Source organism: Sulfitobacter maritimus (assembly GCF_013346665.1).
In the GTDB taxonomy this organism is placed as follows: domain Bacteria; phylum Pseudomonadota; class Alphaproteobacteria; order Rhodobacterales; family Rhodobacteraceae; genus Sulfitobacter; species Sulfitobacter maritimus.
Window position 1 is genome coordinate 278,240 of the sequence record NZ_JABVBB010000038.1, and the last position, 57,366, is coordinate 335,605.

General features: G+C 60.4%; 53 protein-coding genes (2 of these 53 only partly in view). 21 read left to right on the forward strand and 32 right to left on the reverse strand.

Features of this window, described 5'->3' with window-relative positions; all coding sequences use genetic code 11:
* The 3 genes in view from HTT03_RS16160 to doeB are tightly spaced (at most 60 nt apart) and all read left to right on the forward strand, a layout consistent with a single transcriptional unit that may run on beyond the window.
* Positions 1–329 carry the end of an aspartate racemase/maleate isomerase family protein gene (locus tag HTT03_RS16160; protein ID WP_174860813.1) on the forward strand. Its footprint begins 463 nt before the window's first position, so the window shows 329 of its 792 coding nt (coding positions 464–792); the start codon falls outside the window, past its left edge; its stop codon occupies positions 327–329.
* Between the two features lie 60 nt (positions 330–389).
* Positions 390–1,571, forward strand: a complete 1,182-nt coding sequence (doeA, locus tag HTT03_RS16165) for an ectoine hydrolase DoeA (RefSeq protein WP_174860814.1) — start codon at positions 390–392, stop codon at positions 1,569–1,571.
* Positions 1,568–2,557 carry a N(2)-acetyl-L-2,4-diaminobutanoate deacetylase DoeB gene (doeB, locus tag HTT03_RS16170; protein WP_174860815.1) on the forward strand — a complete coding sequence of 330 codons (990 nt, stop codon included), beginning with the start codon at positions 1,568–1,570 and terminating at the stop codon, positions 2,555–2,557. The genes doeA and doeB overlap by 4 nt, the downstream gene beginning before the upstream one ends.
* 16 nt (positions 2,558–2,573) lie before the next feature.
* On the opposite strand, the gene HTT03_RS16175 is transcribed toward doeB, so the two are convergent.
* The 13 genes from HTT03_RS16175 to HTT03_RS16235 form a co-directional block, all read right to left on the reverse strand.
* Positions 2,574–3,533: an ABC transporter ATP-binding protein gene (locus HTT03_RS16175; RefSeq protein WP_174860816.1), complete on the reverse strand. Its 960-nt coding sequence runs from the start codon at positions 3,531–3,533 to the stop codon at positions 2,574–2,576.
* Entirely contained in the window at positions 3,530–4,507 is a 978-nt protein-coding gene (locus tag HTT03_RS16180; RefSeq protein ID WP_174860817.1) for an ABC transporter ATP-binding protein, read from the reverse strand. Before HTT03_RS16180 ends, HTT03_RS16175 begins: the two co-directional genes overlap by 4 nt.
* Before the next feature lie 3 nt (positions 4,508–4,510).
* Positions 4,511–5,416: an ABC transporter permease subunit gene (locus HTT03_RS16185; protein WP_174860818.1), complete on the reverse strand. Its 906-nt coding sequence runs from the start codon at positions 5,414–5,416 to the stop codon at positions 4,511–4,513.
* Positions 5,416–6,423: an ABC transporter permease subunit gene (locus HTT03_RS16190; RefSeq protein ID WP_174860819.1), complete on the reverse strand. Its 1,008-nt coding sequence runs from the start codon at positions 6,421–6,423 to the stop codon at positions 5,416–5,418. Before HTT03_RS16190 ends, HTT03_RS16185 begins: the two co-directional genes overlap by 1 nt.
* Positions 6,417–7,526, reverse strand: a complete 1,110-nt coding sequence (locus HTT03_RS16195; protein WP_174860820.1) for a M24 family metallopeptidase — start codon at positions 7,524–7,526, stop codon at positions 6,417–6,419. Before HTT03_RS16195 ends, HTT03_RS16190 begins: the two co-directional genes overlap by 7 nt.
* An 81-nt stretch (positions 7,527–7,607) precedes the next feature.
* A complete protein-coding gene (locus HTT03_RS16200; RefSeq protein WP_174860821.1) occupies positions 7,608–9,200 on the reverse strand; it encodes an ABC transporter substrate-binding protein in 1,593 nt (530 codons plus the stop codon).
* Positions 9,201–9,264: 64 nt separating this feature from the next.
* Entirely contained in the window at positions 9,265–9,906 is a 642-nt protein-coding gene (locus HTT03_RS16205) for a helix-turn-helix domain-containing protein (protein WP_425506329.1), read from the reverse strand.
* A 151-nt stretch (positions 9,907–10,057) separates the two neighbouring features.
* The gene (locus HTT03_RS16210) at positions 10,058–10,864 is read right to left on the reverse strand and encodes a metallophosphoesterase family protein (protein ID WP_174860822.1); all 807 of its coding nucleotides are present in this window, start codon (positions 10,862–10,864) and stop codon (positions 10,058–10,060) included.
* Positions 10,861–11,649 (reverse strand): ATP-binding cassette domain-containing protein, encoded by a 789-nt coding sequence (locus tag HTT03_RS16215; RefSeq protein ID WP_174860823.1) that lies wholly within the window; start codon positions 11,647–11,649, stop codon positions 10,861–10,863. Before HTT03_RS16215 ends, HTT03_RS16210 begins: the two co-directional genes overlap by 4 nt.
* Positions 11,642–12,616 (reverse strand): ABC transporter ATP-binding protein, encoded by a 975-nt coding sequence (locus HTT03_RS16220; protein WP_174860824.1) that lies wholly within the window; start codon positions 12,614–12,616, stop codon positions 11,642–11,644. Before HTT03_RS16220 ends, HTT03_RS16215 begins: the two co-directional genes overlap by 8 nt.
* On the reverse strand, positions 12,613–13,431 hold the full coding sequence (locus tag HTT03_RS16225; protein WP_174860825.1) for an ABC transporter permease: 819 nt from the start codon (positions 13,429–13,431) through the stop codon (positions 12,613–12,615). The genes HTT03_RS16220 and HTT03_RS16225 overlap by 4 nt, the downstream gene beginning before the upstream one ends.
* Positions 13,428–14,372, reverse strand: coding sequence for an ABC transporter permease subunit (locus HTT03_RS16230; RefSeq protein WP_174860826.1), 945 nt, complete (start codon positions 14,370–14,372; stop codon positions 13,428–13,430). Before HTT03_RS16230 ends, HTT03_RS16225 begins: the two co-directional genes overlap by 4 nt.
* Before the next feature lie 50 nt (positions 14,373–14,422).
* Entirely contained in the window at positions 14,423–15,910 is a 1,488-nt protein-coding gene (locus tag HTT03_RS16235) for an ABC transporter substrate-binding protein (RefSeq protein WP_174860827.1), read from the reverse strand.
* A gap of 237 nt (positions 15,911–16,147) precedes the next feature.
* On the opposite strand from HTT03_RS16235, the gene HTT03_RS16240 reads away from it, so the two are divergent.
* Positions 16,148–17,275, forward strand: coding sequence for an NAD(P)/FAD-dependent oxidoreductase (locus HTT03_RS16240; protein WP_174860828.1), 1,128 nt, complete (start codon positions 16,148–16,150; stop codon positions 17,273–17,275).
* Here HTT03_RS16240 and rlmN read toward each other — a convergent pair.
* Positions 17,272–18,453: a dual-specificity RNA methyltransferase RlmN gene (gene rlmN, locus HTT03_RS16245; protein WP_174860829.1), complete on the reverse strand. Its 1,182-nt coding sequence runs from the start codon at positions 18,451–18,453 to the stop codon at positions 17,272–17,274. The genes HTT03_RS16240 and rlmN overlap by 4 nt on opposite strands.
* A 91-nt stretch (positions 18,454–18,544) precedes the next feature.
* Positions 18,545–19,045 (reverse strand): MarR family winged helix-turn-helix transcriptional regulator, encoded by a 501-nt coding sequence (locus HTT03_RS16250; protein WP_174860830.1) that lies wholly within the window; start codon positions 19,043–19,045, stop codon positions 18,545–18,547.
* A gap of 234 nt (positions 19,046–19,279) precedes the next feature.
* Here HTT03_RS16250 and ectA point away from each other — a divergent pair, with 234 nt between their 5' ends.
* From ectA to HTT03_RS16270, 4 genes are read left to right on the forward strand one after another with little or no spacing between them, the layout of a single operon-like run.
* Positions 19,280–19,813: a diaminobutyrate acetyltransferase gene (gene ectA / locus HTT03_RS16255; protein ID WP_174860831.1), complete on the forward strand. Its 534-nt coding sequence runs from the start codon at positions 19,280–19,282 to the stop codon at positions 19,811–19,813.
* Positions 19,814–19,865: 52 nt separating this feature from the next.
* Entirely contained in the window at positions 19,866–21,158 is a 1,293-nt protein-coding gene (gene ectB / locus HTT03_RS16260; RefSeq protein ID WP_174860832.1) for a diaminobutyrate--2-oxoglutarate transaminase, read from the forward strand.
* A 5-nt stretch (positions 21,159–21,163) separates the two neighbouring features.
* A complete protein-coding gene (locus HTT03_RS16265) occupies positions 21,164–21,556 on the forward strand; it encodes an ectoine synthase (RefSeq protein WP_174860833.1) in 393 nt (130 codons plus the stop codon).
* Positions 21,557–21,561: 5 nt separating this feature from the next.
* The gene (locus HTT03_RS16270) at positions 21,562–22,995 is read left to right on the forward strand and encodes an aspartate kinase (RefSeq protein WP_174860834.1); all 1,434 of its coding nucleotides are present in this window, start codon (positions 21,562–21,564) and stop codon (positions 22,993–22,995) included.
* A gap of 343 nt (positions 22,996–23,338) precedes the next feature.
* Here the strand turns inward: HTT03_RS16270 and HTT03_RS16275 are convergent, their stop codons facing one another.
* Positions 23,339–23,869 carry an invasion associated locus B family protein gene (locus tag HTT03_RS16275; RefSeq protein ID WP_174860835.1) on the reverse strand — a complete coding sequence of 177 codons (531 nt, stop codon included), beginning with the start codon at positions 23,867–23,869 and terminating at the stop codon, positions 23,339–23,341.
* 180 nt (positions 23,870–24,049) lie between these two features.
* On the opposite strand from HTT03_RS16275, the gene HTT03_RS16280 reads away from it, so the two are divergent.
* The gene (locus tag HTT03_RS16280) at positions 24,050–25,030 is read left to right on the forward strand and encodes an asparaginase (RefSeq protein ID WP_174860836.1); all 981 of its coding nucleotides are present in this window, start codon (positions 24,050–24,052) and stop codon (positions 25,028–25,030) included.
* A 12-nt stretch (positions 25,031–25,042) separates the two neighbouring features.
* On the opposite strand, the gene HTT03_RS16285 is transcribed toward HTT03_RS16280, so the two are convergent.
* Together HTT03_RS16285 and serB are read right to left on the reverse strand one after the other, a co-directional pair.
* The gene (locus tag HTT03_RS16285) at positions 25,043–25,357 is read right to left on the reverse strand and encodes a YciI family protein (RefSeq protein WP_174860837.1); all 315 of its coding nucleotides are present in this window, start codon (positions 25,355–25,357) and stop codon (positions 25,043–25,045) included.
* 99 nt (positions 25,358–25,456) lie between these two features.
* Positions 25,457–26,332 carry a phosphoserine phosphatase SerB gene (gene serB / locus HTT03_RS16290; RefSeq protein ID WP_174860838.1) on the reverse strand — a complete coding sequence of 292 codons (876 nt, stop codon included), beginning with the start codon at positions 26,330–26,332 and terminating at the stop codon, positions 25,457–25,459.
* Positions 26,333–26,486: 154 nt separating this feature from the next.
* On the opposite strand from serB, the gene HTT03_RS16295 reads away from it, so the two are divergent.
* From HTT03_RS16295 to HTT03_RS16305, 3 genes are all read left to right on the forward strand, one after another.
* The gene (locus HTT03_RS16295; RefSeq protein WP_174860839.1) at positions 26,487–27,650 is read left to right on the forward strand and encodes a phosphoserine transaminase; all 1,164 of its coding nucleotides are present in this window, start codon (positions 26,487–26,489) and stop codon (positions 27,648–27,650) included.
* Positions 27,651–27,748: 98 nt separating this feature from the next.
* Complete coding sequence (gene serA / locus HTT03_RS16300) at positions 27,749–29,344, forward strand: phosphoglycerate dehydrogenase (protein WP_174860840.1); 1,596 nt, start codon at positions 27,749–27,751, stop codon at positions 29,342–29,344.
* Positions 29,345–29,477: 133 nt separating this feature from the next.
* Positions 29,478–30,206, forward strand: coding sequence for a metallophosphoesterase family protein (locus HTT03_RS16305; RefSeq protein WP_174860841.1), 729 nt, complete (start codon positions 29,478–29,480; stop codon positions 30,204–30,206).
* A 5-nt stretch (positions 30,207–30,211) separates the two neighbouring features.
* Here the strand turns inward: HTT03_RS16305 and tdh are convergent, their stop codons facing one another.
* The 3 genes from tdh to HTT03_RS16320 form a co-directional block, all read right to left on the reverse strand.
* Positions 30,212–31,252 (reverse strand): L-threonine 3-dehydrogenase, encoded by a 1,041-nt coding sequence (gene tdh / locus HTT03_RS16310; protein WP_174860842.1) that lies wholly within the window; start codon positions 31,250–31,252, stop codon positions 30,212–30,214.
* Positions 31,252–32,436: a glycine C-acetyltransferase gene (locus HTT03_RS16315; protein ID WP_174860843.1), complete on the reverse strand. Its 1,185-nt coding sequence runs from the start codon at positions 32,434–32,436 to the stop codon at positions 31,252–31,254. The genes tdh and HTT03_RS16315 overlap by 1 nt, the downstream gene beginning before the upstream one ends.
* A 93-nt stretch (positions 32,437–32,529) precedes the next feature.
* On the reverse strand, positions 32,530–33,096 hold the full coding sequence (locus HTT03_RS16320) for a helix-turn-helix domain-containing protein (protein WP_174860844.1): 567 nt from the start codon (positions 33,094–33,096) through the stop codon (positions 32,530–32,532).
* A 115-nt stretch (positions 33,097–33,211) separates the two neighbouring features.
* Between HTT03_RS16320 and HTT03_RS16325 the strand changes: the two genes are divergently transcribed.
* On the forward strand, positions 33,212–34,393 hold the full coding sequence (locus tag HTT03_RS16325; RefSeq protein ID WP_174860845.1) for an acetyl-CoA C-acyltransferase family protein: 1,182 nt from the start codon (positions 33,212–33,214) through the stop codon (positions 34,391–34,393).
* A gap of 33 nt (positions 34,394–34,426) precedes the next feature.
* On the opposite strand, the gene ubiB is transcribed toward HTT03_RS16325, so the two are convergent.
* Positions 34,427–35,959 (reverse strand): 2-polyprenylphenol 6-hydroxylase, encoded by a 1,533-nt coding sequence (ubiB, locus tag HTT03_RS16330; protein ID WP_174860846.1) that lies wholly within the window; start codon positions 35,957–35,959, stop codon positions 34,427–34,429.
* Positions 35,959–36,711, reverse strand: coding sequence for a bifunctional demethylmenaquinone methyltransferase/2-methoxy-6-polyprenyl-1,4-benzoquinol methylase UbiE (gene ubiE, locus HTT03_RS16335; protein ID WP_174860847.1), 753 nt, complete (start codon positions 36,709–36,711; stop codon positions 35,959–35,961). The genes ubiB and ubiE overlap by 1 nt, the downstream gene beginning before the upstream one ends.
* Before the next feature lie 100 nt (positions 36,712–36,811).
* Between ubiE and mutM the strand changes: the two genes are divergently transcribed.
* The 8 genes from mutM to gyrB all read left to right on the forward strand — a co-directional run bounded on the left by mutM (position 36,812) and on the right by gyrB (position 46,362).
* A complete protein-coding gene (gene mutM / locus HTT03_RS16340) occupies positions 36,812–37,663 on the forward strand; it encodes a bifunctional DNA-formamidopyrimidine glycosylase/DNA-(apurinic or apyrimidinic site) lyase (RefSeq protein WP_174860848.1) in 852 nt (283 codons plus the stop codon).
* 64 nt (positions 37,664–37,727) lie between these two features.
* Positions 37,728–38,504 carry an enoyl-CoA hydratase gene (locus HTT03_RS16345; RefSeq protein ID WP_174860849.1) on the forward strand — a complete coding sequence of 259 codons (777 nt, stop codon included), beginning with the start codon at positions 37,728–37,730 and terminating at the stop codon, positions 38,502–38,504.
* 172 nt (positions 38,505–38,676) lie between these two features.
* On the forward strand, positions 38,677–38,940 hold the full coding sequence (gene rpsT / locus HTT03_RS16350) for a 30S ribosomal protein S20 (RefSeq protein WP_174860850.1): 264 nt from the start codon (positions 38,677–38,679) through the stop codon (positions 38,938–38,940).
* Between the two features lie 512 nt (positions 38,941–39,452).
* A complete protein-coding gene (gene dnaA / locus HTT03_RS16355; protein ID WP_174860851.1) occupies positions 39,453–40,814 on the forward strand; it encodes a chromosomal replication initiator protein DnaA in 1,362 nt (453 codons plus the stop codon).
* Positions 40,815–40,976: 162 nt separating this feature from the next.
* Complete coding sequence (gene dnaN / locus HTT03_RS16360) at positions 40,977–42,095, forward strand: DNA polymerase III subunit beta (RefSeq protein WP_174860852.1); 1,119 nt, start codon at positions 40,977–40,979, stop codon at positions 42,093–42,095.
* 58 nt (positions 42,096–42,153) lie between these two features.
* Positions 42,154–43,251: a DNA replication/repair protein RecF gene (gene recF, locus HTT03_RS16365; RefSeq protein ID WP_174860853.1), complete on the forward strand. Its 1,098-nt coding sequence runs from the start codon at positions 42,154–42,156 to the stop codon at positions 43,249–43,251.
* The gene (locus HTT03_RS16370; protein ID WP_174860854.1) at positions 43,248–43,868 is read left to right on the forward strand and encodes a LysE family translocator; all 621 of its coding nucleotides are present in this window, start codon (positions 43,248–43,250) and stop codon (positions 43,866–43,868) included. Before recF ends, HTT03_RS16370 begins: the two co-directional genes overlap by 4 nt.
* A 79-nt stretch (positions 43,869–43,947) precedes the next feature.
* A complete protein-coding gene (gyrB, locus tag HTT03_RS16375) occupies positions 43,948–46,362 on the forward strand; it encodes a DNA topoisomerase (ATP-hydrolyzing) subunit B (protein WP_174860855.1) in 2,415 nt (804 codons plus the stop codon).
* A gap of 78 nt (positions 46,363–46,440) precedes the next feature.
* Here gyrB and HTT03_RS16380 read toward each other — a convergent pair whose 3' ends face one another.
* The 9 genes from HTT03_RS16380 to HTT03_RS16420 form a co-directional block, all read right to left on the reverse strand.
* Entirely contained in the window at positions 46,441–48,306 is a 1,866-nt protein-coding gene (locus HTT03_RS16380) for a PAS domain-containing sensor histidine kinase (RefSeq protein ID WP_174860856.1), read from the reverse strand.
* A gap of 194 nt (positions 48,307–48,500) precedes the next feature.
* Positions 48,501–49,157 carry a membrane protein YczE gene (gene yczE, locus HTT03_RS16385; protein WP_174860857.1) on the reverse strand — a complete coding sequence of 219 codons (657 nt, stop codon included), beginning with the start codon at positions 49,155–49,157 and terminating at the stop codon, positions 48,501–48,503.
* 69 nt (positions 49,158–49,226) lie between these two features.
* Positions 49,227–50,654 carry a nodulation protein NodH gene (locus tag HTT03_RS16390; RefSeq protein ID WP_174860858.1) on the reverse strand — a complete coding sequence of 476 codons (1,428 nt, stop codon included), beginning with the start codon at positions 50,652–50,654 and terminating at the stop codon, positions 49,227–49,229.
* Between the two features lie 3 nt (positions 50,655–50,657).
* Positions 50,658–52,355 (reverse strand): DUF5927 domain-containing protein, encoded by a 1,698-nt coding sequence (locus HTT03_RS16395; protein ID WP_174860859.1) that lies wholly within the window; start codon positions 52,353–52,355, stop codon positions 50,658–50,660.
* A complete protein-coding gene (locus HTT03_RS16400) occupies positions 52,352–53,362 on the reverse strand; it encodes a glycosyltransferase family 2 protein (RefSeq protein ID WP_174860860.1) in 1,011 nt (336 codons plus the stop codon). Before HTT03_RS16400 ends, HTT03_RS16395 begins: the two co-directional genes overlap by 4 nt.
* Before the next feature lie 45 nt (positions 53,363–53,407).
* Positions 53,408–54,640 (reverse strand): glycosyltransferase, encoded by a 1,233-nt coding sequence (locus tag HTT03_RS16405; RefSeq protein WP_174860861.1) that lies wholly within the window; start codon positions 54,638–54,640, stop codon positions 53,408–53,410.
* A gap of 48 nt (positions 54,641–54,688) precedes the next feature.
* The gene (gene galU / locus HTT03_RS16410) at positions 54,689–55,582 is read right to left on the reverse strand and encodes a UTP--glucose-1-phosphate uridylyltransferase GalU (protein ID WP_174860862.1); all 894 of its coding nucleotides are present in this window, start codon (positions 55,580–55,582) and stop codon (positions 54,689–54,691) included.
* A 70-nt stretch (positions 55,583–55,652) separates the two neighbouring features.
* Entirely contained in the window at positions 55,653–56,894 is a 1,242-nt protein-coding gene (locus HTT03_RS16415; protein ID WP_174860863.1) for a glycosyltransferase family 2 protein, read from the reverse strand.
* Positions 56,891–57,366 carry the 3' portion of a 3-deoxy-manno-octulosonate cytidylyltransferase gene (locus tag HTT03_RS16420; RefSeq protein ID WP_174860864.1) on the reverse strand. 325 nt of this gene lie beyond the right edge of the window, so the window shows 476 of its 801 coding nt (coding positions 326–801); the start codon falls outside the window, past its right edge; its stop codon occupies positions 56,891–56,893. The genes HTT03_RS16415 and HTT03_RS16420 overlap by 4 nt, the downstream gene beginning before the upstream one ends.

Below are 57,366 nucleotides of genomic sequence, written 5' to 3' on the forward strand. Positions count from 1 at the left end.
ATCAAGGGCTAGAGGTCATGCGCAACGGCGCTTTCGCGCTGGAAGACGACCGCGACATGGCGCGGATTGACGACGAAAGCATCATAAACGGCGCCGCTGCGCTGGATGGCGCGGAAGTAGAGGCATTTTTCCTCTCCTGCACCTCCCTGCGCGGCGTCGACGTGATCGACCGGATCGAAGCACGGCTGGGCAAGCCCGTCGTGACCTCCAACCAGGCGCTGTGCTGGGCATTGCACCGGATGGGCGGGCTTGCAGGCCGCCCCGATGGCTATGGCCGTCTGTTCGACTGCGACATGCCAAGCGCCCATGCACAAGGCATCATTCCGTGATCCCGGCCCCTCTGGCCGGATCGCAATATTCGGGCAACCAGACATGAAAGGGGCTGGCCTATGACCACGTATGAGGCGAATTTTACCAACAGCGAGTACCAGCGCCGGATTGACCGAACGCGCAAGACCATGGCCGCACGCAACATGGATGCCATCGTCGTCAGCGATCCGTCGAACATGTCTTGGCTGTCAGGCTATGACGGCTGGTCGTTCTATGTCTACCAAGCGGTGATCCTGACCCATGAGGGCGAGCCGGTCTGGTGGGGCCGTGGCATGGATGCGCTCGGCGCGCGCCGGACGGTTTTCATGGAGGACGACTGCATTCGTGGCTATGACGACAGCTACGTCCAGAACCCCGAGAAACACCCGATGGAAGACCTCTCGGCCCTACTAAGCGAAATGGGGTTGGAGCAGGCCCGCATCGGCGTGGAGATGGACAACTACTATTACTCCGCCCGCGCCCATGACACGCTGAAAACCAAGCTGCCCAAGGCGACCTTTATGGATGCCACCGCGCTGGTGAACTGGGAACGCGCGGTGAAATCCGAGCGCGAGATCGAATATATGGAACGGGCTGCGCGGATTGTCGAAGAGATGCACGTCCGCATCCTCGAAGTCGCCGTGCCGGGGATGCGTAAGAACGATCTGGTTGCCGAAATCTACGCCACCGGCATTCGCGGCGCCCATGGGTTTTGGGGCGACTATCCGGCGATTGTGCCGATGGCCCCCTCTGGCATGGACGCCACCGCGCCGCATCTGACATGGGACGACCGCCCCATGCAGCCGAATGAGGCAACGTTCTTTGAGATCGCAGGTGCGCATCGGCGCTACCAATGTCCACAGTCGCGCACATTGTTCTTTGGGGATGTGCCTCAGAAATACCGCGACGCGGAAAGCGCGGTGCTGGATGCCATCGACGCGGGGCTGGAGCAAGCCAAACCCGGCAACAAGGCCGAGGATATCGCCAATGCCTTCAACGCCACGTTGAACAAGGCGGGTTTCGAGAAAGACAGCCGCTGCGGCTATGCCATCGGCATCAGCTACCCGCCGGACTGGGGCGAGCGCACGATCTCCTTCCGCCGGGGCGATACGACGATCCTAGAGCCCGGCATGACCTTCCACTTCATGCCCGCGCTCTGGCTCGACGATGGCGGGCTTGAGATCACCGAGCCGATCCGCATCACCGAGACCGGCCATGAATGTTTCTGCACCACACCGCGAAAGTTGTTTGTTTCCGCATGACCAGCAATCCCATCACCCCGACCATCCCGCTTGACACCCCCGGCACACATCACGGTTTTCTGCGCCTGCCCTACAGCCGCGACGACAGCGCTTGGGGGTCCGTGATGATCCCCATCACCGTCATCAAGGGGAGCGACGGCCCCACGGCGCTGCTCACAGGCGGCAACCACGGCGATGAATACGAAGGTCCTATTGCCTTGCAGGAACTGGCCGCTACGCTGGATCCGGCTGAGGTCACAGGCCGCGTCATCATCCTGCCAATGATGAACCAACCCGCCTTTGCCGCAGGCCGTCGCTGTTCGCCCATTGACGGCGGCAATATGAACCGTAGCTTTCCGGGCAGCCCCGGCGGCACCGTGACCCAGAAGATCGCGCATTACATCGCGACCGAACTGGTGCCGCTGGCCGATATCGTGCTGGATTACCACTCCGGCGGGCGCACGCTGGATTTCCTGCCCTTCGCTGCCGCGCATATCCTGCCCGACAAGAAACAAGAGGCCGCCTGCATGGCCGCGATGGAGGCGTTCAACGCGCCTTACTCCATGAAGATGCTAGAGATCGACAACCGTGGCATGTTCGACACCGAGGTCGAGGAACAGGGCAAGGTTTTCGTCACCACCGAACTCGGCGGGGCCGGAACGTCGACGGCCAAGAGCATCGCCGTCGCCCGAAAGGGCGCGCGTAATCTGTTGATCCATGCGGGCATCCTGCAAGGGGAGCCGGAGGTGGCGGAGAGCGTGATGCTCGACATGCCCGACGGGCGCTGCTTCACCTTTAGCGAGACCACGGCCCTGCTGGAGCCGCTGGTCGATCTGGGGGATGAAGTGACCGAAGGCCAGCCCATCGCCCGGCTCTGGCCCAGCGACCGCAGCGGTCAGCCCGCGATCACGGCCCATGCGCAACTCGGCGGCATCCTGACCGCCCGGCATGTGCCGGGGCTGGTCAAGATGGGCGATTGCATCGGCGTGGTGGCGCAGGTGGTCTGAGCCACCCGCGCCCGCCTCATTCGTCGACGGGGAAGTAGCAAGCCGCCGGATGCGGTGCGCCCTCCAACGGGGGGCGCTCCTTGCGGCAAACATCCTGCACTTTCCAACAGCGCGGCGCGAAGGGGCAGCCCTCGGGGATCGCCAGCGGCGAGGGCAACTCGCCCTGCAGCTTGATCCGCTCCTTGCCGCCCTCGGGGTCGGCCCGCGGCGTGGCCGACAGAAGGGCTGCCGTATAGGGATGGCGCGGGTTGTCGAAAACCTCGTCCTTCGGCCCCTTCTCGACCGCGCGGCCGAGGTACATGACGATCACGTCATCGGCGACGTGACGCACGACCGACAGGTCATGGCTGATGAAGAGATAAGCCAGATCCATCTTCTCCTGCAGATCGACCAAGAGGTTCAGGATCGCCGACTGGATCGACAGGTCCAAGGCCGAGACCGGCTCGTCCAGCACCAGCACCTTGGGGTCGAGCATCAGCGCCCGGGCCACCGCGATCCGCTGGCGTTGACCGCCCGAGAACATATGCGGGTAGCGGTCGTAATGCTCGGGCCGCAGACCGACAAGGCGCAACATCTCGCGCGCCTTCTCCTCGCGCTCTTTCTTGGACATATCCTTGCGGTTAATGACCAGCGGCTCTTGCAGGATCGTTCCGATCTGCTGGCGCGGGTTAAGCGAGCCATAGGGGTCTTGGAACACGATCTGCACATGCTGGCGCAGGTCGGCCCAATCTTCGGGCCGGACCGGCTTGCCGTCGAGCGTGAGCGACCCGGAGGTCGGCTCTTCGATCATCGTGACCATACGCGCCAGCGTGGACTTGCCGCAGCCGCTTTCGCCCACCACGGCCAACGTCTTGCCGGGGTGCAATTCAAAGTCCAGACCGGCAACGGCCTTGAGCGTCTGGGTCTTGCGCAGGAAGCCGCCACCAACCTGATAGTGACGCTGCAGCGCGTCGGCGGTCATTACGGGGGCAGTCATGACGCGACCCTTTCATCGGTGTTGAGCGGATAGAAACAGCGGGCCTTGCCAAGGTCTTCGCCCAAGGGCGGCGGGTTCTCGGCGCGGCATTTGTCGTTGGCGAACTTGCAACGCGGCGAGAACAGGCACCCGGCGGGCCGGTCGAACTGGCCCGGCACCACGCCGGGGATCGTCGGCAGACGCTTTTCGGTGGCGCGTTCCGGCAGCGCGTCCAACAACGCCGCCGTATAGGGATGGTGCGGGCTGCGGAACAGCGGCAGCACCTGCTGCTCTTCGATCTTCTGACCCGCATATTGCACCGAGACGCGCTCGGCGGTTTCGGCCACCACGCCCATGTCATGGGTGATCAGCACCAGCCCCATGCCCGTCTCATCACGCAGCGAGGTCAGCAGATCGAGGATCTGCGCCTGAATGGTCACGTCGAGCGCAGTGGTCGGCTCGTCCGCGATCAGCAGCTTCGGCTTGCAGGCAATCGCCATGGCGATCATCACGCGCTGGTTCATCCCGCCCGACATCTGATGCGGGAAGACCGAGAGGCGCTTTTCCGGGTCAGGGATGCCCACCTGCTCAAAGAGTTCAATCGCCCGCTTGTGCCGCTCGGCCCGGTTCATGCCGAGGTGAAAGCGCAGCGATTCCTTGATCTGCCAGCCCACCGGGAAACAGGGGTTGAGCGAGGACATCGGCTCTTGGAAGATCATCGCTAGATCATTGCCGACGATCTTGCGCCGGGCACGTTTGTCCATGGTCAGCAGGTCATGGCCATCAAAGGTCAGCTCATCGGCGGTGACGGTGGCGGTCCAAGGCAGCAGGCCCATCAGCGCCAACATCGATACCGATTTACCGGAGCCACTTTCGCCGACAATGGCGAGGATTTCGCCGGTGTCGACGTCTTGGTCAACCGAATCCACCGCGCGGAACTTGCCCGAGGCGGTGGCGAAGTCGACCGAGAGGTTGCGGATACGCAATAGAGACATCAATCAGCTCCGCTTCAGTTTCGGATCGAGGGCGTCGCGCAGACCGTCCCCCATCAGGTTAATCGCCAGCACGGTGACGAGGATCGCAAGACCGGGGAAGGTCACGACCCACCATGCGCGTAGAATGAACTCACGCGCTTCGGCCAGCATGGTGCCCCATTCCGGTGTAGGCGGCTGCGCGCCCATGCCGAGGAAGCCCAGTGCCGCCGCATCAAGGATGGCGGTGGAAAAGGACAGCGCCGCCTGCACGATGATCGGTGCAAGGCAGTTCGGCAGCACGGTCACGACCATCAAGCGCAGTGTGCCAGCACCGACAACGCGGGCCGAGGTGACATAGTCTTTCTGCCGCTCGGAAATCACGCTCGCACGTGTCAGACGGACGTAATGCGGCTGAAGCACGATGGCGATGGCGATCATCGCATTGGTGAGGCTTGGCCCAAGGATCGCCACCAGCACCAACGCCAGCAACAGCGAGGGGAAGGCAAGGATGATGTCCATAATCCGCATGATGATCGTGTCGAGCCACTTGGGCGCGAAGCCTGAAATCAGGCCGACGATGATCCCGCCAGAGGCGGCGATGGACACCACGACGATACCAACAAAGAAGGAGTAGCGCGCACCGACGATCAGGCGCGAAAGCATGTCACGGCCCAAGGGATCGGTGCCGAGGATGTGGCTCCAAGTGCCGCCCTCCTGCCAGACCGGCGGCTGCAGGGTCGCAGCGCGGAACTGTTGGGTGGCGTCATGCGGCGCGATCCAGGGGCCAAAGATTGCCAGAAAGGCGAAGACAGCAAAGATCCAGAGACCAATCACGGCGCCGCGGTTTTCGCGGAAATAGAACCAGAATTCGCGCAAACGTCCGGGGCGGTCGTGCACCATTTCGGCTTCGGCAGAGAGTGCGTCGTCCATTAGCGTTTCCTGATTTTGGGGTTGATGATGCCGTAGAGCATGTCGACGGTAAGGTTCACGACCATGACCATGACGGCGATGAGCAAGAGACCACCCTGAACCACCGGGTAGTCACGGCGGAAGATGCTGTCGACCATCCACTTGCCGATGCCTGGCCAGCTAAAGATCGTCTCGGTCAGAATGGCGCCCGCCAGCAGTGTGCCAACCGAGAGGCCGATCACGGTGATGACGGGGATAAGCGCGTTGCGCAGGGCGTGGATGCCGTTGATCCGGCCCGAGGACATGCCCTTCGCGCGGGCAGTACGAATGTAGTCCTCGCCCAAGACTTCCAGCATGGCCGAGCGGGTCTGGCGCGCGATCACCGCCAGCGGAATGGTCCCCAGCACAATGGTCGGCAACAAAAGGTGCCGCAGAGCCGAGAGGAAGGCGCCGTCCTGCCCGGAGGCGAGACTGTCGATCAGCATGAAGCCGGTGGCATTGGGGAAGTAATAGAGCAGATCAATCCGCCCCGAGACGGGCGTCCAGCCAAGGTTGCCGGAAAAGACGATGATCAAGAGCAGCGCCCACCAGAAGATCGGCATTGAATAGCCCACCAAAGCGGTGGACATCAGCGCCCGGTCAAAGAACTTGCCCCGGTTCACGGCAGCAATCACCCCCGCGGGCAGGCCCAAGGCCACCGCAAAGATCATCGCGCAGATCGACAGTTCCAGCGTGGCGGGGAAGAGCGAGAAGAACTCGTCCCAGACCGGTTTCTTGGTGACAAAGGAATTGCCCAGATCGCCCTGAAGCACCCCGGTAAAGTAGTCCCAGAACTGCACATAGATCGGACGGTCAAAGCCGAACTGTTGCTGAAGCTGGGCATAGCGTTCTTCGGTGATGCCACGCTCGCCGGCCATGACGACGATCGGGTCGCCCGGCAGCACGCGAATAAAGGCGAATGAAATCAGCGTGACGCCGATAAAGGTCGGGATGAAGGTCGCGAGCCGCGACAGGACATATTTCAGCACGGGAGCACCATCAGTTCCTTCGGAAAGTTGGTCAGGGTTTTGTAGCCATCTTCGGTGATCAGCACGTCATCTTCGATGCGCACCCCAAAGTTGCCGATCTCATAAAGTCCGGGTTCGTTGGTGTACACGGTTCCGGCGGGTAAACTCATGTGGTTTCCACGCATAATGTAAGGCGCTTCATGCACATCGCGGCCCAGACCGTGGCCGGTCTTGGTACGGATGCGATCCGCGAAAGGAGAGGCTTCGAGCACGCCGGTCACCACGTCGTCGATCTCATGCGCGGTGACGCCGGCGCGGGTGGCCTCCAGCCCAGCGAGGTTGGCACGCAGCACAGTGTCGTAGACCTCGCGCCCCTCATCGCTGACATGGCTGAGGAAGACGGTGCGGGTGATATCGGCGGCGAAACCGTTCTTGCGGGCGCCAAAATCAAAGAGCAGCGCATCGCCTGCTTTCACGTGGTAGTCGCTACGCGCCTTGGCATGGGGCCGGGCAGAGCCGTCGCCCGCAGCAACGATGGGGGCAAAGGCCAGATCATCCGCGCCTTCGGCGAACAGCATCTGCACCAGCTTCTGCTCGATCTCTTTCTCGGTCTGGCCGAGCTTCACAGAGTCCAGCGTGGCACGCAGGGCGCGTTCGGAAATGTCGATCGCCTCTTGCATGACGGCAAGCTCGGCCTCGGTCTTGATCATGCGCGGCGCGGAAATCTCGCGCTCGGCGTCGATGATCTTCAAATCAGGCTGCGCCTTCTTCAGCGCGTGATGCACGAAAACCCGCATGACTTGGCCCTCAACAGCCAGCGAAGTGATGCCCAAATGCTGCATCATCGCGGCGAAAGCCTCGTCATAGCCAGTCTGGTCGCGCCAGTCGAAAACGGCCCCGTCAAAGCCGACCAAATCCCAGCTGCCCAATTCAAGGTTCGGCACCAAGGCGGCAGCAGGGCCACGGGCGGGGATCACCAACACAAAGGGGCGCTCGTGGCTCATGAAAGCATGTTCGACAGCGCGGGTGAAATTTGGGCCGGGCACCAGCGCCACAGCATCAGCACCAAGCTCGGTGGCAATATCTGCATAGGTTTTCAGGCGGTCGTTCAGTGAATTGGACAATGGAGGGGTTCCCGGCGTTCGGAGGTGGAAAAAAGATGGGGACGGCACGTCATGCCGCCCCCTTTGTCAAAAGAGGCAGGGTTACTGCTTCAGGCCAACTTGGTTGAAGATGTGGCCACCCAGCGGGTGTACGACATAGTTTTCAACTTCGGGGCGCATGGTCATGTAGACAACCGAATGCGCGATGGTGGCCCAAGGCGCTTGGTCCTTGAAGATTTCCTGCGCTTCCTTGTAGAGCGGCTCGCGCTCTTCTTGGGTCGGCAGAACCTTGGCTTTCTGGATCAGCGCGTCGAATTCCTCGTTGCACCACTGGGCGCGGTTGGATTTCTCGACACCGTCACAGCCCAGCAGAACCGCGAGGAAGTTGTCTGGGTCACCGTTGTCACCAGTCCAACCCAGCAGCACGGCACCGTCACGGTCTTTGGCTTTGGAGCGCTCAAGATACTCACCCCATTCGTAGGAGACGATTTCAACATCGACGCCGACTTTGGAGAAGTCTTCTTGCATCAGTTCCGCCATGCGGCGGGCGTTGGGGTTGTAGGGACGCTGAACCGGCATCGCCCAGATCTTCATGGACAGATCGCTGACGCCTTCTTCTTCCAGCATCGCCTTGGCGGCTTCTGGATCGTAGTTGTCGTCTTCGATCGCGTCGTTGTAGGACCACATGGTCGGCGGCAGCGGGTTCTTGGCGATTTCGCCGGACCCTTGGAACACCACGTCGATGATCGCCTGTTTGTCGATCGCCATGTTCAGCGCCTTGCGGACCTTGGCGTTGTCGAAGGGCGCGACCTGCGTGTTATAGGCCAGATAGCCCACGTTCAGGCCCTCTTGCTCCATCACCACGATGTCTTCGGCGTCTTTCATCGCCTGCACATCGGCCGGGTTCGGATAGGCCATGACATGGCACTCACCCGCCTGCACCTTTTGGTAGCGCACGGAGGCGTCGGGCGTGATCGCGAAGATCAGGCTTTCAACCTTGGCCGGGTCGCCCCAGTACTCGTCGTTACGCAGGTAACGGATGACCGCGTCTTTCTGATAGGCTTGGAACTTGAACGGGCCGGTGCCGATGGGCGCTTGGTTCACCATTTCAGGTGTGCCAGCTTCCAGCATTGCGTCGGCATATTCTTTCGACACGATTGAGGCGAAATCCATGGCCATATTGGCGATGAAGGGCGCTTCGGGGCGGGTCAGGTTAAAGACGACAGTGTAATCGTCGACCTTTTCGATGCTTTCAACGAGATCGGGCATCGACATGGCACCGAAGTATTCCCATGTGCCGCCGGAAACCTTGTTGTAGGGGTTCTCTTCGTTGCCCTGACGGTCAAAGCTGAAGATCACGTCGTCGGCGTTGAAATCGCGTGTCGGTGTGAACTGGTCATTAGAGTGGAATTTCACGCCCTGACGCAGCTTGAAGGTAACCTTCTTGCCGTCTTCGCTGACTTCCCAGCTTTCAGCGAGACCGGGGACGACTTCGGTCGTGCCGACTTTGAACTCGGCCAGACGGTTGTAGATCGGGTGGCTGGAGGCATCGAAGGTGGTGCCGGCGGTGTAGAGCGCGGGATCAAAACCCTCGGGCGAGCCTTCGGAGCAATAGACCAGCGACTGGGCCGAGGCTGCTGTGGCACCCAGTGCCATCAACATGGCGCCAGCGGCCAATTTCGTTGTAAAAGACATAATTTTCTCTCTCCTGATTGGTTTGTTTTTTGGCAGCGGGGTATCCGCCGCAGGTGATACGCCCTTACGGGCGAGACGACGCGAATGCGGTAGCAATAGCCCCCTCATTCGGACGTATTCTATTTGCGCCAGCGGCCAGATCGTACTGCATCCGCCCAACCCAGAGCATCCGCGCAGGCCTGTCTGTCTTGTTGGACCAAGAATGCGGGCTGCTGCCGAGGTAATGCAAGCTGTCACCGGGGCGCATGATATGCTCGCCCCCATCAACGACCTGCACAATCTCACCCTCAAGAATATAAATGACCTCTTCGCCCTCATGCACGACCTCTTCCGAGGCATAGCCCGGCGGTACATTCATGATGTAGGACGACAGTTCATGGCCGGGAAAATCCGCGCCAATCTTCTCATATTCGATGGACGACCCTGAAACGGCAAAGCGCGGACGCTCATCCGCGCGGGTCAGACTGTCTTGGGTCTTGGGGGTATGGATGAAAAAGCTGACATCAACCTGCAAGGCGACTGCGATCTGCGACAGGGTGCCGAGCGATGGTGTCGCGCGACCGCGCTCAACTTGGCTAAGATAGCCGACCGACACGCCAGAGGCTTCGCCCAACTGCTGTAAGGTCAGGGACAAACGATGCCGTTGCTTGCGCATACGCGCACCGAGTGTGGAAACACTATCGCCATTGGCAGTTGGCAAATTCACCCTCCCCGTGAACAGCGACCCGATTTGACACCGGGTATAGCCTTTTCATGTATCGCTGTGTGAAATTAAAAAGGTTGAGGGTCAACAATAATTTTTTTTGCGGTCTCGCGCTCGGCTCAGAAGCCAACGCGGGAAATCCCTACATGCCATTCTAATCAAATGACTTTAAGCGCGCCCGATCAATCCGCGTCAGTTCACGTGCTACTGGCGTGAGCGGTGCAAAAGAAACGCTCAACCCGCTCTCACGCCATTCACAGAGCCCGAATCCAGTCCCTTCGACCACACGCAAATCGCGCGTTTCGGTCAGATCGACGGTGGAATGCAGCCCGTTTGAGATCACAACCGGAATGCCGTGCCAGTGGCTCACCCGGTTCACATGCACATGACCCGATAGGATTCCGGCAACCCGCTGCCCACTCAGCATCTCCGCCAAGCGCTCCGTGCTCGCTGTATCCAGACTGCCCCAGGCCAACGCCTCTGCGTCAAGGCGCGGCGGGTGGTGGATGACCAAGAGCTTCGCCAATTCAGAGTGACGCGCCAAGGCGGCCTCTAGAAACGCGAACTGCGCATCGTTCAAAGCCCCGGCGACCTTGCCCGGCACGCTGCTGTCGAGGGTGATGACATGCAGCCCTCCATAGGGCGCGTCGTGGAAATAAGGCGCATCTGCCAGTCCGGGCGCAAAGACCGCATTGAACCCTGTGCGTTTGTCGTGATTGCCCAGCGCCATCACCAAGGGCGCCTGCAGTGGCGCAAGAATATCGCGCACCAACTCATAGCTTTCCCGGTCGCCCTGATTGGTCAGATCGCCACTGGCAACTACGAAATCAGGCTGAGGTTCCATCGCGTTGATCACCTCCACCACATGACGCAGCGTGGCGGGCGTGTCGCTTTGCAGATGCGGGTCGTTCAGATCGGGGTGCGAGATATGCAGGTCGGTCAGATGGACAAAGCGGGTCATGGGCGTACTCCTGCGGCTTTCAGCAGGGTTTTCGTATAAGGGTGCTTAGGTGCGCGCAACACGTCTAAGGCGGCACCACTCTCCAGCGTTTTGCCGTGCTGAAGCACCAGCACCCGGTCACAGACCGACCCCACCACCGCAAGGTCATGGCTGATAAAGACCATGCCAAGCCCCAAATCATCTTGCAGGTCCATCAAAAGGTTAAGGATTTGCGCCTGTATCGAGACATCCAGCGCCGAGACCGCCTCATCCGCGACCAGCAGCGCGGGGCGGGTAATAATGGCGCGGGCAATGGCAATGCGCTGGCGCTGCCCGCCCGAGAACTCATGCGGATATTTGCCAGCATCGGCGGAATGTAGCCCGACCTGTGTCAGCGCTTCGGCGACGCGGTAGCCAAGATGCTCGGTTTCTCCACTGGCGCGCAGCGGCTCTGCAATCGACCAGCCAATCCGCCTGCGCGGGTTGAGCGAGCCGAATGGGTCTTGAAACACCATCTGAAAGCCACGCCGCAGTCGGCGCAATTCCCCCGAAGACAAGCCGTGGAGATCGCGCCTCTGAAACAACACTTCGCCCTCGTCCGGACGTTCAAAGGCCATGATAAGCCGCGCCAAGGTCGATTTGCCCGAACCACTTTCGCCGACCACGCCCAAGGTCTCTCCCGCACACAGCGAAAATGCAGCCCCCTCCAACGCAGTCAACACCGGCGGCGCGCGCAACAGGCTTTGACGCGGCAGCTTGTAGCGGCGGGTCAGGTTGCGGACCTCCAAGAGCGGCGCGTCAGTCATCGCGGCGCTCCGTCAGCAGATGACAGGCGGCACCGCGGGCTTGATCAGTCTGCGAAAAGACAGGCCGCTGAGCCGCACAACAGGGCAACTCGACCGGGCAACGCCCTGAAAAACGGCAGCCTTGCGGCAGCGCATGTAGTGGCGGGACGGCGCCCGGAATGGTGGGCAACCTGCGCCGTTTCCCCTTTACATCCCGCACCGCCACGCCCGGATCGGGTCGCGCGCCCAACAGCCCCTTGGTGTAGGGGTGCGCAGGCGCGTTCAGCACCTCTGCCGTCGGGCCGCGCTCTACCATGTCGCCCGCATACATGACCACAATGTCGTCGGTCGCCCGCGCCACGGCAGCAAGGTCATGGCTGATGAAAACCAGCGCCATCTCCCGCTCTCGCGCCAGCCTTTGCAGCAGATCGGTGATCCGCAACGCCACATTGGCATCCAGCGCCGTGGTCGGCTCATCCGCGATCAGCAGGGCGGGGTTGCAGGCCAAGGCGAGCGCGATCAGCACCCGCTGGCGCTGCCCGCCCGACATCTCATGCGGGAACTGGCGCAGGCGTTGGTCGGGGTTTGGGATGCCCACCTCTTCAAAGAGACTCAGCGCTCGCTTCCTCGCCTCGCCACGGCTGAGCCCCTCGTGCAGCAGCATCGGCTCCATCACCGTATCGCCCACCCGCCGCAATGGGTTCAGCGCCGCCATCGGTTCTTGAAACACCATCGCTACCCGGCGACTACGCAGTTGCTGCCAGTCGCGCTCGGACGCGCGGGCCATGTCGCGCCCGTCAATGCTCAGCCGCCCGGTCAGATGCGCGCTGTCGGAGGCCATGCCCATCAGACAGAGCGCCAGCAACGTCTTGCCAGAGCCGCTTTCCCCGACGATGCCCAGTTGATCCCCGCGCTGGATGGTCAGAGTGACATCCCGCAGGGCCGCAGCATCGCCGAAATGGGCCGAGAGATTGGCAAGCTCAATCATCGCGCCCGCGCCAATCTTGGGTCGGTGATGTCACGCAGCCCGTCGCCGAGCAGCCCGAACCCAAGCACTGCCGTGACGATACACAGGCCGGGATAGATCGCCAGTTGCGGGGCAAGATACATCAACGTCTGCGCCTCCGACAGCATTCGTCCCCAGCTTGACGCAGGCGGCTGCGCGCCGAGGCCGAGGTAGCTCAGCGCCGCTTCGGCCAAGATCGCGACGGCAAATTCAATCGTCGCCTGCACAATGATCGCGGCGGCGATATTCGGCAGGATATGGTCGCGGCTGATCGCAAAGCGCCCGCGCCCCGCGGCGCGGGCGGCGGCGACATAATCGCGGGTCCAAATTTGGTTGGCCGAAGCGCGGGTGACGCGGGCGAAAATCGGGATGTTGATAAAGGAAATCGCCAAGACTGCATTGGTCAGCGACGGGCCAAAGACCGCCGCCAACATGATCGCGAACAAGAGCGCGGGGAAAGCAAAGCCGAGATCCGCCAGCCGCATCACCCCGTCCTCAACCCAACCGCCCAAGGCCGAAGCGAGTAGTCCTAGCGCCACGCCGATGCTGCCGCCCAAGAGCACCGCCACCAGCGCCACGGTCATCGAATTACGCGCAGCTGCCATAAGCTGCGCCACCACATCGCGGCCTAACTGGTCGGTGCCAAGCCAATGGATCGCCGAAGGCGACGCGAATTTGGTCGGGATCGACATGGTTTGCGGATCATGGGGCGTCCAAACAAGCGACAGGGCCGCGATGCCCACCACAAGACTGACCAGCACTGCACCGAGCAGGAAATTTGCCGGAAGCCGCCTCATGTCCGCGCCTTTAGCCGGGGGTCGATCACGACATAGAGCAGATCGACCACGAAGTTCGCTGTCACCACGATGGCGGCGAAGAGCATCACCAGCGCTTGGACGGTGGGCAAATCGCGGTTCGCGATAGACTGAAAGATCAGCCGTCCAAGGCCCGGCAGGTAAAACACATTCTCGATCACGATGGTCCCCGTCACCAGCGCCGCGAATTGCATCCCGACAATGGTCACAATCGGCACCAGCGCATTCGGCAGCACATGTCGCCACAGCACACGCCGCTGCGACAAGCCGCTGGCCCGCGCGGTACGCACAAAATCCTGGCGCATGACCTCCAACGCTGAAGACCGCGTGACCCGCGCCAGCACCGCCGATTGCACCAGCGCCAGCGCCACCGTGGGCAGGATGAGGGACCGGATCGCCGCGACAGGATCAGACCAGCCCGCAAAGCCCCCCGGCGGCAGCCAACGCAGTTTGACGGCAAAGAGCATCACCAGCAGGATCGAAAGCCAAAAGGCCGGGACGGCAATGCCCAATTGGCTGAGAAACATCACCCCCCAATCGCCCGCCCGCCGATGTTGTGCGGCGGCGGTGATACCAAGGCTCAGCGCCAGCACCAGTGTCACCAACATCCCCGCAACAGCGAGCGAAATGGTCATCGGCAGCCGTTCGGCGATCAGTTCAGACACCGGCACGCGAAAGGAATGGCTTAGGCCGAAATCTCCTTGCAGGGCATTCCAGACCCATGAAAAATAGCGCGTCACCAGCGGCGCGTTCAGCCCCAGTTGCTCCCGCAAGGCAGCCAGCGCATCGTCGGAGGCATCCATTCCGAGGATCGTCAGCGCTGGATCGCCCGGCAGCACGTTCATCACAGCAAAGACCACGACAGACACGGCCAGCAGGGTCAGCACGAAACCAAGCGTGCGGCGGAAGAGGAAATAGGCCACGGGGTCAGGTCCAATGGCTGCGGCGCGCGTAACACCGCAGCCGGTTTAGGTCAGTTTGCGACGCTTACGCCCTTGAGCGGCATGTAGAGCACCGGCGAAGAGGACCAATAGCCCTCAACCCCCTCGCGGAACACTCCCAGCAGCGGCAATTGGAACAGGAAGGCATGGACCGATTGATCTGACAGCATCTGCTGACCCTGTTTGAGCAGTTCGTCGCGCTTGGCCGGGTCGACCTCTGTCGTGATCTGCTCCCAAAGAGCGGTCATTTCGGCATTGTCATAGCCGTAAAAGTAATCCGGCCCACGCGCGAAATTGCCCATATCGTTAGGGCTGGTATGGGCGATGATCGTCATGTCGTAGTTCTTCTTCTTATAGACCTCATCGATCCAGAAGCCCCATTCGACATTCTCGACCTTGGCATCAATCCCGGCCTCTGAAAGCTGGTTCTGGATGATCTCAGCGGAACGGGTGGCATAGGGGAAGGGCGGCACGCGCAGGGTCATCGTTTCGCCAGCCACGCCCGCTTCCTCGAACATCGTTTTGGCCTTCTCGCTGTCGTGCGGATAGGCTTCGGTCAGGTCGACATAGGCGGTGCCGTGGGGCGGGTAGAAGCTGCCGATCGGCACGGCTTGGCCATACATCGCGCCTTCGATGATCTCATCGCGGTCAATGGCCGTGGCCACAGCGCGACGCACCTCGACGTTGTCAAAGGGCGGCTTGGCGTTGTTCATGGCGAGGATCACTTCGCCTTCGGTCGAGCCGACATTCACGCGGAAGCGCGGGTCGGCTTCGAACTGCGGCAGCAGTTCCGGCGCGGGGAAACCGGGGAAGGCGTCAAGCTCTTCGGCCATCATAGCCGCCGTCGCGGCAGCGGGATCAGAGATGAAGCGGAAGACCACCTTGTCCAGCGCCACCTCAGCGGCATCGCGGTGATCGGGGTTCTTGACCAAGGTCAGACGGTCGCCCCGTGTCCAACTGTCAAACTTAAAGGGGCCGGAGCCGATGGGATTGGCGTTGTTGGTGTCGGCACTCTCAGAAGCGACGATGGCGCTATCGCCCTGCCCCATGTTGAAGAGAAAGAAGGCATCCTTGCCCGAAAGCGTGATCTCAACCGTTTGTGGGTCCACCGCTTTGACGCTCTCGATGGGCTCGAATATATCCTTGGAGGGATTCACGCTCTCCTCGGCCATGGCACGGTCGAAGGAGAAGATTACATCCTCCGCATCCAACACGCTGCCATCGTGAAAGGTCACGCCCTCGGCCAGATGGAACGTATAGGTCAGCCCATCTTCGGATACCTCCCAACTGGTCGCGAGGTTGGGCTGCACTTCGCCATTCTCGGCCACAGTGGTCAGCGATTCAAAGACGTTTTGCGTCATCATACTGTCGATGGAAGCCGTCGCATCTGCTGTCGGGTCAAGCGAGGTCGGCTCCTGCTGCATGCCAACGACAAGTTCGGCCGCGGCAGAGGCGGAAGCCATAAGGCCAAAGGCCAGCGTCAGGGCAGGAAGGGTTTTGGTGAGGGGCAGATGGGACATGGGGCAGCACTCCTGTTGGCAGGAGCAATCAAACCGCTTGGCTGAGCGCCCCTTTGCAATAGATTGCGTCGGGCGGGGGCATTTGGTCAACGGGTTTGCGGCGCGGCGGAAAAACTTCACGCAATTGCAACACTCTGGCGGGTTTCGCCGGATGGCTTCGGGCGCCGGGACAGCCTGCGGTTCGGCCCTTTTGCACGGCGGCAGGCGGTGCTAGCTTCCGCGCAAAGGGGGCCGGTTATGAACAACTCCACCAATTTCGATTGCATTGTCATCGGTGCGGGCATCGCGGGTGCTTCCGTCGCGGCTGAACTGTCCACAGACCGCCGGGTGCTGCTGCTGGAGCGCGAAAGCCAGCCGGGCTATCACACCACGGGCCGTTCTGCTGCGCTGTTCACAGTGGCCTATGGGCCGAAGGTGATCCGCGCCCTCTCCCGCGCTTCTGCCGCCTTTTTTAACGACCCCGCCAGCCCCTATTTGGATCATCCGCTGCTGGAACCCCGCGGTGCGGTGTTTCTTGCGCGGCAGGATCAACAAACATCGCTTAGGCGCACGGCCGAGGAACTCGGCGCCCATGTCACCCCGCTGACGGGGGCAGAGATTGAAACCCTCGTGCCGCTGCTGCGCAAGGGCTATGCCACCGGCGGCCTGCGCGATGCATCGGCAGCGGATATTGATGTAAACGGGCTGCATCAGCATTACCTCAAAACCTTCCGCGCGGCGGGTGGGGTTTTGCAAACCAAGGCCGAGGTGCTGTCGCTGCGCAAAGCGGGCGATTGGCAGGTCGAGACCCCGCAGGGCCAGTTCCACGCGCCGGTCATCGTCAATGCGGCAGGCGCTTGGGCGGATGTGATCGCAAAGCTCGCCGGTCTTACGCCTGTTGGCCTCACCCCCAAACGCCGCACCGCGCTGACCGTGGCTCCGCCTGACGGCATGGTACCGGACCGCTGGCCGATGGTGGTGGACATCGACGAGCAGTTTTATCTCAAGGCTGACGCGGGGAAGCTGCTGATCTCACCGGCAGACGCCACCCCCTCCCCGCCCTGCGATGCACAGCCGGAGGAGTTGGACGTGGCGATTTGTATCGACCGGATCGAAACCGCCTTCAACATCAACCTTAGGCGGATCGAAAGCCGCTGGGCCGGGTTGCGCAGCTTTGTGCCGGATGGCGACCCGGCGGCGGGGTATGATCCAGAGGGGGAGGGATTCTTCTGGCTCGCCGGGCAAGGCGGCTATGGCATCCAAACCGCGCCAGCGCTCGCCCGAACCGCCGCTGCTTTGCTGCGGGGCGAAGACATCCCCGGCGACATTGCCGCCGAGGGAGTTACCGTCGAGGCACTGGCACGCAGCCGCGCCGGGTTGGCTTAGCCGCCCATCCCGGCTTCGGCTTCGATCTGCTTGCGCGACTTGCGGGCGCGTTCCGTGGCCGATTTCAACTGACCGCAGGCGGCCATGATGTCTTCGCCACGCGGCGTGCGGATCGGAGAGGCATAGCCGGCCTTGTAGATGATATCGGCAAAGGCGCGGATGCGGTTGTTGGACGACCGCTCATAGGGCGAACCGGGCCATTCGTTGAAGGGGATCAGGTTGATCTTGGCCGGGATGCCTTCGATCAGTTTGACCAAACGATGCGCGTCTTCGTCGCTGTCGTTCACATCCTTCAACATCACATATTCAAAGGTGATCCGCTCGGAGTTGCTGACCTTGGGATAGGCCTTCAGCGCGTCCAGCAACGCTTCGATGTTCCAACGCTTGTTGATTGGCACCAGCTTGTTGCGCACCTCGTCGGTGGTGGCATGGAAAGAAACGGCCAACTGACAGCCGATTTCGGCGGCGGTGCGGTGGATTTCCGGCACCACGCCCGAAGTCGATAGCGTAATCCGACGACGCGACAGTTGGATACCTTCGGCATCCATCGCGATCTTCATCGCGTCGCGCACGTTCTCAAAATTATACAGCGGCTCGCCCATGCCCATCAGCACGATATTGCTCAAAAGCCGCGTTTCGTCCTTGGGCGCGCCGATTTCGGGCCATTCGCCCAGATCGTCCCGCGCCACCATGACCTGACCGATGATCTCTCCGGCGGTGAGGTTGCGCACCAGTTTCTGCGTGCCGGTATGGCAGAAGGAACAGGTCAGCGTGCAGCCGACTTGGCTGGAGACACAGAGCGTGCCACGCCCCTCTTCGGGGATATAGACGACCTCAACCTCATGGCCGCCCGCGATGCGCACGAGGTACTTACGCGTGCCATCTTCGCTGACCTTGCGGGTCACGACCTCTGGCACTTCGATCACAAATTTCTCTGCCAATTCAGCGCGGTAGGCTTTGGCGAGGTTGGTCATCGCATCAAAGTCGCGCACGCCCCACTGGTAAATCCACTGCCAAATCTGCCCCACCCGCATCTTCGCCTGCTTCTCTGGCGTGCCATTGGCAATCAGCGCATCGCGCATGGCGTCACGGGTCAGACCGACAAGGTTGATCGGCCCCTCGGGCAACTTACGGGGGAGTGTCATCACGTCTTGGGTGATGGGCGCGGAAGCGGACATTGCAAAGACTCACTGGCTAGGGATGGGTCTCTATATAGGGAATGGCGCGATTTGCAAAAGGGTTTGCCGCAAGGGGCAGCCCCGCGCAGCGCTAGTAACCCTTTTTACTCGTCCGCAATTCACCCGTCGCCAAGACCGGCGCGGCATCCAGACTATCGACGTTAAGCATCGCGGCCACACGCTCCAGCGAAGACACCAACTGCGCCTGCTCCCAATCGGCCAGATCGGCAAAGGCGCGGACATAGCGCTGTTGCAAGGCATCAGGGGCTTCTTCAAGCACCGCCTCGCCCTCATGGGTCAGGGTGATATTGGTCTGCCGCCGATCTTGGGACGAGGTTAGCCGCGTAACCAAACCCCGCGCCACCAGCTTATCAACCAGCGCGGTCACCGTTGCTTGGCTCACCCCCATCTGAGTTGCGAGGGTCTTGGCTGTCGGGTCTTTCTTCTCTCCCACGATCTGCAAAACGCGCAGCTGCGCCGGGGTCACCCCAGCCGCCTGCGCCAGATCGCGGGCATAAAGCTCGGTGGCCCGCAAAATGCGGCGCAAGGCGATCAGACTTTCGTCGACACGGTCGGGATGTTTCTGCGTCATGGTGCATCATTGCACATTGGAGCCATTCTCAGCAATCGGTCAAAACCGCCCTGATCGCTTAGTATAGCTAAGCGAAACCCTCAAAACTCATTCGGAAAACGAAACAAATATGCACAGTTCTATGACCCTCAAACCACGCTATAAGCGCATTTCGAGTTAATTTGCTTTGAATGTTGAAGTATATCGGCGCATGCCTTACTTAGCTTATCGAAACAATCAGGGAGCCCCGAACGGATGCAGAATGAACTCGACATGAAAAAAGCCCGCACACCCAAGCTGCGCAAGCCCAATGCCGAGGACGGAGCCGCCATCTGGCGGTTGATTCGCGACTGTAAGCCGCTCGACGAGAACTCGCTCTATGCGAACCTGATCCAAGCCGACCATTTCCGCGACACTTGTGTCGTGGCTGAATTGGACGGTGACATCGTTGGCTGGATCTCCGGCCATATGATCCCTGCCCAAGACGCTTTCTTTGTCTGGCAAGTCGCCGTCAGCCCCAAGGCCCGTGGCCTTGGCTTGGGTAAAACCATGCTGATGGAACTGGTGAACCGGGATGAGACCGAGGATGCCAAGACCCTCAAAACCACAATCACCCGCGACAATGACGCGTCTTGGGGGCTGTTCCGCAGCTTTGCGAACCACGTCGGCGGCGATCTTTCCGATGCGCCCCACTTTACCAAAGACGCCCATTTCGAGGGCGCGCATGACACCGAACATATGGTGACGATCACGCTGCCCGAGACTGCTGCGCTCAAACGCGCCGCGTAATCCGCAGCTGACAATTCACACGACAGACTCTCTAGAAGAGAAAGGAATTCCTATGCCTAAAGACATGGCACAGAACACAACGATCTTTACCCGCCGCGAGAGCGAAGCGCGCTCCTATTGCCGTGGCATGAACGCCGTTTTCACCCGCGCCAGCGGGTCTGAGATGTTCGACGCAGACGGCAACCGCTACATCGACTTCCTCGCCGGCTGCTCCTCGTTGAACTACGGCCACAATGATGCCGACATGAAAGAGGCGCTGGTGGAGCATATCACCGCTGATGGCATCGCCCACGGCCTCGACTTCCACAGCGAGACCAAGGCGGCCTTCCTGAGCGCCTATGAGGAGAAGATCCTCAAGCCGCGCGGCATGGATTACAAGGTGATGATGACCGGCCCGACCGGCACCAATGCCGTCGAAGCCGCGATCAAGCTGGCGCGTAAGGTGACGGGCCGCACGAACGTGATCTCCTTCACCAACGGCTTCCACGGCATGACCATGGGCGCGCTGGCGCTGACCGGCAACAAAGGCAAGCGCGGCGGTGCGGGCGGTGGCTCGCTGGCCGATGTGACGCATATGCCCTTCGAGGGATCGCTCGGTGATAATGTCGACACGCTGGAGATGATCGACGCGATGCTGTCGAACCCGTCCTCGGGTATCGACGCGCCTGCGGCCTTTATCTTTGAGCCGATCCAAGGCGAAGGCGGATTGAACGCGGCTTCCGACGCATGGATGCAGGGCATCGAAAAGATCGCCCGCAAGCATGGCGCATTGCTGATCATCGACGACATTCAGGCGGGCTGTGGCCGTTCGGGCAGCTTCTTCTCGTTCGAAGCCTCCGGCATCAAGCCTGACATGATCACCCAAGCGAAATCGCTTTCCGGTTTCGGCCTGCCCTTCGCGGCCCTGCTGATCGCGCCTGAGCATGACATCTGGTCGCCCGCCGAGCACAACGGCACCTTCCGTGGCAACACCCATGCCTTCGTCACCGCGCGCGTTGCGATCGAGAAATTCTGGTTCGACGACAAGTTCGAAAAGTCATTGGCCGAGAAAGCCGTGGTTCTGACCACAGCGCTTAAGGATGTGGCCGATCTGGTCGAGGGCGCCACGCTGAAAGGCCGCGGCCTGATGCAGGGTGTCGACGTCGGCTCCGGCGAGCTGGCCGGTGCGATCTGCGCGCGTGCCTATGAATTGGGCCTCGTGATCGAAACATCGGGCGCACATGATGAAATTGTTAAATATCTTGCCCCGCTCACCACATCGGAAGAGGTTATGCGCGAAGGGTTTGATATCCTCCTTCAAGCGACCCGCGATGTGACGGGCAATATGAAACTGGCAGCGGAGTAATACCGATGATTGTACGCGATTTTAACAAACTTCAGGGCACCGATCGTCACGTTGGCGATGCGCAATGGACCTCGACACGCTTGCTTTTGGCCGATGACGGGATGGGGTTTTCCTTCCACATCACCGTTCTTGAGGCCGGGTCGGAGCACACGTTCCACTACAAGCACCACTTTGAGAGCGTCTATTGCATGAAGGGCAAAGGCTCGATCACCGATCTCGCCACGGGCGAGACGCATGAAATCAAACCGGGCGTGATGTATGCCCTGAACCTGAACGACAAACACACCCTGCGCGCAGAGGAAGAACTGCACATGGCGTGCTGCTTCAACCCGCCGGTTACTGGCAAGGAAGTGCACCGCGAAGATGGTTCCTATGCGCCTGCCGAGGAGGTCGCTTAAGTTTTATGACTCAACCGTCCCACACTGTCGAAAAAATCGGCGGGACGTCCATGTCCCGCGTGAACCAACTCAAAGATACGCTCTTTGTCGGTGACCGTAAGGGCGCGGACATCTACGGGCGCGTCTTCGTGGTCTCCGCCTTTGGCGGGATCACGAACCTGCTGCTGGAGCATAAGAAATCCGGCGAGCCGGGCGTTTATGCCCATCTGGCCAATGCCAGCAACGACCACGGCTGGCACGAGGCGCTCACCCGCGTCTCGGCCGAGATGCAGCGCGTGCACCGCGAGGTGCTGGAACATCCCGGCGACATCGAACAGGCCGACGCCTTTGTGTCCGAGCGCACCCATGGTGCCCGCAACTGCCTGATCGACCTGCAGCGTCTCTGCGCCTACGGCCACTTCCGGCTGTCCGAGCACATGCTGCAAATCCGCGAGTTGCTGTCCGGTCTGGGCGAGGCACATTCCGCCTTCGTCACCACGATCATGCTGCAACGCGCTGGCGTGAACGCCCGTTTCGTGGACCTGTCGGGTTGGCGCGACGAGGGCAATGTCACGCTGGACGAGCGCATTGCACAGGCGATGGAGGGTATCGACCCGCATACGGAAATGCCCATCGTCACCGGCTACGCGCAATGCGCCGAAGGGCTGATGCGCGAGTTTGACCGGGGCTATTCCGAGGTGACTTTCTCCAAACTGGCGGCCCTAACGGGGGCGCGTGAGGCGATCATTCACAAGGAGTTCCACCTGTCGTCCTGTGACCCGAAACTGGTCGGTGAACATGCCGTCAAGAAAATCGGCCGCACGAACTATGACGTGGCGGACCAGCTATCGAATATGGGAATGGAGGCGATCCACCCCAAGGCGGCTAAGACCCTGCGCCAAGCCGATGTGCCGCTGCGCGTGACCAACGCCTTTGAGCCAGAAGACCCCGGCACGCTGATCGACGACCGTCAGGCCGAAGTGCCAGCGGTAGAGATCGTCACCGGTCTTGATATCGTCACGCTGGAGCTGTTCGAGCAGGATATGGTTGGTGTGAAGGGCTACGATTCCGCGATTCTGGACGTGTTGACGCGCCATAACGTGCGCATCGTGTCCAAAGTGTCGAACGCCAATACGATCACGCATTATCTGGATGCTTCGCTGAAAACCATGCGCCGGGTGGAGAAAGATCTGGCCGAGATCTATCCTGCCGCCGAAATCACCACGCGGACGCTGTCGATGGCGTCGGTCATCGGGCGCGATCTGAGCGGGCTGTCGGTCTTGCAACGTGGTTTGGTTGCGATTGCTGAGGCTGGTCAGACAGCGATCGGTGCGAGCCAAGGGCCGCGCAACGTCGATGTGCAGTTTATCGTTGAGCGTGAGACGTTGCAGCCCGTGATCAAGGCGCTGCATGGTGCCTTTATTGAAGAGACCGCTGCGCCGCTGTCGCGCGCGGCCTAGACAGCTTCAGTGAACATGCTTCAATCGTGGCCCTCCCGGGGCCGCGATTTTTTTGTGCCCCAGGGCCATCGCCTGCCCGCGGGTCGGCGATCAAACATCATGTCGCTGCCGCTTTATGGCTCAACCGTGATGTGCTTTCTCAATGTCACACCCAGCCTCACCAAATCGCCTACCCGGTCGCACCGAAGGTACGCCCATCATATTTTGGCACGCCTTTAGCGTGACGGGCGGGCAGGCGATGGCCCGGAGCCTACGGCTGGATTCCGGGCCCGGTGGCACATCCCGCGCACAAAAAAAACGGCCCCGCGAATGCGAGGCCGCTTCTATTCAGATACCGAGCAAATCAACCGCCGCAGCGCTTCGCCGCATCCTCAACCGCCGCCGTAAAGCCCAGCAGCGAGAAGGTATCGCTCGTCTGCGTCCCGCGCGATGAGCGGCCCACCAGTTTCGCATCCGCGCCACGCTTCATCGCCGCGATGATCTTGGCATCATCCGCCGTGGTTGCAGGCCATGCCCACTCCCCTTCGGTGAACAACTCGAACTCATTGCCCGAGATGCTCATCGTGACGGTCGAGCCTGACGCGAAAGGATAGCCACCGGTAAAGGCGACCTGCCCATTCGCATTGGCCGACGGACGGTAGAACACCATCAACAACGTCTGCCCCCGGTTCACCGCCACGACACGCCCGTCGCGGGTGTTTACCACTTCTTTCGGCGTCGATACGCCCCAGCACTCGGTCGGGTTGTCTTCGACAAAGACGCTCCAATCGGTCTTGGCCGCGACCCGGTTGGTGCTCTGCTCCTGCGCCCATGCACCGCTTGCCATCATGGCGAGCGCGCCGAGCGCAAACCCACAAGTTTTCATCATTCCCATCTGTCCAGCCTCCAGCCGTCCTTGACCTCAACGCAGTGACAGACCCCAGCCGGGCAACCTCGGGCGGGTTGCTCTCTTGCAGGTGTCTGTTATCTGTTCGACACCAACCACAATAACGTCAAACGTACGACAGGCGAAACCCTGATTGGCAGGATTTCGCGCAGAAACAGGATGATCTTCATGAGCAAGCCAGCCCCCTTTGCAGAAATCTGGCGCGGACCTTTTCTGGAAAGCGTGCACTCTGGCCATGCGGTGATTTGCGATGACAGCGGCCAGATTGTCGAGGCTTGGGGCGACCCCGAGAAGGTGATCCTGCCGCGCTCGTCCTCGAAAATGATTCAAGCCCTGCCGCTGATCAATTCCGGCGCGGCCGACAAGGCGGGGTTGACCACCGAGCAACTGGCGCTGGCCTGTGCCTCGCACCAAGGGGCCGCGATCCACACCGACCGGGTTGGCCTCTGGCTCGACACGCTGGGACTGGACGACAGCGACTTCCGCTGCGGCCCGCAGGAGCCCAACGACCGCGATGCAATGGAGGCGCTGATCCGTGCGCATGAAAAGCCCTGCCAAATCCACAACAATTGCTCAGGCAAACACGCAGGCTTCCTGACGTTAAACAAACACCTCGGTGCCGGACCGGACTATGAAAAGCCGGACCACGCGGTGCAACAAGCCTGCTTTGAGGCCTTTGAGACGGTCACCCAAGAAACCTCGCCCGGCTACGGCATCGACGGCTGCTCTGCTCCCAACCCCGCCTGCACCCTGCACGGCATGGCCCGCGCCATGGCCCATTTCGCCGCGGCCCCCGAAGGCTCCGCCGAAGCACGTTTGCACGAAGCCATGCGCCTGCACCCCGAACTCGTCGCGGGCGAAGGCCGTGCCTGCACGGAACTGATGCGGGCGATGGATGGCAAAGTGGCGCTGAAAACGGGCGCGGAAGGCTTCTTCATCGCGATCTGGCCCGAGCGCAAGCTGGGCATCGCGCTCAAAGCCGCCTGTGGCACCACCCGCGCGGCGGAATGTGCCATCGCGGCCCTGCTGGTAAAACTCGGCGCGCTGGACGCTAACCACCCCGCCGCGCTCAAGCGGATGAACGCGCCGATCAAAAACTGGCGCGGGCTTGAGACGGGCATGTTGAAAGCGGCGGCAGAGCTGACCTGATAGCGAGCGCGCCTACATCTCTATGACAGGCGCGACTTCCACCGATCCGGTTCCGTCTGCAACCATCGGGCAGCCCTGCGCGATCTTGCAGGCGGCGTCGATGTCATCCGCGCGCACGACTGTGAAACCTGACAGCGGGTTGGCGCCGCCATTGTCCGCAATGCCTTCGGCGCTGACTGTTCTGGACACGCCCACGGGATTGCCGGGGTTCACGATCTGATCCCCCATCTCTTCAAACCACGCCCCCCAAGCGGCCATGGCCTTGTCACCCTCTTCCTGAGATTCCGGGGATTTCCCCCCGTGATAGGCAAAGATAAAATCCGGCATTGTTCGTCTCCCTGATTGCTGCGCGGCACGAAGTTGAAGCAAGCCGTGCCTGCCCCATTACCACTGCGCACCCGCGTTGAGTCAAATCAGGTTCTCGTGTCAGCCCGCGAATTCCATTCGCGCATAGCCCTGTACAAAGAGCAGCGCGGTCAGATCGCCGTGGTTGATCCGGATGTCACATTGCGCCGCAACGGAGGGTTTGGCGTGCAGCGCCACGCCCATGCCAGCACGTTGTAACATGCCCAGATCATTGGCCCCATCGCCCACCGCGATGACCTGATCTTCACCAATCCCCAGCTTTCCGGTGATCTCTTCCAGCGCGGCGACCTTGGCCTCGCGCCCCAGGATCGGCAGACCTACTTCGCCGGTAAGCGCCGCCTGTTCGACCAGCAGCGTATTGGCGCGATTCTCATCAAAGCCCAGCATGTCGGCGACCTGGGCGGTAAAGGCGGTGAACCCGCCCGAGACCAGCGCCGCATAACCGCCGTTGGCTTTCATCGTCGCCACCAGCGCCCCGCCGCCGGGCATCAATGTGATGCGCTCGGCCAGCACCTTATCGACGACAGCGGCCTCCAATCCTTTCAGCAGGCCAACACGCTCACGCAGAGCGCCATCAAAGTCCAACTCGCCATTCATCGCCCGCGCGGTGATCTCTTTGACCCGCTCACCGACACCTGCTTCGTCGGCCAATTCGTCGATACATTCTTGCTGGATCATCGTGCTGTCCATATCGGCCAGCAACATCTTCTTGCGGCGACCCTCTGTCGGCACGATCACCAGATCGACCCCCATGGACTGGCAGTTTTCCCAAACATCCCAGCGGTTTTCCGGCATCTGTCCCAGCGAAAATTCTGCTGCCTTATCCGGGGCCAGCCAAAGCGCGTCGCCCCCGCCCCAAGCGTTGCGCAGGCTTTCAACCAGCGCGGGGTCTAACGAGGGATTAGTGGGGGAGGTCAACAAGATTGCCGTGAACATAAGTTTCCGATCCGCATCATTCGCGCCGCGCAAAGCGACATGACCGGCGTCCTAGCGTCATTTTGCGACTTGCGCCAGTCCGGCCTCCCCGCGTATCCCGACAAGTGGGACACCCTTCCCCAACGAAGGGCGATTATCTGAGAGGGTAGCATCAATGGCTATTGAACAACCGGCACCGCGCCCGGAAGCGAAACCTGTTGCCGTACCGGCAAACCCACGTTTCTCCTCCGGCCCCTGCGCCAAAATCCCCACATTCGACCTGACCAAGCTGAGCGGCGCACCGCTGGGCCGCAGCCACCGTGCCGCACCCGGCAAGGCCAAGCTCGCGCAGGCAATCGAGACCACCCGCGAAGTGCTCGGCGTGCCTGCGGACTACCACATCGGCATCGTGCCCGCCTCCGACACCGGCGCATTCGAGATGGCCATGTGGTCGCTTCTGGGCGAACGCCCAGTTGAGATGGTGGCATGGGAAAGCTTCGGCGCGGGCTGGGTCACCGATGTGGTCAAGCAGTTGAAAATCGAAGCGCAGGTTCACACCGCCGACTATGGCGAGATCGTCGACATGGCCGCGTTGAACTATGACAATGACGTTTGTTTCACATGGAACGGCACCACCTCCGGCGTGCGGATGCCCAATGGCGACGCGATCCCGGCGGACCGCGCGGGCCTGACGCTCTGCGATGCGACCTCCGCCGCCTTCGCGCAGGACCTGCCGTGGGACAAACTGGATGTGACGACCTTCTCTTGGCAGAAGGTGCTGGGCGGCGAAGCGGCGCATGGCATGCTGATCCTCTCGCCCCGTGCCGTCGAGCGGCTGGAAAACTACACCCCCGCATGGCCCCTGCCCAAGATTTTCCGCCTGACCAAAGGCGGCAAGTTGAACGAAGGTATTTTCAAGGGCGAGACGATCAACACGCCCTCAATGCTCTGCGTCGAAGATTACCTGCTGGCGCTCGACTGGGCCAAGTCCGTGGGTGGCCTGAAAGGGCTGATCGCTCGCGCCGATGCCAACACCAAGGCTGTGGCGGATTTCGTCGAGGCGCATGACTGGATCGACTTCCTCGCGACCGATCCGGCGACACGTTCCAACACCTCGGTCTGCCTCAAGTTCACAGACGACCGCATTCAGGACGGCGCTGCCTTTGCCAAGGCCGTGGCCAAACGGTTGGCGGATGAGGGCGCAGCGCTCGACATCGGCGCCTACCGCGATGCCCCTCCGGGCCTGCGCATCTGGTGCGGCGGCACGGTCGAGACGGCGGATATCGAAGCGATGCTGCCCTGGCTCGAATGGGCTTTCGAGACCGAAATCAACGCTTGACGCGATGGTGCGCAGGGACTGCGCACCCTATCCCATCCCCAATCTGTAGGCTGCGCGTGTCTGCGCACCGCTGACCCCGTTTATAAAGGACCACCAACATGGCTCCCAAAGTACTCATCTCCGACAAACTCTCCGAAGCTGCCGTTCAGATCTTCCGCGATCGCGGCATCGACGTGGATTTCCAGCCCGACCTGGGCAAGGACAAAGACAAGCTGGCCGAGATCATTGGCAATTATGATGGTCTTGCGATCCGCTCGGCTACCAAAGTGACGGAGAAGATCCTCGCCAACGCGCCGAACCTCAAAGTGATCGGCCGCGCCGGCATCGGCACCGATAACATCGACAAAGAAGCCGCGTCGAAACAGGGTGTGATCGTGATGAACACGCCCTTTGGCAACATGATTACCACCGCCGAACACGCCATTGCGATGATGTTCGCCGTGGCACGGCAGATCCCCGAGGCCAGCGCCTCCACCCATGCGGGCAAATGGGAAAAGTCGAAGTTCATGGGTGTTGAACTGACCGGCAAGACTCTTGGCGTGATCGGCGCGGGCAACATCGGCGGCATCGTCTGCGACCGTGCGCTTGGACTGAAGATGAAAGTCGTGGCCTATGACCCCTTCTTGGGCGAGGAAAAGGCCGAGAAGATGGGCGTGGAAAAGGTCGAGTTGGACGAGCTTCTTTCCCGCGCAGACTTCATCACCTTGCACGTGCCTTACACAGAGCAGACAGCGAATATCCTGAGCCGCGAAAACCTTGAGAAAACCAAGAAAGGCGTGCGCATCATCAACTGTGCACGTGGCGGTCTGGTAGATGAGGAAGCACTGGCCGATCTGCTGAAATCCGGCCATGTGGCGGGCGCGGGCTTTGACGTATTTGCTGAGGAACCGGCGAAAGAGAACCCGCTTTTCAACCTGCCCAACGTGGTCTGCACACCGCACCTTGGTGCCGCGACCACCGAAGCGCAGGAGAACGTGGCCCTGCAAGTCGCCGAGCAGATGTCTGACTACCTGCTGACCGGCGCCGTGACCAATGCGCTGAACATGCCGTCGGTTACCGCCGAAGAAGCCAAGGTCATGGGCCCATGGGTCAAACTAGCCGGTCACCTCGGGGCCTTCATTGGCCAGATGACGGACGAACCGATCAAGGCGATCAACATCCTTTACGACGGTTCGGTCGCCAAGATGAACCTCAAGGCACTGAACTGCGGCGTCGTGGCGGGCATCATGAAACGGGCCAACCCAGACGTGAACATGGTCTCTGCCCCCGTGGTCGCCCGCGAAAAGGGCATCCAGATCAGCACCACCAACCAAGACAAATCCGGCGTCTTTGACGGCTACGTCAAGGTGACCGTGGTGACCGAAAAGCGCGAGCGCTCCATTGCGGGCACCGTCTTCTCGGACGGCAAGCCACGCTTTATCCAGATCAAAGGCATCACCATCGACGCCGAGATCGGGGAGCATATGCTCTACACCACGAACGAAGACGTGCCCGGCATCATTGGTACATTGGGCCAGACCATGGGCCAAAACGGCGTGAACATCGCGAATTTCACCTTGGGCCGCCACACGGCCAAGGGCGAGGCGATTGCCCTGCTCTACGTCGATGACCAAGTCCCGGAGGCGGTCATCGGCAAGCTGCATGACACCGGCATGTTCCGTCAAATCAAGCCGCTGCAATTCGATGTGGCCTAAGGCCCACAATCTGCACAATCTGGAAGCGCCCCCTCGCGGGGCGCTTTTGCTTTTGGCGGCTTCTTTTGGCTGAGCCTTCCCTTCCCGCCTGCTTTGCGGCATCACGAGGGGGTGCAGAAAGACAGGAGCGATCATGGCCAGCCCCATCTATGCCATCGGAGACATCCACGGTTACCCCGCCGAGCTTGAGCGCGTCTTGACCTTGATCGAAGAAGACGGCGGGCCGGATGCACGCATCGTCTTCCTTGGCGATTACACCGACCGTGGCCCCGACAGCAAAGCGGTGATCGGCCGGCTCGCGCAGGGCAAGGCCGAGGGCCGCAACTGGACCTTCCTCATGGGCAATCACGACCGCATGTTCCGCTGGTTTATGGAGGATTTCCCGCGCCACGATCCGGCTCTGCTGGTCGAGTTCACCTGGCTGCATCCGCGTATCGGCGGCGACGTGACGCTCGCCTCCTACGGCGTGCCGGTGACCAAACAGGATCGAATGTCAGAAATCCACGCCCGCGCGCTTGAGGCGGTTCCGCAGAGCCATATCGACTTTTTGCAAGGGATGGCGCTGAGCCATGAAACCGCGGATCATTTTTTTGCTCATGCCGGCATCAGGCCGGGCGTTCCGCTTGCCGAGCAAAGTGAGGGCGATTTACTGTGGATCCGCAAAGAGTTCCACAATTTCACCGCGCCGCATCCCAAGCTGATCGTGCACGGCCATACGCCGGTGGACAGCGCCATGCATTACGGCAACCGTGTGAACCTCGACACCGGCGCGGGCTATGGCAAACCGCTCTGCGCCGCGGTGTTTGAGGGCGACAAAGTTTGGGTGTTAACACAACAGGGGCGCAACCGGCTCCGCCCCTGATTGGTTCAAGTCCAGTCGAGGACCACCTTGCCGGATTGTCCGGACTTCATCGCGGCAAAGCCCTGTTCAAAGTCATCGACCTTGAAGCGATGGGTGATGATACCTGAAACATCCAGCCCGTTCTCCAACATGGCGATCATCTTGTACCATGTCTCGAATATCTCGCGGCCATAGACGCCCTTGATGGTGATCGCTTTAAAGACAATGCGGCTCCAGTCCACTGGCGATTTGCCCGGCGGAATACCCAGCATCGCGATACGGCCCCCCATAGTCATTGCCTCAACCATCTGATGCAGCGCCTGCTGGTTGCCTGACATTTCAAGACCCACGTCAAAGCCCTGTTTCATCTTCAGGCGCGGAATGACATCGGCCAAATCCTCTTTGGCGACGTTCACCGTCACCACATCTGCAACCTTTTCCGCCAGCGCCAGCCGCGCGGGGTTCACATCCGTGATCACCACATGCCGCGCGCCCACATGCCGTGCCACGGCGGCGGCCATGATGCCGATGGGGCCTGCGCCGGTGATCAGCACATCTTCCCCCACCAGATCAAAGCTCAGCGCCGTATGTACCGCGTTTCCCAAAGGATCGAGGATGGCGCCGATGTCGTCAGAAATTTCATCCGGCAGCGGGACGACGTTGAAGGCAGGCAGCTTGAGGTATTGCGCAAAAGCCCCCTGCTCGTTCACCCCGATGCCCCGCGTCGCGGGATCAAGGTGGAACTTGCCCGCACGGCTCTGGCGTGACTGTTTGCCGATCAGATGCCCCTCGCCCGAGCAGCGCTGGCCGATCTCTAACCCTTCGACACGGCGGCCCAATTCGACAATCTCGCCCGCAAACTCATGGCCGGTGATCATCGGCACCGGCACGGTCTGCGCGGCCCAATCGTCCCAGTTCCAGATGTGGATGTCGGTGCCACAGATGCCGGTCTTGTTGATCTTGATGAGCACATCATCCGGGCCAATCTCCGGCACCGGCGCATGTGTCATCCACAACCCTTCGCGGGCATGCAGCTTCGACAGCGCCTTCATCTCGTTAGTTGTCATCAGATCACCCCGCAGGCTTTGCCTGCCACTTCGAAGGCTTTCAGCGCCCGGTCCAACTGCTCGCGCGTCAGGGCTGCGTTCATCTGCGTGCGGATGCGGGCTTGGCCACGCGGCACCACCGGGAAGAAGAAGCCCGAAACATAGACGCCTTTGTCGAACAGTTTTGCCGCCATATTCTGTGCAAGCTGCGCTTCGCCCAGCATCACTGGCACGATGGGATGTTCACCGGGCAACAAATCAAAGCCCAGCTTCTCCAGCCCTCCACGCCAATACGCGGTGTTTTCGAACAATTGCGCGCGTAGATCGTCGCCCCGTTCCACCAGTTCCAGCGCCCGCATCCCCGCCATCACAATCGACGCGGGCAGCGAGTTGGAAAACAGATAGGGCCGCGCGCGCTGGCGCAGTAGGTCGATCACCGGCTGAGGCCCCGCGATATAGCCACCAATCGCCCCGCCAAGCGCCTTGCCCAACGTGCCGGTCACGATATCGACCTTCACCCCGTAGTGCGCGGGCGTGCCTTCGCCCTTCGGCCCCATGAACCCGGTTGAGTGGCAGTCATCCACCATCACCAGCGCCTCGTATTTTTCAGCCAGTGCGGTGATTTCAGGCAGTTTCGCCAGATAGCCATCCATGGAGAAAACACCATCCGTGGCGATCATGATGAAGCGCGCCCCATCTTCGCGGGCCTGCTTCAGCTTGGCCTCCAGATCGTCCATGTCACTGTTGGCGTAGCGGTAGCGTTTGGCTTTGCACAGGCGGATGCCGTCGATGATCGAGGCATGGTTCAGCGCGTCCGAGACCACAGCATCCTCTGGTCCTAAAAGCGGCTCGAACAGGCCGCCGTTGGCGTCAAAACAGGCGGCGAAGAGGATCGAATCGTCATGCCCGAGGAAGCTGGCCAGTTTCTGCTCCAACTCCCGATGAATGTCCTGCGTGCCGCAGATGAAACGGACGGAGGCCATGCCGAAGCCCTTTTCGTCCATCGCCTCTTTGGCGGCGGCGATCAACTCGGGATGATCGGCAAGGCCGAGGTAGTTATTGGCGCAAAGGTTGATCACATCGCGGTCGCCCACGGCAATCTCACCGCCCTGCGGGGTGGTGATGAGCCGCTCGCGTTTCATCATGCCCTCGGCGTCGATCTCGGCCAGGGTGTCTGTCATGTGGTCCAGAAATGCTTTGGTCATGGGATACTCCTTTTGAATCCCATCTACCATAGCGGAGGCTATTCCGAAATAGAGGATGTCTTGAATAGCGGAATTTTTCCGATATACCGGATTTCACGCATCCTGCACGACAAGGAACGCCCGCACTGGCCCTGTGATTGCACGGATGGCATGGGGTACATCGGCGGCGTAGCGTGCCGTATCTCCGGCCTGCAATTGCTCGGCTCCCGCACCGCTGGTCACTTCGACGGCGCCTTCAAAAACGCTCAGGTGTTCGCGGGCACCTCGGGTATGCGGGGCGCTTTCTAACACGCCGCCTTCAGCGATGAGCAACTCATAGACCTCATGATGCCCAGCCTCTTCGGGCGGCGACAGGATACGAATACGACAGCCATCGCCCAGATTACTGATTGTCGGCACCGCCGCACTGCGCAGCACTTCGATCTGCGCTTCAGCGGGGGTGCCATCCAAGAGTCCGGCAAAATCCACCTGCAACGCGCGGGTCAGGTTCCACAGCGTCGCGATGGTGGGGCTGGATTCCCCACGCTCAATCTGGCTCACCATAGAACGTGACACGCCTGACAGTTTCGCCACTGCATCGAGCGACAACCCCTGCCCTTGCCGCGCTTCTTTCAAGCGGGCGGGGAGTTGCGTCAGGATCTTGTCATTATTTTCCGTCATGGCGGATATGTCGCGCGGCGCCCCGCCCCTGTCAAGCAGCGCTTTGACGGAACGTCCCCCCTGACATTGTGCCGCCACCACCCCATAGTGCCGCCAACGGATAGAGGAGAGCTACATGTCAAACGATATCGTCATCTTGGGCGGCGCGCGCACCGCCATCGGCACTTTCGGCGGCAGCCTTGCCGCAACCCCACCGACCACCTTGGGCAGCACCGTCGCCCGCGCCGCGATGGAACGCGCGGGCGTGGACCCGGCGCAGATCGGTCATGTGGTCTTTGGCAATGTCATCAACACAGAGCCGCGCGACATGTACCTGAGCCGCGTTGCCGCGCGGGAGGCGGGGGTGCCGGATGAAGTCCCCGCGATGAACGTGAACCGCCTGTGCGGCTCTGGCGTGCAGGCGCTGGTTTCGGCCACGCAAAGTCTGATGCTCGGCGATGCGGATTTCGCCCTCGCCGGTGGTGCCGAAAACATGTCCCGCGCACCCTATATTCTGCCCGATGCCCGCTGGGGCCAGAAAATGGGCGATGCACGGAGCCTTGATATGCTGCTCGGCACGCTGAACTGCCCCTTTGGCACTGGGCATATGGGCGTAACGGCAGAGAATGTTGCGGATGAGCATGCGATTACGCGCGAACAGATGGATGAATTCGCCCTGCAAAGCCAAGAGCGTGCAGCAGCGGCCATCGCGGCGGGGCATTTCAAGGATCAGATCGTGCCGGTCGAGGTCAAAGTGAAGCGCGACATGGTGCCCTTCGACACCGATGAGCATCCTAAGGCGACCACTGCCGAAGCCTTGGCCGGTTTGCGTCCGGTGTTCCAGAAGGATGGGCGCGTGACCGCAGGCAACGCGAGCGGGATCAACGACGGTGCCGCAGCGCTGGTGCTGGCCCGCACCGAAGCCGCAGAAGCTGCTGGGCTTAAACCCCGCGCACGGATTATCGGCTACGCGCATGCGGGTGTGCGGCCTGAGGTGATGGGCATCGGGCCGATCCCTGCCGTGCAAAACCTTCTGAGACGCACCGGGCTGAAAGCCAGCGACTTCGACGTGATTGAAAGCAACGAGGCCTTCGCCAGCCAAGCGCTGGCGGTGAGCAAGGAGTTAGACTTCGATCCGGCAATCGTGAACCCCAACGGCGGCGCGATTGCGCTTGGCCACCCTGTCGGCGCGACGGGGGCGATCATCACCGTGAAGGCGCTTTATGAGTTGGAGCGGATTGGCGGCAAGCGCGCGTTGATCACCATGTGCATCGGCGGCGGTCAAGGCATCGCCATGGCGATCGAACGTATCGCGTGAAACTGGGCGGGGGCCATATGGCCCCCTTCCTCCCTAAAGCAGCGCGTCGACCAAAGCGATTGTTGTGGCCCCGGCCATGCCGGACATCACCGCAGTCGCCGCGATGTAGCGCCAAAAACGGGGGCGGCGCTGCGGCTGGTCTTCGGCCTGACGGTTCAATGCCTGTTCAACCAGACCCGGTAAGCGCGGGCCGAAACGCGCCATGACCATCGCGGTGTCGCGCAGGTCTGACAGCATGGCGCGGGGGCCGAGCGATTTGGTGATGTAATCCGTCACAATGGGGCTCGCGACTTCCCAGATGTTGATATGCGGGTTGAGCGAGCGGGCGACCCCTTCGACCACGACCATGGTGCGTTGCAGCAAGATTAGCTCGGTGCGGGTCTCCATGCCGAAACGTTCTGTCACCTCAAAGAGATAGGTCAGCAGCCGCGCCATGGAGATGCGGGTGGCGTCCATGCCAAAAATCGGCTCTCCCACCGCACGCAGGGCGCGGGCGAATTCATCGACGTCTTTGTCGGCAGGCACGTAACCAGCCTCAAAATGCACCTTCGCCACGCGCTGATAGTCGCGGCGGATGAAACCGTAAAGGATTTCCGCGTAGACCCGGCGGGTATAGCTGTCGATATGCCCCATGATGCCGAAGTCATAGGCGATGATATCCCCATTGGCCGCGACCTTGAGGTTGCCTTGGTGCATGTCGGCGTGGAAGTAACCGTCGCGCAGGGCGTGTTGGAGGAAGAGTTGCAATACACGCTCCGACAGCGCTACGCGGTCGTGTCCGGCAGCGTCGATTGCAGCGTTATCGCCCAGCGGCACACCATCGGCCCAGCCCAGTGTCATCACGCGGCGGCCGGAGTAGTTCCACTTGATTTCGGGCAGTTGAAACCCGGCGTCTTCCTTGGTGTTGGCAGAGAATTCAGAGGCGGCGGAGCTTTCGAGCCGCAGGTCCAACTCGCCCCGCACGACGCCATCGAAGTGCTCGATCACCTCGGTTGGGCGCAGACGACGCGAGCCGGGGGAGAAAATCTCGGCCATGCGGGCGGCGAGGTAGAAAGCGTCGATGTCCTTGCGGAAGGCCTTTTCGATGCCGGGGCGGAGGACTTTGACGGCGACTTCTTCGCCCGTCTCGGCCAATCGTGCATGGTGGACCTGTGCGATGGAGGCGGCGGCGACAGGTTCGCTGAACTCAGAGAAAATGGCGCTGACGGGCTGGCCCAATTCATCCGCGACAGAATTGCGGGCCAGTGCGGTGTCAAAGGGCGGCAGTTTGTCCTGCAACACACGCAGTTGCACGGCCAGCTCATCGCCTACCACATCAGGTCGGGTCGACAGCACTTGGCCGAATTTAATGTACGCGGGCCCAAGCGCCGTCAGCGCGCGGGTCGCGGGCGGCATTGCCGGATCGCCGTTATATCCCAGCCATTTGAACGGCAGGCCAAGGGCGCGGGCGACAAAGCGCAGCGGTTTGGGTGCGTCAAAGGCGTCAAGCACCACATTCATCGCGCCGGTACGTTCGAGCGTCGCCCCGGTGCGGATCAGCCGCCAAATGTTGTGAGGTCCGCGCATCAGATTTTCCAACCCGAATGCAGCGCCGCGATGCCCATGGTAAGGTTGCGGTATTTGGCTTGCTCAAAGCCCGCTGCACGGACCATCGACAAGAACGTGTCTTGGTCCGGGAAGTTGCGGATCGATTCGACGAGATATTGATAGCTGTCGCGGTCCCCTGCGATGGCCTGGCCCATGCGCGGGATCACGTTGAAGCTGTAGAGGTCATAGGCTTTCTGCATCGCCGGATTGGGCAACTGGCTGAATTCCAGCACCATCAGGCGGCCACCGGGGCGCAGCACGCGGTAGGCTTCATTGAGCGCCTCTTGCGGGCGCGTCACGTTCCGGATGCCGAAGCTGATGGTGTAGACGTCGAAGGTATTGTCGGGAAAGGGCAACGCCATGGCATCGCCCACCACCCAGTCGAGGCTGCCCGTCAGGCTATCAGCCTCGGCACGTTTGCGGCCTTCGACCAACATCGGCTCGGTAAGGTCCAGCACCGTGGCGTGGCCATGGCCCGCACGTTTGAGAAATTTGAACGACACATCACCAGTGCCGCCCGCCACATCGAGCAATTTCTGACCGGGGCGCGGGGCGAGCCAATCCATCATCGCTTCTTTCCAGACGCGGTGGATGCCCATGCTCATCACGTCATTCATAATGTCGTATTTGCTGGCGACGGAGTTGAACACACCCTGTACGCGTCCGGCCTTTTCATGCTCTGGCACGGTCTCAAATCCGAAATGGGTGGTTTTGTCGGCGTCCTGGGTCATCTGCTCTTGCGATCCTCTGGTTCAGTCCCTTGTTATAGGGTGCCGGGGGGCAGGGACAATGCGTGCCTTTTGTCACAGGCGAGCGAGAGGGGAAACCGAGATGCCGGAACTGCCAGAGGTCGAGACCGTCCGCCGGGGGCTTGACCCCGCGATGGAGGGCCAGGTGATTGTCCGCGCCGAAGTGAACCGCCCCGATCTGCGCTGGCCCTTTCCGGAGCGCATGGCCGAGCGGTTGACCGGGCAGCGGGTCACGCTGCTGCGGCGCCGGTCGAAGTATATCCTCGCCGATCTGGAAGGCGGGGAATCGCTGCTGGTGCATTTGGGGATGTCCGGGCGGATGCTGGTCTCGGGCGACCCGTTGGGGCAATTTCAGCACAACCACCCCGCGCCCGAAAAACATGACCACGTTGTGTTGCATATGGGGAACGGGGCGCGGATCACCTTTAACGACCCGCGCCGCTTTGGCGCAATGGACCTGATGCCTACCGCCACAGCGGAGGCGCATAAACTGCTGGCGGCACTAGGGCCAGAACCGCTGGGCAATGATTTTCACGAAGCGCTTTTGATCGCCGCGCTAAAGGGGCGCAACACGCCGATCAAATCGGCGCTTCTGGATCAGCGGATCGTGGCGGGCTTGGGAAATATCTACGTCTGTGAAGCGCTTTACCGGGCGGGTATTCATCCGGCACGCAAGGCGGGGCGCATCTCGGCCAGCCGCGTGGCGGCGCTGGTGCCGATCATCCGGCAGGTGCTGGCTGAGGCGATTGAAGCGGGCGGCTCATCGCTCAAGGATTTCCGGCAAGCGGACGGCGAATTGGGCTATTTCCAGCATCGATTTGACGTCTATGGCCGCGAGGGCGAAGCCTGTCGCCGCCCCGGCTGTGACGGCACCGTGGCGCGGATTGTGCAGAGCGGGCGGTCGTCCTTCTATTGCCCGCGCTGTCAAAGATAGCTTGAAACATGAGGGGGCCGTGGTATGCACGTTCCCCTGAGCGCAACAACAAAGAGCATTCTTGATGGCTTACGAAACGATCACCGTGGACGTGGACAACCATGTGGCCCTGATCACCCTCAACCGCCCGGATGCGCTGAACGCGCTCAACGACGCGTTGCTGGGTGAACTGGCCAAAGCGCTGAAGAGCGCGCAGGAAAACGACAAGGTGCGCTGCATCGTCATCACCGGGTCAGAAAAGGCTTTCGCCGCTGGCGCCGATATCGCGATGATGCGTGAGAAAAGTTTTGTCGACGTCTTTATGGGCGATCTTTTCACCCCTGAAACCGATCAGATTCTGCGCGTGCGCAAACCGATTATTGCGGCGGTGTCGGGCTATGCTTTGGGCGGCGGCTGCGAATTGGCGATGATGTGCGATTTCATCATCTGCTCGGAAAGCGCCAAGTTCGGCCAGCCGGAGATCAACCTCGGCGTTGTGGCAGGCATCGGCGGCACCCAGCGTCTGACCCGTCTGGTGGGCAAGTCCAAGGCGATGGATATGAACCTCACAGGTCGCTTCATGGATGCGGATGAGGCGGAGCGTTCAGGCCTCGTGTCGCGCGTTGTGCCGGTGAAAAAGCTGATGGAAGAAGCCATGGCCGCCGCGGGTAAGATCGCGGAGAAATCCATGATCTCGGCCACCGTAGTGAAGGAATGCGTGAACCGCGCCTATGAGGTGCCGCTGAGCGAAGGTCTGCTGTTTGAGCGCCGCATGTTCCATTCGCTGTTCAACACCGAAGACCAGAAAGAGGGCATGTCCGCCTTCCTCGAAAAGCGCGAAGCGCAGTTCCGCGACAAGTAAGCGATTCCTTCGGCGCGGCTTGCATTGCCGCGCCTGCTGTCTTATAGGCAGCCCCAATACATGCGCGTGCAGCCCGCTCTGGCTAGAATCACCTGCCCTTTGGGGCCCGGATTTCCGGTAGGGTTGGCGTCTCGCATTGCTACGCAACATATGAACCCGAAGGCTGATACTCATGGCAAACACCACCCAATCCGCTAAGCGCGCCCGTCAAAACGAAAAGCGTTTTGCGATCAACAAAGCACGCCGTTCGCGCATCCGCACCTACCTGCGCAAAGTCGAAGAGGCGATCACCTCCGGTGATAAAGAAGCCGCAACCGCCGCTCTGAAAGCCGCCCAGCCCGAGCTGATGCGCGGCGTCACCAAAGGCGTTTTTCACAAGAACACCGCATCGCGCAAAATGTCGCGCCTTTCCGCGCGGGTTAAAGCACTGGGCTAAGCTGCAACGTCAGCCAACCTATTGAAGACAAGAGGCGCCGCATCGCGGCGCCTTTTTTCGTGCAAGTGCAGCGCGAAAACCACGCCGCAGATTCTTTTCTGACAATACATGAGTCAAGCTGGAAGATATGTTGAAGCGGACCTGAAACACTTGCTACCAAAGGTCCAGCGATTCATTTCGCTTGGGGGGACAGGCCCTGAAAACGGCGTCAGCCAAATGGCAGAATGCCAGATTCAGGGGGGTGCAGATACCGGCGATGGTTCTGCATTGACGTGAATGTTGCTGCCGCACGTTTACCCTGTCGATTGAAACGCGGACGGTTCGTTCAGCGCCTTTTTAGCGCCGGTTTTCGGTGTGAGAGGGTATTGGGCAAACCATTCTGTACAAGTCCGAAGGACACAGGTCGGTCATCCTTGTGGGACCGGGTGGATGATCTGTTGCCGGGTGAAAAATATTGAGGGCCGAGATCCACTCGGCCCCGGTGCGAAGAGCAAAGCGGGACGTTAGGCACAATGACACAAGATCAATGGGGCGAGATCAAACAGCGGCTTCTCAAGACCGTGGGGCAGAACAACTACACCACCTGGATTGAGCCGCTGGTGCCCGGCGATGTTGAAGACGGCATCGTGACACTCAGAGTGCCGACGAATTTCTTTGGCAATTACGTCAGCCAGAACTTCTCTGACCTTATCCTGCATGAGATCAACGCGGCTGGCACCGATGCCACGCGTCTGAACTTTGCGTTGAACCAGCAGCCCGCCAATGCCGCCGACAAGCCCGCCCCGGCTGCGCGTCAGACCACGGCTGCGATCAAACCCACTGCTAACAATCAGTTGAGCACCGCCCCGCTTGACCCGCGCTTCAGCTTTGACAATTTCGTTGTTGGTAAACCCAACGAGCTTGCCCATGCTGCCGCCCGCCGTGTGGCCGAAGGGGGTCCCGTCACCTTCAACCCGCTGTTTCTTTACGGTGGCGTTGGCTTGGGTAAGACCCACCTAATGCACGCGATTGCCCGCGAGCTGCATGAGCGCCGCCCAGATATGAATGTTCTGTACCTTTCGGCAGAGCAATTCATGTACCGCTTCGTGCAGGCCCTGCGGGACCGCAAGATGATGGACTTCAAAGAGATTTTCCGCTCGGTCGACGTGCTGATGGTCGATGACGTGCAGTTCATCGCGGGCAAGGATTCCACGCAGGAAGAATTCTTTCACACGTTCAACGCGCTGGTCGACCAGCACAAGCAGATCATCATCTCCGCCGACCGTGCGCCCGGTGAGATCAAAGATCTCGAAGACCGTGTGAAGTCGCGCCTGCAATGCGGCTTGATCGTGGATCTGCACCCGACAGACTATGAACTCCGTCTTGGCATTCTGCAAAGCAAGGTCGAAGTGCAGCGCAAGACCTACCCTGACCTCGAAGTCGCCGATGGCGTGCTGGAGTTTCTGGCGCACCGCATTACCTCGAACGTCCGTGTGCTCGAAGGCGCGCTGACTCGTCTATTCGCCTTCGCCTCGCTCGTTGGGCGTGAGATCGACATGGGGCTGACGCAGGATTGTCTCGCGGATGTGCTGCGCGCCTCGGAACGCAAAATCTCGGTCGAGGAAATTCAGCGGAAAGTGTCGGATCACTACAACATCCGCCTCAGCGACATGATCGGCCCCAAGCGTCTGCGCAGCTACGCGCGCCCGCGTCAGGTCGCGATGTATCTGTGCAAACAGATGACCAGCCGCTCCCTGCCCGAGATTGGCCGCCGCTTTGGTGGTCGCGACCACACCACCGTCATGCACGGCGTGCGTCGCATTGAAGAGTTGAAGGTTTCGGACGGTCAGATTGCAGAGGATCTGGAACTGCTGCGCCGGGCGCTCGAATCCTAAGCACCTTCCCCTGAGGGTTGTTGTCAGGACACGGTCAAACAGCGATCAGGGGCGCGGCTTGCGCCCCTCTTGCAATCGCAGCAACAAAACAACAAAAGTTCTTGTGTAAGCGTGGGAACCGGGTAGTTTGCCTCTCCCGGCAATCGGTATGGGAGAAGGCATATGAAATTTAGCATCGAACGCGCGGCACTGCTCAAAGCGGTTTCGCAAGCCCAATCCGTGGTCGAGCGCCGCAACACCATTCCGATCCTCGCCAACGTGTTAATCGAAGCCGACGGCAGCGATGTTTCCTTCCGCGCCACGGATCTGGATATCGAAGTGGTCGATAAGGTCGCGGCTCAAGTCGAGCGTGCGGGGGCCACGACCGTTTCGGCCACGCTGCTGCATGAGATTGTGCGCAAACTGCCCGACGGGGCTTTGATCAACCTCACTGCTGATACCGCCGCGGGCCGCCTGACCGTCGAAGCAGGCCGCTCGAACTTCTCGCTCGCCACCCTGCCGCGCGAAGACTTCCCGGTTATGGCGTCGTCGGAATACGCCTCGAACTTCACGGCCCCTGCCCCGGTGCTGCGCCGTTTGTTCGACAAGTCAAAATTCGCCATTTCCACCGAAGAAACGCGCTATTACCTCAACGGCGTTTACCTGCACATCGCGGATGTTGAAGGCGGCAAGGCGCTGCGCTGCGTGGCCACCGATGGCCACCGTCTGGCGCGGATCGACGCCGAGATGCCCGAAGGTGCGGCAGAGATGCCCGGCGTGATCGTACCGCGCAAAACCGTTGGCGAATTGCGCAAGCTGCTGGACGATGACGAGATGGAAATCGCGGTTTCCGTATCGGAGACTAAGGTGCGTTTCGCTACGCCCGGCATCACCCTGACCTCCAAGGTGATCGACGGCACCTTCCCCGACTACACCCGCGTCATCCCGCAGGGGAACACCCGCAAGATGGAAGTCGACGCCGCTGATTTCGCCCGTGCGGTGGACCGTGTGGCGACTGTTTCCTCGGAGCGTTCGCGCGCCGTGAAACTGCAATTGGACGAAGACCGGCTTGTGCTCTCGGTCAACGCGCCTGACAGCGGTGCGGCGGAAGAGGAGCTTGCCGTGGCCTATGGTGACGAGCGGCTAGAGATCGGTTTCAACGCGAAATACCTGCTGGAGATCGCCAGCCAAGTGGACCGCGAAAACGCTGTCTTCCTGTTCAACTCCTCCGGCGACCCGACCCTGATGCGCGAAGGCAATGACACCTCAGCGGTCTATGTCGTCATGCCGATGCGCGTGTGACGCAGCCGGAAATTTTTAAAATTCCCGGACCGTTTTCCTTTAAAGAAAACGGCTTTCCATGACGCAGTTGTATCTGTCCAACTTAAGCCTTTCGCATTTCCGCTCGCACAGGCGGGCGGTGATCGACGTGGATGCGCGGCCCGTGGCGCTCTACGGCCCAAATGGCGCGGGTAAGACCAATATCATCGAAGCAATCTCCCTGCTCTCTCCGGGCCGTGGCTTGCGGCGCACGAGCGCGCAGGACATGGCGCGGCGGCCCGAAGCTCTGGGCTGGAAAGTGAGCGGGCTGCTGCACGGCCCCACGGTGCTGCATGAGATCGACATCTGGTCCGAAGCAGGTGCGGCGCGGCAAACCAAAATCGATGGCAAGGCAGCGCCACAGACCGGGCTGGGCCGCATCGCGCGGGTGCTCTGGCTTATTCCGGCCATGGACAGGCTTTGGATCGAAGGGGCCGAGGGGCGGCGGCGGTTTTTGGACCGCGTGACGCTTTCGATGCTGCCCGACCACGCAGAATTGTCGCTTAGCTATGAAAAGGCGATGCGCGAACGCAACCGGCTGCTCAAAGACATGGTGCGCGAGCCTGCGTGGTACACAGCGCTTGAGACCCGCATGGCCGAGACTGGCGCCCAGATCCACGCCAACCGTTTGCAGGCTTTGGCCGCCCTGGAGGCCGCACAGGAAGAAGCGCAGACCGCCTTCCCCATCGCGACCTTGGAGCTGCAATGCGACATGCCGAGCGAGCCTGAAGCCCTGCGCCGCGCCCTATCGGACAACCGGATGCGCGATCTTGCCGCCGGGCGCACGCTGATCGGCCCCCACCGCGCTGATCTGGAAGGCACCTATGCCGCGAAAGGCATCGCCGCGCGGGAGTGTTCTACAGGCGAGCAAAAAGCGCTGCTGGTGTCGCTGATCCTCGCCAATGCCCGCGCCATCGCGGCCGATTTCGGTGCTCCGCCGTTGCTCCTGCTCGACGAAGTGGCTGCCCATCTCGACGCCAGTCGCCGCGCTGCCCTCTATGACGAGATCTGCGCGCTTGGTGCGCAGGCATGGATGACAGGCACCGGGCCGGAATTGTTCGAAAGTCTCGGCAACCGCGCGCAATATGTCGAAGTCACCGAAGAGGACGGGTTATCAAAGGTTGAGGTCATGCCATGACCATCGGCCTTGGTGATCTGCTGCTCTATTGCGGCGCGCTGGTGATCCTGTTCCTGACCCCTGGCCCAGTGTGGCTGGCATTGATGGCGCGTGCGCTCTCTGGCGGGTTTCAGGCGGCATGGCCGCTCGCTCTTGGCGTGGCGCTTGGAGATATCCTTTGGCCGCTGGTCGCGGTGCTGGGCATCACATGGATCCTGTCAGTCTTTGACACGATGATGGAACTGCTGCGCTGGATCGCCAGCGGGGTGTTCATCCTGATGGGCGTGGCGCTGATCCGGCAGGCGGGGGATAAGATCAGCACCGACAGCCGGCTCACCCGCCCCGGCATGTGGTCCGGCTTCATCGCGGGCATTGTCGCGATCCTTGGCAATCCGAAGGCCGTGCTGTTCTACATCGGCGTGCTTCCGGGGTTCTTTGATCTGCGCAGCATCACCGCGCCCGACATCGCGGCAATCCTCGCCGTGTCGGTCCTTATTCCCCTGATCGGCAACCTCACCATTGCGCTTTTGGTTGGCCATGTACGCGGTTTTCTGACCGCCCCGCGCACCCTGCGGCGGATCAATTTCGTCTCCGGCGTCATGCTGGTTTTCGTGGGCCTTGTGATCCCCTTCGTCTGACACAAAATCTTGTGTCATTCGCGTGACAATGCCGGGCGAAAACACTATAAATCGGGCAAACGAGAAGGGTTATTTCCGCATGTCCGATACCGCGCAGACACCACAGGAATACGGTGCCGATTCCATCAAGGTTCTCAAGGGGTTGGAAGCTGTCCGCAAACGCCCCGGCATGTATATCGGGGACACCGATGATGGCTCTGGCCTGCACCATATGGTCTATGAGGTCGTGGACAACGGGATTGACGAGGCGCTGGCCGGTCATGCCGATGCGGTGACCGTCACGATCCACGCGGATTCCAGCGTATCGGTGAGCGACAACGGCCGCGGGATTCCGGTTGGCATCCACGAGGAAGAGGGCGTTTCCGCCGCAGAGGTCATCATGACCCAGCTGCACGCGGGCGGTAAGTTCGACAGCAACTCCTACAAGGTCTCCGGCGGTCTGCACGGGGTTGGCGTCTCGGTCGTGAACGCGTTGTCGGACTGGCTGGAACTGCGCATCTGGCGCGAGGGCAAAGAGCATATCGCACGCTTTGAAGGCGGCTTTACCACCAAGCACCTCGAAGTGCTGGGCGAGACGGATCGCACCGGCACTGAGGTCCGCTTCATGGCCTCGACAGAGACATTTTCGAACCTCGATTACAGTTTTGAGACGTTGGAAAAGCGCCTGCGCGAACTGGCCTTCCTAAACTCCGGCGTGCGCATCATCCTTAACGACGAACGCCCTGTGGAGCCGCTGCGGACTGAGCTGTTTTACGAAGGCGGCGTAAAGGAATTCGTGAAATACCTCGACCGCCACAAACACGCGGTCATGCCCGAACCGATCTTCATCACCGGCGAGCGGGACGACATCGGCATCGAAGTGGCGATGTGGTGGAACGACAGCTACCACGAAAACGTGCTGCCCTTTACCAACAACATCCCACAGCGCGACGGCGGCACCCATATGGCGGGTTTCCGGGGCGCGCTGACGCGGACAATCAACAGCTATGCACAGACCAGCGGCATCGCCAAACGCGAAAAGATCAACTTCACGGGCGACGATGCGCGTGAAGGGCTAACTTGCGTGTTGTCGGTCAAAGTGCCGGACCCAAAGTTCTCCTCCCAGACGAAAGACAAGCTGGTCTCCTCTGAGGTGCGCCCAGCGGTCGAAGGGCTGGTGAACGAAAAGCTGGCGGAGTGGTTCGAAGAGAACCCGAACGAAGCCAAGCAGATCGTCGGCAAGATCGTTGAAGCGGCGCAGGCCCGCGAAGCCGCCCGCAAGGCGCGCGAATTGACCCGCCGCAAAACCGCGATGGATGTGAACTTCCTCGCGGGCAAGCTCAAGGACTGCTCGGAAAAAGACCCGTCGAAAACCGAAGTCTTCCTCGTCGAGGGGGACAGTGCGGGCGGCTCTGCTCAGACAGGCCGCGACCGTCAGACACAAGCGATCCTGCCGCTGAAGGGTAAGATCCTGAACGTCGAACGCGCGCGTTTTGACCGGATGCTCGGCTCCCAGGAGATCGGTAACCTCGTCATGGCGCTCGGCACCGGCATTGGCCGCGACGAGTTCAACATCGACAAGCTGCGCTACCACAAGATCGTCATCATGACTGACGCTGACGTCGACGGCGCGCATATCCGCACGCTGCTGCTGACCTTTTTCTACCGTCAGATGCCTGAGTTGATCGAAAACGGTCACCTCTACATCGCGCAGCCGCCCCTCTACAAAGTCTCGCGCGGCAAGTCCGAGGTTTACCTCAAAGACGAAGCGGCGATGGAAGATTACCTGATCCAACAGGGTGTCGATGGCGCGATGCTCCGTCAGGGGAATGGCGAGGAAATCACCGGCCAAGACCTGACCCGCGTGGTCGATATGGCCCGCCAGCTGCGTCGCGTGCTGGAAGCCTTCCCAACCCATTACCCGCGTCACATCCTTGAACAGGCCGCCATCGCCGGTGCCTTTGTCGATGGCGCGGTGGACAGTGACCTGCAAGGTGTGGCCGACAAGGTGGCTGACCGCCTGAACCTCATTGCGCTTGAATATGAACGCGGTTGGCAAGGTCGCATCACCCAAGACCACGGCATCCGCCTCGCCCGCATTCTGCGCGGCGTGGAGGAGGTACGCACGCTTGATGGACGCATGTTGCGCTCAGGCGAAGCCAAGAAATCCGGCAGCTTCACCCAGCATTTGCAGGAGGTCTATGACCAACCCGCGACCCTCGTGCGCAAGGACCGCAGCCAGCTGATCCACGGCCCCATGGACCTGCTCGACGCGATCCTTGCTGAGGGTGAGAAAGGCCTGTCGCTTCAGCGCTACAAAGGTCTGGGCGAAATGAACCCCGATCAGCTGTGGGAAACCACGCTCGACCCAGATGCCCGCACGCTGTTGCAGGTCCGGGTTGAGGATATGGCCGAAGCAGATGATCTGTTCACCAAACTGATGGGTGATGTGGTCGAGCCGCGACGCGAGTTCATTCAGCAGAACGCGCTGAGCGTGGAGAATTTGGATTTTTAAGGGCGCTTAGACATCGTTTCTATAAGGACGGCCACCGTCGTCTTTATAGAAACATCTCTCCACCGAGCGCTCTTAGCCTCACAATGCGCAGCCCCCATCGCCGAGCAGAGGCAGCCGAACCCAAAACACCGTCGCGACGTGGGGGGTCGACGTGAAGCCAATCTCGCCGCCCATATTCTCGATCAGTTCTTTCGAAATCGACAGGCCCAAACCTGTTCCTTCGCGGTTGCGTGTCAAATGCTCCGCCTGCTGGGAGAACGGTTGAAAAATCCGGGTGCCGAACTCCGAAGAGATGCCGGGGCCGTCGTTTTCCACAAAGATGGTGCAGGCGTCGTCTGCGGTGTTCAGGCAGATACGCACTGTCCCGCCGGTCGTGGAAAACTTCGACGCATTAGACAACAGGTTTGTGACGACCTGCTTCAAACGCTGTGGATCGGCGCGTACAAGCACCGCCTGATCGGGCAGGTCTGCGGCGAAAGACACGTTGAACTTGTCAGCGAAAGGTTCGTTGTCGACGATCGTTTGCTGGACCAGTCCCACAGCATCTACATCAGCCAAACTGACCGTAAAATGCCCGGCGGTGAGCTTTTGGAAATCGAGCAGATCGTTAACCACCTGTGTGAGCCGGACACTGTTTCTATCGGCCAGTTCCAGCAGCTTATCTACCCGTGAGGATCTGCCCTCGCCGACCTCTTCGGTCAGCAGGCGCAGCGCACCGTGGATGGAAGCGAGTGGCGTTCGCAGTTCGTGGCTGACCGTTGCCACGAAATCATCCTTTAGGGACTCAAGGCGCTTCTTCTCTGTAATATCAACCATCTGGACCACCAAACGCGTGTCTTGCGGGTCTTCATGACGAACGACTGACAGCCGGATCGCGATGTCGATTATCGTGCCATCCGGCTTTTCATAGCGCTCTTCAATGCGGGAGGCGTTGATCTTGCCGGTCAGAAACTCATCCACTTCGGCTTTTACCTTGCCAAGGGTGTCAGTCTCGGAGAGCTTCCAAAAACTCATCTGCTCCAGCACGCCGGGAGAGTAGCCAAAGAGCGGATAACACGCGTCGTTCAACAAAATGAACGTCCCATCTAGCGCGACGACAGCCATGGCCACAGGCGCATTGGCCATCAGCATTTCCAGCCCTTCTTTTCGCGCCTTAGCCAAGTTCTGCGCGCTTTCGAGCGAGGTTACGTCTATCATCGTGCCGAGCAGGCGCACGGCATCCCCAGCCGAATCCCGCTCTGTCACCCTGAGGATGGACCGCATCCAGCGCCAAGACCCATCGGCTCCGCGCATTCGGAACTTGGCCTCGGATTTTTCAACCCGGCCCTCAATACATTCCGCGTCGATTGCTTCAACCATGGCGCGGTCATCAGGGTGAATGCGGGCGCGCCATTCTTCGTCTGAGTTTCGCCCGTCGGAATCGCAAATGCCAAGCAACTGGTACCACGCGTCTGACGCGACGCCTTTGCCGGTGCGCAGGTCGGACTCGAAAACACCGATTTGACTGCCTTCCAGAGCAAGGTTCCAACGCTCTTCTTGGTCCTTCAATGCCTGCCAGGCGCGCAGGCGGCTGGTTACCTCGTTAAGGCTAACGATATTGAACGGCCTGCCGCCCTCCCCAAGGAATTGGCTGAGGCTCACCTCGCAATACCTTGCGCCGCCCAAGCCTCGCGGAAGAGCGATGATATTTTCAAGATCGCCGCTGCCGATGGAACGGCAGACCAGCTTGCCCTCTTTAACTGAGAGCGCTGGCAGCAGGGTCGATATTTGCGAGCCGATACCGTCTTTTTTTTGACCGGGGAACATGGCTTCGGCGCTACGGTTGCGGAACACGACAAAGCCTGCGGCATCTACGACCCAAACGCCAAAGGGGCTGTGTTGGATGATAGAACGGAACATGCTTGAGGCGTCGGGATCGGTTCCGGTTGCTATGCCCTGAAACATCAAAGGTTCATTTTTTCCATGTTGGGTGCCCTGTCGGGGGCCTTGCACTAGGCCCGTTCTGCAGCGCTGTTAATTTTTCGTTAACCCTTGCAGAAAAAATGAAACAATCAATCTTTGTTCTATCGCCTTATAAGAGTGTTGCAGCGGGCCCACGCAAGTCTGACGTCGACGACCGCGTGCAAAGGCGTGCGCCGCTAGCGTTCTGTACTGCGCAGGTTTAGAATCTGCATGCCGATTGCCATTGCCGGGCCAATGCCAATCGCGAAGAGCAGCGTTCCCAAACCCAAGGTGCCGCCCAAAGCCCAGCCGATGCCGACCACAGTCAGTTCAATGCTCATGCGCACCAGCGCGATCGGCTGGCCGGTGATCCGTTGTAGCCCGGTCATCAAACCGTCGCGCGGGCCGGGGCCGAGGTTGGCAACCAGATAGATTGCGCCACCAAAGCCCGTGACGAATACGCCGGTTAGCGCAAGCAGCACATTGGCAATGTAAGTCTCAAAACTTGGTAACAGCGGCAGGGCAAATTCAAGCACCAGAGCGACAATCACCGCGTTCAAAATCGTGCCGATCCCCGGTGTCTGACGCAGCGGAATCCAAAGCAGCAAGACCGTCGCGCTGACGACAAAGGTGGCAAAGCCAAGGCTCCAATCAGTGATATTGGTCACCCCCTCGGCAAAGACCGTCCAAGGGCTGACGCCCACACCCGCTGTGACCAAAAGCGCTTCGCCCAAACCGAAGATGACCAGCCCGAGAATGAGAAACCCCAAAGAGGCCAAAGGCGGGCGCAGCGTGAAAGCACGCGGCGCGCTCCACCGCAGGCGCGGGACGGAGGTGACGGACAGAAAACTCACGGCAAAGCCCCTAATATAGACTGCCCCTTTGTCCCAGCTTGCGCGGGGTCCAGCAAGGGCGGAAAACGCTCAGCGCCAGCGGGTGAAACCGAAGGTCATATAGTCTTTCTGATAGGCATCGGCGGCAAGTCTTTCGATCTCTTCGTCGTAAATATCTGCGATGGTAAAGGGGCCCGGCTCCGACGCGGCCGGAACAGCAGGCGCAACACTATGACCTGCCCCGGCAGCGAGGTCGGCAAGCTCTGCGGCCATATCGGCCTCCCGGATGATCCGATCCGGCAGGCAGAATTCGCCAAAGCCCGCCACGGCCTGCACCTGAGAGCACCACGCGGCGTCCACGCGCACCGCTGTTTGTCCGGCAAGATTACCCTTGAGGAACCGCAAGAAGGCCGCAAAGGCAGCGCGGTGGGCTCCGCGATCATACTCCGCATCCAAGCCGCCTTCAGGCAGTGGCAGCTTGTATCGGCGGATCAGCGTTCGGCGCAATTGTTCATAGCTGCCCGGACCAGTGGCCAAAATATAGCGGCAAAAGGCATCATGCGCGCGTGCCACCGGATGTCTGATAACGGTAAATCCGCGATGACCGGGATTTTTCCGTTTCCACTGGCGCAGTTCCTTCTGCGACATCTTGTGACGCAGCGCCTCTTGTGGAACGCCGTCAAGCTTGGCCAGCCATGTCAGCACCTGCTCCTGCGGGCCGGATTTAATAGGCAGATAGACCAACCCGCTCGTCGCGGCCGCGACATAGGACGGCACATTTGGCCCGCGTCGTGGCTCAAAGTTTGGCGTGCGCGTTAGGTCAAAGCGGTCCAGCCGGGACAGCGCCTGCTGCATCTCGTCATAGTTACGCACTTTGGCTGATATCGGGCTGGGATTTTGTTTCTTGAGGTTCTTATCCAGCGCCTCAAGCGTCTCATCGACCCCTAGATACCGCGCCAGCCCGTTCATCACCTCGACACTTTGAAGGTCTTCATAGGCGACGTAAAACGCCGTCTGCCCCGAGGTCTGAAGCCGGTTTAACAAGGTGATCTGAAACCTATGCAAAGCATCAAGATGGGCCGCAAACTCATCTTCATCAAAGACCGCCTGCGCCACTTTCTGCGCCTTTACGTCGGTCAGCTTCCATTGCCCTGTGGCCTGCGCGATCTTCCAACTGACGTAGCTGTCGACCGGGTTGCGGGTGAGCACGATCTTGGCGCAGCGTTGGTCATTGATAATGGTCTCAAAAACGCGCGGGTCATGATCATGGAAATACCGAAACCCGCCAAGCGCATCGTCTTGCTCTTGGATCGCTTTGAGCAATACATGGGGGTCGCCATCGCGGGCCGCCTGATCCACACCAAGGATCGGTTCGCTTTTCGGATAGCCCATAAAGAAGGGATTGAACGCCTCCCCATGGCAGGCAATTCCATCGAAGGCATTCAAGTTCGCCTCAAGAAAATTGGAGCCTGTGCGCATTTCGGCAAAGACCACGAAACTGTCGAACTTTTGCGTCATGGGTTACTTCACCAGATAGGGTTTCAAAGAAGGTTTGGCCTCGTCGTCCACGCCCCGGACAACAGGGAAATCGCCCATCAGATAGGGGTGCATCCCTTGGTTCTTGAGGTTCTGAAGGAACTGGCCAAAGCCGGTCAGGTTCACCATACGGGGCGCTTCGGACAGGCGGCGCAGACGGTTGCGACCGATCTCATCCAAGATGCCTTGCAACGGCTCCATCGGTGCTTCGATAAATTCTGCCATCGTCCATATCCGCACCCGCGCCTTGGTGCGCGGTGCGCGCAGCACATCCATATGCGCGCTTTCTATCCGTTGCAGCTTGGCCGCCGTCTTCCGGATCTCTGCAAAGTCGAGATTTGAGCGGAACAAGGGCACCGCCCAAGCGCCGGTGATAACAGAGACCTGCGCATTCGGGTCTCGTGCCACGCGCCAATTGATGTCTTGGTTGTCCATTGGGCCGAACTGAAAACACTGCCGCTCGCCCCGCGTGTTCCAGATCAGATTGGTGAGGAATGCGCTGCTGTTATAGTCGCGCAGGATCGGATTGTCCGACAGCGCCCCATTCAGCGTCGTCTGTCCCTCAGCGAAATGCGCCCGATCCGGCGCGAAGAGATGCCCATGCACCCGCGCCCCGGTGGTCCGGCTCAGCCAATGCTCGAAGTCCTCGAACAGTTCGGCAAAGCCTTGGAACATCGAATAGGGCGCAGCGGTGACGCCATTCTCCCAATCCTCATTGGGAAAGCGACTTTGCATATAGAGCCCGGGCCGCCCCCGCGTCCGCCGCTCGACGGCTTTGGCAAAAATACGGTCGATCTTGCCGGGATTGGGCTCGGTCCTTTTCATTGCGCCGGCTGGATCGGTCAGAAAGGCTTCGTACAGACGGTCGGCATAAGGCCAAATCTTGCGCGCTACAAAGCAGTCCGAACGGCGCAGAAGCTGGAGGTGGTCGTCGTAGAAAATATGCGGTTTGCCCTGAAAATCGAACTTCGACAGGGTCAGGGAGCGGCTTTCGATCTTGGTGGAGTATAGCCGTGCCAAGGTTTGAAAATAGGATTCATCCGGAATCCAGACATGGCGAAAGAACTTGTCATAGGTCTTGCGGTCCGGGTCTTGCAAAACCGCCGATAGGGTGCGCCGCGTAAGGCACCACCATTGCGAGCCCATATGCGGCACAAGGTTGTTCGGCATCCGGCGCTGAAGCTTGAGCTTGCGCTGGATATCCACGGCACGGTCGAACAGGTAGCGCTGCCGCCGCCATGAAAAGGGGAACCGCAGGGTAAAACGCTCCGCATCAAGCCCGCCCACGGTCCACGGCACATCCGCTGTCGTGGCGCTTTCAATGAAATCGGTTTGCGGACGCTCTTTGAGGTACTCAATCAACTCCTGCACCGGCCGCAGGGGCAGGCAAGAGCCGGAGGCCAGATAGACATGGCGGACTTTGGGAAAGCTGACAAGCATCAGTTCTGCCGCCGCTTGCGAGGCCGCGACAATGCCCCAACTGCCCCATTCGCAGCGATACCTTGTGCTGAAGCGAATAGTTTTCACGTCAGCCAGTGCAGCGACAAAAGCGTCATGTTTGCGCCGCGGCACGGCCTTGTCGACATGGATCACCACAGGGCAGCCTGCTGCCGCCCAGTGACGCGCCACCTGCTCTGCCCGCCCAAAGGCGTTGTGTACCAACATGACGATGCCGACGCTCATGCCCAGTTCCCCTTGGACATAAGACCCAAGATCTCAAGCTGGCGCCAGTTGATGTACCGCTCAGACCATTTGCACCAAAGCTGGGGGTCGTCTTCTAGCCGGGCTGCGTAGGCTTTGTACTCGACCGAGGCCGCGTAATGCTCGTTGCGGTCTAATTCCTCTGTGGCCTTCGCACTGAATGTGTCGAGGAATTTAGCATGAAGCAGCACGCCAGAAGCCTTTTCACCGCCCCATTCGTCATAGACCTGATTAAGCCCTCTGGGCAGCAACGTATGGGTTGAGCTGACATAGGCATAGCGCCGATCCCATTTGACCAACGGCACCTTGTTGAGCGCCGGTGCCTTTTCAGGTGCCTCGGGGAAGAACACCCGCGCGCGCGGGCCGCCTTGGACCCAGAGATTGCCAAACTGCGGATTGCGCGAAATGGTGTAGTTGCCGCTGTCAAACCATGACGCAATCTCGATGGGGTCTTGCCCTTCGCGGTAGGGCTGCGCGTCCAGCCGTCCTTTGGGATACATATCCAACAGCATGGCGCTGAAACTTTTGATCGAAGAGGCATCGAGCCAATCCGTCAAAGCCCGCAGGGGGCGGGTATCGCAAAACGGATAGACAAAAAATTCATCCGGATCGACCGTCAGCGCCCAGTGGCCGTGCGCATAGCGCATTTGCAACCAGTTCAGCCAATCCACCCCGAAACGCGCCCGTTTGTAGCTGCCCTTCGCGCTCCAGACAGAGACATCGGGCTGCGCGGCCAAGTAGTCCAACGATCCATCGGTGCTGTCATTGTCCACAAAGAAAAAGTGGTCGACGCCCATGTCACGGTAGTATTGCAAGAAATAGGGCAGGCGAATGCGTTCATTGCGCTGCGTGCAAAAGACCAGCAGGTCGTTGCGTTTGATCTGGCTAGTGCGATTTTCCACGAGGGTCAACTCGCGGCGTTTGCGAAACGCGCGAATGCGCCAGCGCTTGCGCTGTAGCCGCAGCCGGTATGACTGAATGACGCCCAAAACCGCCCCTAACCTATCGAACCTCTCCGCTCTCTGGCTGCGCTATCACGTCAACTTTAACACGGTCTTGAAGTGTTCGGCCCATGTCGGGGCCTGAAAAGTTGCCGTGGAGCGCGGGTCTGGCGGATTTGCGGCCCATTCTTTAACTGTTGTTTCCCATGAATAGGGGTCAGACAGCGGTGCGTAAACGGCTTTGTCGCCCAGTACCTCGCGCAAGACGGGTAAATCGTTGCATAAAACACGCGTCCCAAGGCTTAACGCTTCGGCGGGCGGCAGGCCAAAGCCTTCGGCATGGCTGGGAAAGACCGCCCCTGCCGCGCCTGCGACTAAGGCTGCCAAGGCAGGATCGGACAGGCCGTTGTATTCGTGCACTAAGGCATCGGGGGGCAAATGATCCAGCCGGTCAAACACCGCCGCGTTGTTCCATCCTCGGTTGCCACAGATCAGCAACATCGGCGCGCCGCGCCCCATCTCTTGCCACAGATCCAGCAGAAAACTATGGTTTTTGCGCGGTTCAATCGTGCCGACATAGATCACATAGGGCCGCGCGGGGGGCAAACCGGGGGGCAAGGCAGTTGCATCAGGGGACGGCACGTCGACCCCCAGATGCGCTGCGATTGCTGGCGGCAAACGGCGGTGCATCTGTGCTTCGCTGCGCCTTTGGGTGTCTTGAGAGTTATAGATCACCAGATCAGCAAACAGGCTCACGCGGTCGATTTTGGCTCGGAACGGCGCCACTGTGCCGGACCGTTGAAAGGCCGGGTACTCCAGCGGAATAACGTCGTGGACCATTACCGAAATGCGCCCGCCAGTGGTTTTAACGGCGCTAAGAACCCGGTCTGTCAAATTGCTATGGCCGAGGTTCAGGTAGGCAAACCCCTGCGGCAGGCTTTGTCGCAGCATCGCCTCCAGTCTTCCCGGTAAGCAGCGCTGCAATGCGACACGTCGCAGATCGCTCTCGGCCCGCATCACGGCGTTTGAACGCCCCCTCGGCAACCGTGACAGCAGGTCTGCACGGCCCCAGGCCACCTTGTTATGAACCCGGTGGTGAAAAGTCTCTACGCCCGCCCTGTCCAACAAGACATAGCCAAGCGCCGTTCGGGCCAGCCCATAAAGCGGCGTATCGAGCGACAACAAATGGGAGAGATAGGCCAATTCGACCCGATCCACACCGGTCGCAGTCCGCCCCACCCGGCGCAGGCTGCGTGTGAGATCAAGCAGCCGCGCCGGTGGGGGCGTCTTGGTCAGTTTAAGATTGTCATCTGTCCCGAGCGTCATGTGGCACCTGTGTGACTGTCATGCCGCTCGGGTCTATTCGCTGCAGTGTTACTGCGCAGCCCGGTCGATCTGCATAATACTTTGCAGATAGGCGTGCAGATCGTCGCGCAGTTCTTCACGCGCCAGACCAAAAGCCACAGTCGCCTGCAAGAAGCCAGATTTCGAGCCGCAATCGAACCGCTGACCGCGGAAGCGGTAGCCATATACGTCCCGACCCTGCTCAATCTCCTGCGCAATCGCATCGGTAAGCTGGATTTCACCGCCAGAGCCGGATTTAAGCTTGTTGAGATTCTGCAAAACGGTGGGGGCCAAAACGTAGCGCCCGATGACGGCAAGGTTCGAAGGGGCTTCCTCCGCCGCGGGCTTTTCAACCATGCTCTTGACCTTGACCCGATTGCCCAACTCCTCGCTGGTTTCGAGGATGCCATAGGACGAGGTTTTGGACGGCTCGACTTCCATCGCAGCCACCATGCTGCCGCCGGTCTCGTTATAGGCTTCGATCATTTGCTGAAGGCAGGGCTTCTCTGCCGCGATAACATCGTCCGGCAGGATCACAGCAAAAGGCTCATTCGCAATCAATCGCCGTGCGCACCATACCGCGTGGCCGAGCCCCAAGGCTTTGTGCTGGCGGATATAGGCAATGGCACCGCTTTCCATATTGGTACTTTGGAGCGTATTGAGGAGTTCGTCTTTCCCCTTCTTGCGCAGCTCTTGCTCAAGCTGCGGCGCGTGATCAAAATAATCCTCAAGCGCGCCTTTGCCGCGCGAGGTCACAAAGATAAATTCTTTGATGCCCGCAGCACGTGCCTCATCAATGGCGTATTGAATCAACGGCCGATCGACGAGCGTCATGATCTCTTTCGGCACGGACTTCGTGGCCGGCAGAAAACGGGTGCCCAAGCCTGCGACGGGAAAAATCGCTTTTGTTACTTTTTTACGCATCTTAGTCCTAACTACAGCTCAAATTAAACAAGGCGCTCGGCAAATATGACCGCGCCGTTACCAACTCGGTTCAATCATCGCTTAAACCACGCTGACAGGCAATACGTTTACCTTCAATTCGAAGGCGCGATTTGCGCCCAATCCAGCGGAAAAGCGCCTTGTTGCGCAGGGATTTTCCATAAATCCCGCCTTTTTGTAGCCAGATGCCTTCTGTCGGTTCAAACGAAACGCGATGGTAAAGCAGTGTCGGCGATAGGCAGACCAACGTGACAATCGCGCCATTCTTAACTCGCGATGCCGCTTTGGACCGATCTTTAGAAAGCCGCCAAGGCCGCGTTCCAATAAGAACACTCTTTCGTTTGCGAGCGGGAAATTCGCGAAATGCTGTTGTGGCCTGCGTCAGAGCTTGCGTTCCGAATGGCCGGGTTTGGCCTTCGCCATAGCCAGCGTCAAGCCGCCGCAAAAGTCGCGTGACATCGCGTGGCTCCAATCCGCCCGAGACCATATGCTTTAAAAGCCGCCGTCGCTCTGCCGCTCGCAGCCGCGCCCATTGGTCAGCGTGGGTCTGCTGGGGGATATGTTTGCGTTGAAATACGGCCCAACTTGCCCCGATGTCATAAAGGTCTCGCGGCACGCGGTTGGCATCGCGCATGGCGTTGGCGGCAAAACCGTGGTGCACTTCGGCCAATGGGGCGATGGCGGTCGCATGTCCGGCGCGCGCCAGACGCATATTGAGATCGGTTTCATCCAGATAGTAATGAAACGCCGGGTCAAAGCCGCCCAGTGCAACCAGCACATCGCGGCGAAAAGCCATATTCGTGCCTTCGGTTTTAATCGCACCATCAGCAAGGGCGGTCAGTACAGTGGGCGCCGCCGGGTCCAGCGAAAGAGCTTCGGGGAGGCCGCAAGTGTTTAATCTTCGTGCTTGATATTGGAAGGAAATACCATTGCGCCCCCGCACGAAGCCAGTAAAAGCCGCGACCGTGGGATCGTCCGCCGGGGCCATGAGGTACCGCAGCCATTGCGGTTCTGGGACGGCGTCATCGTCGATAAAGGCAACGACATCCCCCGCCGCCTGCGCAATGCCGAGGTTGCGGGCGACGGAGATATTCGGCTCATCAAAACGCACCAACTTAATCGCATCAAAGAAGGGCATTGATTGCACAGCCGCCTGCCCCACTGGGTCAGCAACCACGATCACCTCGAAGGGCGCATATTGAAGCTGTTCTACCCCCGTCAGACAGCGCCGCAATGCTTCGGGTCGATTTCGACTGACGATGACAATGCTGACACGAACGGGGGTAGCGGTCATTCCAATCCCATCTTGGCCATCATCGCTTCGATCTTTGGCACGTCTTCGGGGTTGTTCAACTCCCAGAACTCGCGCCCTTGCGCATCCACCTCGACACAAAGCACTGAACGCCCATTCTCCAAAAAGCGAAGTTGCTCCAAACCTTCGAGCTGCTCCAGCGGACCGGTGGGCCAGTCAGGATATTGCGCCAAAGCCTCAGGACGGTAGGCATAGACACCGACATGGTGAAACACCGGGGACGGATCATCGGACGCAAAGGTCTTGCCGGTGTAAGGGATAACCTCTTTGGAGAAGTAGAGCGCCCTATTATCGGTTCCAAAAACCGCCGTCGTGCCGCCCACGCGCCCCGCCTTGCGATCCTCCAGCAGACTGTTCAGCGTCGCCCCGTCACAGCGCAGGACCGGCGTCGCGATCTCGGCTTTGGGCATCTCTTCAAGACCCTGCACAAGGCTTTCGACAAACCAATGCGGTG

Excerpts from the sequence above, each read along its gene's own strand:
- doeA (WP_174860814.1), top strand. The coding sequence starts at position 390 with ATGACCACGTATGAGGCGAATTTTACCAACAGCGAGTACCAGCGCCGG.
- doeB (WP_174860815.1), top strand. The coding sequence starts at position 1,568 with ATGACCAGCAATCCCATCACCCCGACCATCCCGCTTGACACCCCCGGC.
- HTT03_RS16175 (WP_174860816.1), bottom strand. The coding sequence starts at position 3,533 with ATGACTGCCCCCGTAATGACCGCCGACGCGCTGCAGCGTCACTATCAG.
- HTT03_RS16180 (WP_174860817.1), bottom strand. The coding sequence starts at position 4,507 with ATGTCTCTATTGCGTATCCGCAACCTCTCGGTCGACTTCGCCACCGCC.
- HTT03_RS16185 (WP_174860818.1), bottom strand. The coding sequence starts at position 5,416 with ATGGACGACGCACTCTCTGCCGAAGCCGAAATGGTGCACGACCGCCCC.
- HTT03_RS16200 (WP_174860821.1), bottom strand. The coding sequence starts at position 9,200 with ATGTCTTTTACAACGAAATTGGCCGCTGGCGCCATGTTGATGGCACTG.
- HTT03_RS16210 (WP_174860822.1), bottom strand. The coding sequence starts at position 10,864 with ATGACCCGCTTTGTCCATCTGACCGACCTGCATATCTCGCACCCCGAT.
- HTT03_RS16215 (WP_174860823.1), bottom strand. The coding sequence starts at position 11,649 with ATGACTGACGCGCCGCTCTTGGAGGTCCGCAACCTGACCCGCCGCTAC.
- HTT03_RS16220 (WP_174860824.1), bottom strand. The coding sequence starts at position 12,616 with ATGATTGAGCTTGCCAATCTCTCGGCCCATTTCGGCGATGCTGCGGCC.
- HTT03_RS16225 (WP_174860825.1), bottom strand. The coding sequence starts at position 13,431 with ATGAGGCGGCTTCCGGCAAATTTCCTGCTCGGTGCAGTGCTGGTCAGT.
- HTT03_RS16235 (WP_174860827.1), bottom strand. The coding sequence starts at position 15,910 with ATGTCCCATCTGCCCCTCACCAAAACCCTTCCTGCCCTGACGCTGGCC.
- HTT03_RS16240 (WP_174860828.1), top strand. The coding sequence starts at position 16,148 with ATGAACAACTCCACCAATTTCGATTGCATTGTCATCGGTGCGGGCATC.
- rlmN (WP_174860829.1), bottom strand. The coding sequence starts at position 18,453 with ATGTCCGCTTCCGCGCCCATCACCCAAGACGTGATGACACTCCCCCGT.
- HTT03_RS16250 (WP_174860830.1), bottom strand. The coding sequence starts at position 19,045 with ATGACGCAGAAACATCCCGACCGTGTCGACGAAAGTCTGATCGCCTTG.
- ectA (WP_174860831.1), top strand. The coding sequence starts at position 19,280 with ATGCAGAATGAACTCGACATGAAAAAAGCCCGCACACCCAAGCTGCGC.
- ectB (WP_174860832.1), top strand. The coding sequence starts at position 19,866 with ATGCCTAAAGACATGGCACAGAACACAACGATCTTTACCCGCCGCGAG.
- HTT03_RS16265 (WP_174860833.1), top strand. The coding sequence starts at position 21,164 with ATGATTGTACGCGATTTTAACAAACTTCAGGGCACCGATCGTCACGTT.
- HTT03_RS16270 (WP_174860834.1), top strand. The coding sequence starts at position 21,562 with ATGACTCAACCGTCCCACACTGTCGAAAAAATCGGCGGGACGTCCATG.
- HTT03_RS16275 (WP_174860835.1), bottom strand. The coding sequence starts at position 23,869 with ATGGGAATGATGAAAACTTGTGGGTTTGCGCTCGGCGCGCTCGCCATG.
- HTT03_RS16280 (WP_174860836.1), top strand. The coding sequence starts at position 24,050 with ATGAGCAAGCCAGCCCCCTTTGCAGAAATCTGGCGCGGACCTTTTCTG.
- HTT03_RS16285 (WP_174860837.1), bottom strand. The coding sequence starts at position 25,357 with ATGCCGGATTTTATCTTTGCCTATCACGGGGGGAAATCCCCGGAATCT.
- serB (WP_174860838.1), bottom strand. The coding sequence starts at position 26,332 with ATGTTCACGGCAATCTTGTTGACCTCCCCCACTAATCCCTCGTTAGAC.
- HTT03_RS16295 (WP_174860839.1), top strand. The coding sequence starts at position 26,487 with ATGGCTATTGAACAACCGGCACCGCGCCCGGAAGCGAAACCTGTTGCC.
- serA (WP_174860840.1), top strand. The coding sequence starts at position 27,749 with ATGGCTCCCAAAGTACTCATCTCCGACAAACTCTCCGAAGCTGCCGTT.
- HTT03_RS16305 (WP_174860841.1), top strand. The coding sequence starts at position 29,478 with ATGGCCAGCCCCATCTATGCCATCGGAGACATCCACGGTTACCCCGCC.
- tdh (WP_174860842.1), bottom strand. The coding sequence starts at position 31,252 with ATGACAACTAACGAGATGAAGGCGCTGTCGAAGCTGCATGCCCGCGAA.
- HTT03_RS16315 (WP_174860843.1), bottom strand. The coding sequence starts at position 32,436 with ATGACCAAAGCATTTCTGGACCACATGACAGACACCCTGGCCGAGATC.
- HTT03_RS16320 (WP_174860844.1), bottom strand. The coding sequence starts at position 33,096 with ATGACGGAAAATAATGACAAGATCCTGACGCAACTCCCCGCCCGCTTG.
- HTT03_RS16325 (WP_174860845.1), top strand. The coding sequence starts at position 33,212 with ATGTCAAACGATATCGTCATCTTGGGCGGCGCGCGCACCGCCATCGGC.
- ubiB (WP_174860846.1), bottom strand. The coding sequence starts at position 35,959 with ATGCGCGGACCTCACAACATTTGGCGGCTGATCCGCACCGGGGCGACG.
- ubiE (WP_174860847.1), bottom strand. The coding sequence starts at position 36,711 with ATGACCCAGGACGCCGACAAAACCACCCATTTCGGATTTGAGACCGTG.
- mutM (WP_174860848.1), top strand. The coding sequence starts at position 36,812 with ATGCCGGAACTGCCAGAGGTCGAGACCGTCCGCCGGGGGCTTGACCCC.
- HTT03_RS16345 (WP_174860849.1), top strand. The coding sequence starts at position 37,728 with ATGGCTTACGAAACGATCACCGTGGACGTGGACAACCATGTGGCCCTG.
- rpsT (WP_174860850.1), top strand. The coding sequence starts at position 38,677 with ATGGCAAACACCACCCAATCCGCTAAGCGCGCCCGTCAAAACGAAAAG.
- dnaA (WP_174860851.1), top strand. The coding sequence starts at position 39,453 with ATGACACAAGATCAATGGGGCGAGATCAAACAGCGGCTTCTCAAGACC.
- dnaN (WP_174860852.1), top strand. The coding sequence starts at position 40,977 with ATGAAATTTAGCATCGAACGCGCGGCACTGCTCAAAGCGGTTTCGCAA.
- recF (WP_174860853.1), top strand. The coding sequence starts at position 42,154 with ATGACGCAGTTGTATCTGTCCAACTTAAGCCTTTCGCATTTCCGCTCG.
- HTT03_RS16370 (WP_174860854.1), top strand. The coding sequence starts at position 43,248 with ATGACCATCGGCCTTGGTGATCTGCTGCTCTATTGCGGCGCGCTGGTG.
- gyrB (WP_174860855.1), top strand. The coding sequence starts at position 43,948 with ATGTCCGATACCGCGCAGACACCACAGGAATACGGTGCCGATTCCATC.
- HTT03_RS16380 (WP_174860856.1), bottom strand. The coding sequence starts at position 48,306 with ATGTTTCAGGGCATAGCAACCGGAACCGATCCCGACGCCTCAAGCATG.
- HTT03_RS16390 (WP_174860858.1), bottom strand. The coding sequence starts at position 50,654 with ATGACGCAAAAGTTCGACAGTTTCGTGGTCTTTGCCGAAATGCGCACA.
- HTT03_RS16395 (WP_174860859.1), bottom strand. The coding sequence starts at position 52,355 with ATGAGCGTCGGCATCGTCATGTTGGTACACAACGCCTTTGGGCGGGCA.
- HTT03_RS16405 (WP_174860861.1), bottom strand. The coding sequence starts at position 54,640 with ATGACGCTCGGGACAGATGACAATCTTAAACTGACCAAGACGCCCCCA.
- galU (WP_174860862.1), bottom strand. The coding sequence starts at position 55,582 with ATGCGTAAAAAAGTAACAAAAGCGATTTTTCCCGTCGCAGGCTTGGGC.
- HTT03_RS16415 (WP_174860863.1), bottom strand. The coding sequence starts at position 56,894 with ATGACCGCTACCCCCGTTCGTGTCAGCATTGTCATCGTCAGTCGAAAT.